At 70.3% G+C, this 56356-nt stretch carries 55 protein-coding genes and 1 pseudogene (2 of these 56 cut by a window edge); 51 read left to right on the plus strand and 5 right to left on the minus strand.

Annotated features, from left to right (window positions below):
* Nucleotides 1–317: the 5' end (the start) of a pyridoxine 5'-phosphate synthase gene (locus O9255_RS04240; protein WP_297865590.1), read on the minus strand. Its footprint begins 472 nt before the window's first position; 317 of the gene's 789 nt are visible here — the first part of the coding sequence; the start codon lies at nt 315–317; its stop codon lies beyond the left edge, outside the window.
* Nucleotides 318–411: 94 nt separating this feature from the next.
* Between O9255_RS04240 and O9255_RS04245 the strand changes: the two genes are divergently transcribed.
* Nucleotides 412–3276 carry a GGDEF domain-containing protein gene (locus tag O9255_RS04245; RefSeq protein ID WP_297865591.1) on the plus strand — a complete coding sequence of 955 codons (2865 nt, stop codon included), beginning with the start codon at nt 412–414 and terminating at the stop codon, nt 3274–3276.
* A complete protein-coding gene (locus tag O9255_RS04250) occupies nt 3263–3424 on the plus strand; it encodes a DUF2256 domain-containing protein (protein WP_343228698.1) in 162 nt (53 codons plus the stop codon). The genes O9255_RS04245 and O9255_RS04250 overlap by 14 nt, the downstream gene beginning before the upstream one ends.
* Here O9255_RS04250 and O9255_RS04255 read toward each other — a convergent pair.
* Nucleotides 3373–3618 carry a hypothetical protein gene (locus O9255_RS04255; RefSeq protein ID WP_297865593.1) on the minus strand — a complete coding sequence of 82 codons (246 nt, stop codon included), beginning with the start codon at nt 3616–3618 and terminating at the stop codon, nt 3373–3375. The genes O9255_RS04250 and O9255_RS04255 overlap by 52 nt on opposite strands.
* Before the next feature lie 61 nt (nt 3619–3679).
* A complete protein-coding gene (gene cls, locus O9255_RS04260) occupies nt 3680–5149 on the minus strand; it encodes a cardiolipin synthase (RefSeq protein WP_297865594.1) in 1470 nt (489 codons plus the stop codon).
* Between the two features lie 111 nt (nt 5150–5260).
* Here cls and fliE point away from each other — a divergent pair, with 111 nt between their 5' ends.
* From fliE to O9255_RS04300, 8 genes are all read left to right on the plus strand, one after another.
* Nucleotides 5261–5644, plus strand: coding sequence for a flagellar hook-basal body complex protein FliE (gene fliE, locus O9255_RS04265; protein ID WP_297865595.1), 384 nt, complete (start codon nt 5261–5263; stop codon nt 5642–5644).
* A gap of 16 nt (nt 5645–5660) precedes the next feature.
* Nucleotides 5661–7430, plus strand: a complete 1770-nt coding sequence (fliF, locus tag O9255_RS04270) for a flagellar basal-body MS-ring/collar protein FliF (protein ID WP_297865596.1) — start codon at nt 5661–5663, stop codon at nt 7428–7430.
* A complete protein-coding gene (gene fliG, locus O9255_RS04275; protein WP_297865597.1) occupies nt 7423–8430 on the plus strand; it encodes a flagellar motor switch protein FliG in 1008 nt (335 codons plus the stop codon). The genes fliF and fliG overlap by 8 nt, the downstream gene beginning before the upstream one ends.
* Nucleotides 8427–9002 (plus strand): FliH/SctL family protein, encoded by a 576-nt coding sequence (locus tag O9255_RS04280; RefSeq protein WP_297865598.1) that lies wholly within the window; start codon nt 8427–8429, stop codon nt 9000–9002. Before fliG ends, O9255_RS04280 begins: the two co-directional genes overlap by 4 nt.
* Entirely contained in the window at nt 8999–10363 is a 1365-nt protein-coding gene (locus O9255_RS04285) for a FliI/YscN family ATPase (protein ID WP_297865599.1), read from the plus strand. The genes O9255_RS04280 and O9255_RS04285 overlap by 4 nt, the downstream gene beginning before the upstream one ends.
* Nucleotides 10360–10806: a flagellar export protein FliJ gene (gene fliJ / locus O9255_RS04290; protein ID WP_297865600.1), complete on the plus strand. Its 447-nt coding sequence runs from the start codon at nt 10360–10362 to the stop codon at nt 10804–10806. The genes O9255_RS04285 and fliJ overlap by 4 nt, the downstream gene beginning before the upstream one ends.
* The gene (locus O9255_RS04295) at nt 10803–12047 is read left to right on the plus strand and encodes a flagellar hook-length control protein FliK (protein WP_297865601.1); all 1245 of its coding nucleotides are present in this window, start codon (nt 10803–10805) and stop codon (nt 12045–12047) included. Before fliJ ends, O9255_RS04295 begins: the two co-directional genes overlap by 4 nt.
* Before the next feature lie 68 nt (nt 12048–12115).
* Nucleotides 12116–12934: a polysaccharide deacetylase family protein gene (locus tag O9255_RS04300; RefSeq protein ID WP_297865602.1), complete on the plus strand. Its 819-nt coding sequence runs from the start codon at nt 12116–12118 to the stop codon at nt 12932–12934.
* Nucleotides 12935–12950: 16 nt separating this feature from the next.
* On the opposite strand, the gene O9255_RS04305 is transcribed toward O9255_RS04300, so the two are convergent.
* Complete coding sequence (locus O9255_RS04305; protein WP_297865603.1) at nt 12951–13469, minus strand: hypothetical protein; 519 nt, start codon at nt 13467–13469, stop codon at nt 12951–12953.
* A 170-nt stretch (nt 13470–13639) separates the two neighbouring features.
* On the opposite strand from O9255_RS04305, the gene O9255_RS04310 reads away from it, so the two are divergent.
* The 12 genes from O9255_RS04310 to O9255_RS04365 all read left to right on the plus strand — a co-directional run bounded on the left by O9255_RS04310 (nt 13640) and on the right by O9255_RS04365 (nt 28102).
* Nucleotides 13640–14347, plus strand: a complete 708-nt coding sequence (locus O9255_RS04310; RefSeq protein WP_297865604.1) for an RDD family protein — start codon at nt 13640–13642, stop codon at nt 14345–14347.
* Nucleotides 14340–15341 (plus strand): stage II sporulation protein M, encoded by a 1002-nt coding sequence (locus tag O9255_RS04315; protein WP_297865605.1) that lies wholly within the window; start codon nt 14340–14342, stop codon nt 15339–15341. The genes O9255_RS04310 and O9255_RS04315 overlap by 8 nt, the downstream gene beginning before the upstream one ends.
* Nucleotides 15331–16890: a DUF4129 domain-containing protein gene (locus O9255_RS04320; protein WP_297865606.1), complete on the plus strand. Its 1560-nt coding sequence runs from the start codon at nt 15331–15333 to the stop codon at nt 16888–16890. The genes O9255_RS04315 and O9255_RS04320 overlap by 11 nt, the downstream gene beginning before the upstream one ends.
* Entirely contained in the window at nt 16887–18059 is a 1173-nt protein-coding gene (locus O9255_RS04325; protein ID WP_297865607.1) for a DUF4350 domain-containing protein, read from the plus strand. Before O9255_RS04320 ends, O9255_RS04325 begins: the two co-directional genes overlap by 4 nt.
* Nucleotides 18060–18097: 38 nt before the next feature.
* Nucleotides 18098–19087, plus strand: a complete 990-nt coding sequence (locus O9255_RS04330; protein WP_297865608.1) for a MoxR family ATPase — start codon at nt 18098–18100, stop codon at nt 19085–19087.
* Complete coding sequence (locus O9255_RS04335; protein ID WP_297865609.1) at nt 19084–20388, plus strand: DUF58 domain-containing protein; 1305 nt, start codon at nt 19084–19086, stop codon at nt 20386–20388. Before O9255_RS04330 ends, O9255_RS04335 begins: the two co-directional genes overlap by 4 nt.
* 114 nt (nt 20389–20502) lie before the next feature.
* The gene (locus O9255_RS04340) at nt 20503–21180 is read left to right on the plus strand and encodes a YIP1 family protein (RefSeq protein ID WP_297865610.1); all 678 of its coding nucleotides are present in this window, start codon (nt 20503–20505) and stop codon (nt 21178–21180) included.
* Nucleotides 21181–21198: 18 nt separating this feature from the next.
* Complete coding sequence (locus O9255_RS04345) at nt 21199–22452, plus strand: efflux RND transporter periplasmic adaptor subunit (RefSeq protein ID WP_297865611.1); 1254 nt, start codon at nt 21199–21201, stop codon at nt 22450–22452.
* Nucleotides 22449–23126, plus strand: a complete 678-nt coding sequence (locus O9255_RS04350; protein WP_297865612.1) for an ABC transporter ATP-binding protein — start codon at nt 22449–22451, stop codon at nt 23124–23126. Before O9255_RS04345 ends, O9255_RS04350 begins: the two co-directional genes overlap by 4 nt.
* Nucleotides 23126–24346: an ABC transporter permease gene (locus O9255_RS04355; protein ID WP_297865613.1), complete on the plus strand. Its 1221-nt coding sequence runs from the start codon at nt 23126–23128 to the stop codon at nt 24344–24346. The genes O9255_RS04350 and O9255_RS04355 overlap by 1 nt, the downstream gene beginning before the upstream one ends.
* A gap of 125 nt (nt 24347–24471) precedes the next feature.
* Nucleotides 24472–25830: an amidohydrolase gene (locus O9255_RS04360; protein ID WP_297865614.1), complete on the plus strand. Its 1359-nt coding sequence runs from the start codon at nt 24472–24474 to the stop codon at nt 25828–25830.
* A gap of 4 nt (nt 25831–25834) precedes the next feature.
* Nucleotides 25835–28102, plus strand: a complete 2268-nt coding sequence (locus O9255_RS04365; RefSeq protein WP_297865615.1) for a CHASE2 and HATPase_c domain-containing protein — start codon at nt 25835–25837, stop codon at nt 28100–28102.
* On the opposite strand, the gene O9255_RS04370 is transcribed toward O9255_RS04365, so the two are convergent.
* Nucleotides 28091–28831, minus strand: coding sequence for a response regulator transcription factor (locus O9255_RS04370; RefSeq protein ID WP_297865616.1), 741 nt, complete (start codon nt 28829–28831; stop codon nt 28091–28093). The two genes, O9255_RS04365 and O9255_RS04370, sit on opposite strands and share 12 nt — an antisense overlap.
* A gap of 466 nt (nt 28832–29297) precedes the next feature.
* Between O9255_RS04370 and O9255_RS04375 the strand changes: the two genes are divergently transcribed.
* From O9255_RS04375 to O9255_RS04515, 29 genes and pseudogenes are all read left to right on the plus strand, one after another.
* Entirely contained in the window at nt 29298–29837 is a 540-nt protein-coding gene (locus O9255_RS04375) for a flagellar basal body-associated FliL family protein (protein ID WP_297865617.1), read from the plus strand.
* A 9-nt stretch (nt 29838–29846) separates the two neighbouring features.
* Nucleotides 29847–30833, plus strand: coding sequence for a flagellar motor switch protein FliM (fliM, locus tag O9255_RS04380; RefSeq protein WP_297865618.1), 987 nt, complete (start codon nt 29847–29849; stop codon nt 30831–30833).
* A 106-nt stretch (nt 30834–30939) separates the two neighbouring features.
* Nucleotides 30940–31194, plus strand: a pseudogene (gene fliN, locus O9255_RS04385) (flagellar motor switch protein FliN); the annotation flags it as partial.
* A 9-nt stretch (nt 31195–31203) separates the two neighbouring features.
* Complete coding sequence (gene fliO / locus O9255_RS04390; RefSeq protein WP_297865619.1) at nt 31204–31608, plus strand: flagellar biosynthetic protein FliO; 405 nt, start codon at nt 31204–31206, stop codon at nt 31606–31608.
* Nucleotides 31609–31648: 40 nt separating this feature from the next.
* Nucleotides 31649–32464, plus strand: coding sequence for a flagellar type III secretion system pore protein FliP (fliP, locus tag O9255_RS04395; protein ID WP_297865620.1), 816 nt, complete (start codon nt 31649–31651; stop codon nt 32462–32464).
* Between the two features lies 1 nt (nt 32465).
* The gene (locus O9255_RS04400) at nt 32466–32735 is read left to right on the plus strand and encodes a flagellar biosynthetic protein FliQ (RefSeq protein WP_297865621.1); all 270 of its coding nucleotides are present in this window, start codon (nt 32466–32468) and stop codon (nt 32733–32735) included.
* Complete coding sequence (fliR, locus tag O9255_RS04405; RefSeq protein ID WP_297865622.1) at nt 32735–33535, plus strand: flagellar biosynthetic protein FliR; 801 nt, start codon at nt 32735–32737, stop codon at nt 33533–33535. Before O9255_RS04400 ends, fliR begins: the two co-directional genes overlap by 1 nt.
* 4 nt (nt 33536–33539) lie before the next feature.
* Nucleotides 33540–34661, plus strand: a complete 1122-nt coding sequence (gene flhB, locus O9255_RS04410; RefSeq protein ID WP_297865623.1) for a flagellar biosynthesis protein FlhB — start codon at nt 33540–33542, stop codon at nt 34659–34661.
* Between the two features lie 89 nt (nt 34662–34750).
* Nucleotides 34751–35800 (plus strand): potassium channel family protein, encoded by a 1050-nt coding sequence (locus O9255_RS04415; RefSeq protein ID WP_297865624.1) that lies wholly within the window; start codon nt 34751–34753, stop codon nt 35798–35800.
* 50 nt (nt 35801–35850) lie between these two features.
* The gene (locus O9255_RS04420; protein WP_297865625.1) at nt 35851–36264 is read left to right on the plus strand and encodes a DUF350 domain-containing protein; all 414 of its coding nucleotides are present in this window, start codon (nt 35851–35853) and stop codon (nt 36262–36264) included.
* Nucleotides 36265–36274: 10 nt separating this feature from the next.
* Entirely contained in the window at nt 36275–36778 is a 504-nt protein-coding gene (locus O9255_RS04425) for a DUF1190 domain-containing protein (protein ID WP_297865626.1), read from the plus strand.
* Nucleotides 36778–37950: a glutathionylspermidine synthase family protein gene (locus O9255_RS04430; RefSeq protein ID WP_297865627.1), complete on the plus strand. Its 1173-nt coding sequence runs from the start codon at nt 36778–36780 to the stop codon at nt 37948–37950. Before O9255_RS04425 ends, O9255_RS04430 begins: the two co-directional genes overlap by 1 nt.
* 176 nt (nt 37951–38126) lie before the next feature.
* A complete protein-coding gene (gene flhA, locus O9255_RS04435) occupies nt 38127–40214 on the plus strand; it encodes a flagellar biosynthesis protein FlhA (RefSeq protein WP_297865628.1) in 2088 nt (695 codons plus the stop codon).
* Nucleotides 40215–40261: 47 nt separating this feature from the next.
* Nucleotides 40262–41800: a flagellar biosynthesis protein FlhF gene (flhF, locus tag O9255_RS04440; protein WP_297865629.1), complete on the plus strand. Its 1539-nt coding sequence runs from the start codon at nt 40262–40264 to the stop codon at nt 41798–41800.
* Nucleotides 41790–42629, plus strand: a complete 840-nt coding sequence (locus tag O9255_RS04445; RefSeq protein ID WP_345781358.1) for a MinD/ParA family protein — start codon at nt 41790–41792, stop codon at nt 42627–42629. Before flhF ends, O9255_RS04445 begins: the two co-directional genes overlap by 11 nt.
* On the plus strand, nt 42626–43378 hold the full coding sequence (locus tag O9255_RS04450) for an RNA polymerase sigma factor FliA (protein WP_297865630.1): 753 nt from the start codon (nt 42626–42628) through the stop codon (nt 43376–43378). Before O9255_RS04445 ends, O9255_RS04450 begins: the two co-directional genes overlap by 4 nt.
* 94 nt (nt 43379–43472) lie before the next feature.
* Nucleotides 43473–43865, plus strand: coding sequence for a chemotaxis response regulator CheY (gene cheY, locus O9255_RS04455; RefSeq protein WP_297865631.1), 393 nt, complete (start codon nt 43473–43475; stop codon nt 43863–43865).
* Nucleotides 43862–44479: a protein phosphatase CheZ gene (locus tag O9255_RS04460; protein WP_297865632.1), complete on the plus strand. Its 618-nt coding sequence runs from the start codon at nt 43862–43864 to the stop codon at nt 44477–44479. The genes cheY and O9255_RS04460 overlap by 4 nt, the downstream gene beginning before the upstream one ends.
* Before the next feature lie 12 nt (nt 44480–44491).
* Nucleotides 44492–46144, plus strand: coding sequence for a chemotaxis protein CheA (locus tag O9255_RS04465; RefSeq protein ID WP_297865633.1), 1653 nt, complete (start codon nt 44492–44494; stop codon nt 46142–46144).
* Nucleotides 46145–46147: 3 nt separating this feature from the next.
* On the plus strand, nt 46148–46888 hold the full coding sequence (locus O9255_RS04470) for a flagellar motor protein (RefSeq protein WP_297865634.1): 741 nt from the start codon (nt 46148–46150) through the stop codon (nt 46886–46888).
* A gap of 10 nt (nt 46889–46898) precedes the next feature.
* The gene (gene motD, locus O9255_RS04475; protein ID WP_297865635.1) at nt 46899–47858 is read left to right on the plus strand and encodes a flagellar motor protein MotD; all 960 of its coding nucleotides are present in this window, start codon (nt 46899–46901) and stop codon (nt 47856–47858) included.
* Nucleotides 47858–48643, plus strand: coding sequence for a ParA family protein (locus O9255_RS04480; RefSeq protein WP_297865636.1), 786 nt, complete (start codon nt 47858–47860; stop codon nt 48641–48643). The genes motD and O9255_RS04480 overlap by 1 nt, the downstream gene beginning before the upstream one ends.
* Complete coding sequence (locus O9255_RS04485; RefSeq protein ID WP_297865637.1) at nt 48640–49749, plus strand: chemotaxis protein CheW; 1110 nt, start codon at nt 48640–48642, stop codon at nt 49747–49749. Before O9255_RS04480 ends, O9255_RS04485 begins: the two co-directional genes overlap by 4 nt.
* A gap of 71 nt (nt 49750–49820) precedes the next feature.
* Complete coding sequence (locus O9255_RS04490) at nt 49821–50090, plus strand: STAS domain-containing protein (protein WP_297865638.1); 270 nt, start codon at nt 49821–49823, stop codon at nt 50088–50090.
* Nucleotides 50091–50118: 28 nt separating this feature from the next.
* Nucleotides 50119–50484 (plus strand): response regulator, encoded by a 366-nt coding sequence (locus tag O9255_RS04495; protein ID WP_297865639.1) that lies wholly within the window; start codon nt 50119–50121, stop codon nt 50482–50484.
* A 65-nt stretch (nt 50485–50549) separates the two neighbouring features.
* Nucleotides 50550–52601, plus strand: coding sequence for a chemotaxis protein CheA (locus tag O9255_RS04500; protein WP_297865640.1), 2052 nt, complete (start codon nt 50550–50552; stop codon nt 52599–52601).
* 34 nt (nt 52602–52635) lie between these two features.
* Nucleotides 52636–55296, plus strand: coding sequence for a methyl-accepting chemotaxis protein (locus O9255_RS04505; RefSeq protein WP_297865641.1), 2661 nt, complete (start codon nt 52636–52638; stop codon nt 55294–55296).
* Nucleotides 55297–55324: 28 nt separating this feature from the next.
* Nucleotides 55325–55798 carry a chemotaxis protein CheW gene (locus O9255_RS04510; protein WP_297865642.1) on the plus strand — a complete coding sequence of 158 codons (474 nt, stop codon included), beginning with the start codon at nt 55325–55327 and terminating at the stop codon, nt 55796–55798.
* 22 nt (nt 55799–55820) lie between these two features.
* On the plus strand, nt 55821–56356 hold the beginning of the coding sequence (locus O9255_RS04515) for a methyl-accepting chemotaxis protein (protein WP_297865643.1). 2332 nt of this gene lie beyond the right edge of the window; 536 of the gene's 2868 nt are visible here — the first part of the coding sequence; it begins with the start codon at nt 55821–55823; its stop codon lies beyond the right edge, outside the window.

Raw genomic sequence — 56356 nt, forward strand, 5'->3', positions numbered from 1 at the left:
CCGTCACCATCGGGGACGAAGGTGACCTGTGCCGGCCGAGTGGCGCGAGCCAGCGCGAGCAGGCCGGGGTAGCCCTCCCGCGGCGGCGCAAACGGGTTGCCCTCGATGTTGAACTCCACGCCGTCCGGCAATGCGGCCGCGATGGCGGCGACGTCCTCCGCGGTGATGTGGCGGCGGTCGGGGCGCGGGTGCACGGTAATGCCTCGGGCGCCGGCGGCGACGCATCGCAGGGCTTCGTCCACCGGTGCGGGCAGTCGGCCACCACGCGAGTTGCGCAGCACGGCGATCTTGTTGACGTTGACGCTGAGCAGGGTCATGGAGGGCCTTCTTGAGCCTCGAAGCGTGCCCGTCGCCTCAGTCCGAGGGCAAGCCCACCGGCGCGGCGCGGCGCATGGAGGCCATAATGCGGGGATGACCGTCCGGCCTCCGCTGCGTTGGTACACCCTCCTCGTGTCGGCGTTCGCGCTGGCGGCGTCGGCGCTCGTGCAGGCCTCGGGGCTGGCCGGCGTGCCGATCAGCCAGCGCATTGGCCCCGATCAGTACCGGGCCGCGCCCTCGCTGTGGTCGGTGGCAGCCGCGCCCGGAAAGATTTACGTCGCTTCGCAGGACGGCGTGCTGGTGCACGACGGTGCGGAATGGACGACGGTGCCGCTGCCGATCGGCGTTAATGCCACCCTCGTGCGACGTCTTCCGGACGGGACCATCATGGTGGGTGGCAACGACACCTACGGCCGCCTCGAACTCGACCCGGTCCGCGGCTATCGCTACGTCGACCTGCTCGCCAGCAGCGGTTTGCCGGAAGCCGACCGCCGCCTCGGCCCGGTCTGGGAGATGCTGCAGACGCCCGAGGGCATCTACGTGCAGTCGCAGAACTTCCTGCACCTGATGCCGGCGAACGGCGCGCCGACGCGCAGCTGGCCGATGGGCCCGGACATGCGCAGCGTCATCGCCTTCGGCGGCGACCTCTACGCGCGCATCCAGGATCGCGGCCTCGGCTGGCTGCGCGACGGCAAGCTGCAACTGGTGACGGGTGGCGAAGCCTTCCGGCGCATGCCGGTGTCCAACATCGTGGGCTGGGGCGGCAGCCGCTTCGTCGTCGCCGGCAACGGCGTGTGGCGCCTCGACGACAGCGGCGTGGAGCGCGCCCTCGCCTGGCCTGATGGCGAATTGTCCGTCTACGTCACGGTGCCGCTCGATGGCGGCGGCTTCGCGTTCTCGACGCTCGATGGCGAGGTGATGGTGGTGGACGCCGGCCTGCGCCTGCGTCAGCGCGTGAAGATCGCCGACCAGTCGGTCGCGGATCTGGCGCGCGACAGCGAGGGGACGTTGTGGGCCGTCACCGACACCGAGATCGTCCGCCTCGGCATGCCATCGGCCTGGTCGATTCTCGACGCCAGCCATGGTGTGCGCGGCCTGGTGAGTGACACGACGGAGTTCGACGGCGCGCTGTGGATCACCACGGCCCGCGGCCTGTTCCGCATGACCGACGATGGCGCCGGCAGCGTGCGTTCCGAGCGCATGCCCTTCGTGCAGCTCGAGGGCTATGGCCTCATGGCGGACGAGCGCGCAATGCTGGTGGGCCATCGCGAGGGCCTGATCGAACTGAAGCCGGGGTCGCGCGAGCCGCGCACCCTGCATGCGGGAGAAACGGTCTATACCCCGCAGCTCGTCCGCAACCACACCGACCTGGCGATCACCTACACGGACAAGGAATTCTTCCTGCTGGCCTTCGATGACGGCGCTTGGACGATCGCCGCCCGCTGGCCGCTGCAGGGCATGGCGATCATCGACGTGATCCAGACCGCCGAGGGCGAGTTCTGGCTGAGCGACGACCGCGGCCCACCGCAGCGTTGGCGACTCGATCTCGTCGCCCGCGAACGCGTGGCCGCCGATGCCTTCGGTGAGGAACAGGGCCTTCCGATCGACGGCGAGGATCGCCCCAAGCTGTTCTTCATCGACGGCGAACTGAGTGCCTGGGCCAAGGGCGCGACCTATCGTTTCGATCCCGCTGGCGCGCGCTTCGAATTCTCCGAGACGCCGGAGTGGATCGCCGAACTCGTGCAGCCCGGCAAGCTCAGCGTGATCGAGACGACCATGGGCCTTTTCGCCTACACGCCGCGCGACCTGATGCGCCGCCCGGCGTCGACGATGGCATGGGAACGCGTGCAGATCGGCGGCTGGTCGAGCACCGGATTCGGCCCGCCACGCGTGAGCCGCGGTGGCGTACTGCGTGTGCCCGTGTGGAACGGCGTGCTGCAGTACGCGCCCGAGGGGCCGGTGCTGCCGATGCCCGACCTGGCGGTGGGCTTCGACCAGTTGCTGGTGCAAGGCGACGATGGCGAGCTGCGCGCCGGAGAGATCGAACGCGACAGCCTGACGATCCTCTCCGGCCAACCGCTGCGCCTGCGCTTCACGCTCGGCACGCTCGAGTCCGGCGCGCGGTTCCGCTACCGCCTCTCGCAGATCGCTCCGACCGTTTCGGACTGGTCCGACTGCGATCTGACGATCCGCGGTCTCGATCCGGGCGAGTACCTGTTCGAAGTGGAAGGTCAGCTCCCGAGCGGTCGACGGATCGAACCCTTGCGCGTTCGGCTACTGGTGATGCCACGCTGGTTCGAGGAGCCGGTGTTGCGCGGCGTGCTGTTGCTGGCGCTCGTCGGGCTGGCGGTGTGGGTGTCGCGCGTGATCGGACGGCGCCGCGTGCGCCGCGTCGAGGGGCAGAACCGCCAGCTCGAGCAACGCATCGCCGACCGCACGCTCGAGCTGGAGCGCGCCAATTCGCGGCTTGCCGAGATGGCCGTGGAAGACCCGTTGACCGGCACGCATAACCGGCGCGCGCTCGAGCAGGCCTTGGGCCGCGAGTGGGCGCGCTGCGCCGAGCAGGGTCTGCCGCTGGCGGCGCTGATGATCGATGTCGACCACTTCAAGCGCTACAACGACCATCACGGCCACCTCGAGGGCGACCGCGTGCTCATCGAAGTGGCGGCGCTGCTGCGCACCGACCTGAGCGTGCCGGTCGAGATCCTTGCGCGCTACGGTGGCGAGGAGTTCACCCTGCTGCTTCCTGGCGCGACGCTGGAAGCCGCGGCGCGTCGTGCGGAGCTGCTGCGCGATGCGGTGGAGCGTGCCCGCACGGGCGTCACGGTGAGCGTCGGCGTGGCGGTGGCCTGGCCCAGCGCGGCGGAGGTGCCGTCGTCGCTGATGCGAAGCGCTGACCAAGCGCTTTACGAGGCCAAGCGCCAGGGCCGCAACCGGGTGGTCTGTGCCGACACGTGAGTCGCGCCGCCCGGCCCGGCCGAGCAAGGTCTGTCCGGTGTGCCAGCGCCCCTTCGACTGGCGGAAGAAATGGGAGCGCGACTGGGATCGCGTCGTTTACTGCTCGGACGCCTGCCGTCGCGCGTCGAGCGCCTCGCGCACGCGCTGAATTTCGGCGTCGTCCAGCATCCGCGACTGCGCGCGGCCGGTGGCCTCGGCGCGATCGCGCAGCAGGCGCGTGGTGCCGAGCAGCAGCAAGGCCAGTGCGGCCAGCAGGAGCAGCACCACCACGCCGGTGCCGACCGGCAGCAGCACCGCCATCGCGAAACAGGCCAGGGCGGCCAGCAGGATCAACCACGCCATCGTCGGCGCTCCGAGGGGATTCGGCGCCGAGTCTAGCGTGCGCCGCCGCGACCTTCCGCCCTTAGAGGAGCGGGGCGAGCAGTCGCGCGGCGCTGTCGGTGTAGGCCTGCAGGCCGGACGGTTGCCAGCCGCGCGGCACTTCCTTCGATTGCTCGAGGTCTTCCGAGATCCGCGCGGCCAACCGCGCCGCGACGCGGGCGTCGCGGGCCAGCACCGACAGCTCGAAATTCAGCCAGAAGCTGCGCGGGTCGACGTTGGCACTGCCGATCAGGGCGATCTCGTCGTCCACCAGCAAGGCCTTGCCGTGCAGCATTCGCGGCTGGAATTCGAACACGCGCACGCCGGCGTCGAGCAGCTCGGGGTAGAAGCTGCGCGCCGCGGCCCGCACCAGGCGGTTGTCGTTGCGGCGCGGCACCAGCAGGCGAACGTCGAGGCCGCTGAGTGCGGCGGACGTCAGCGCCAGCAGCACGGCGGCATCCGGAACGAAGTAGGGCGTCATCAGCCAGACGCGGCGTTTGGCGTTGTGCAGGGCTTCGACATGAACGCGGTGGATCGGGGCCAGCGGGTTGTCGGGCCCGGAGGGCACGAGCTGGCAGCGCACGTCGCCGATCGGCAAAGGCGGCCAGTGCATGGCTTCGCTGAACGTGCGGCCGGTGGCGTAGTGCCAGTCCTCCGCGAAGGCCAGCTGCAGAGCGCGCACCACTTCGCCCTCCATCCGCAGGTGCAGGTCGTGGAAGGCGGCCGCCGAAGCCCGCTCGCTCTGGGTGTCGCTGATGTTCACGCCACCGGTGAAGCCGGTACGGCCGTCGATGACGGCGATCTTGCGGTGCGTGCGCAGGTTCAGCGTGGGGCGCCACAGCACGTGGCCAAGCTTCAGCGGGTGGAACCACGCCACCTCGGCACCGGCCTCGCGCAGCGGCTGCAGGAAGCGCGGTGAACACTTCCGTGAGCCGAGGCCGTCGATGAGCAGGCGCACCTGCACGCCGGCGCGGGCCCGTTCCGCCAACAGATCGCGAAGGCGGGTGCCGACGCTGTCCGGCTCGTAGATGTAGTACTCGAGGTGGACCGACTCTCGGGCCGCCAGGATCGCCTCGAACAGCGCATCGAAGGTGCGTTCGCCCCCGGTCAGCAGGTCGATGGACGTGGCGCGGGTGGGCGCGTGGCCGGTGGCCGCCTCGATCAGCCGTTCCTGGCCTTCCTCGGAGGGGTCGCCGCAGGGCGGCAGGCGCGCTGCCGCGAGTGCCAGCCGAGCGCGAAGGCGCTTCAGCTTGCGCCGGTGGATGCGCTGCGGGCCCAGCCACCAGTAAACGGCCCAGCCGAGGACCGGCAGCCAAGCCAGGGCCAGCAGCCAAGCGAGCGTGGCCACCGGCTCGCGACGCTGGCGGATGATCCAGGCGGCGAGCACCAGCACGTAGCCCAGCCAAGCCAGGCCCAGCCACGGCGACGTCAACCAGCCTTCGAGGGTGCCCACGGTTCGGATGAGGCCCGCCAGTGCGGCATCGATGGCGGGGGGCAAGGCGAGCGCGTCCATGGGCGCATGGTCGCATGCGGCGGAAACCCGCCGGCGCGGCGGCGGCGAAGCATGGCACGCGGCTTGCACCCTTCCCGGCACCTGACCGTCCGTGGCCCGACGCCCGCTCCCATGTCCGACGCCATCTCCTCCGTCCTGAGCCAGATCCGCAGCTACCAGAGCCAGGTGGGCCAAGCCCTGCCGGGCGGCGGCCCCGGCGCGGCCGGTGGCGTGGGTGGCCTGGGTGGAACCAACGCGCCTGCTGGCGTCGGCGGAGCCGCCGGGGTTGGCGCGCCGAGCTTCGGCGACGCCCTCGGCAACGCCCTGAAGAAAGTGAACAGCCTGCAGGCCGAAACCCGTGACCTGCAGGCCGCCTTCGAGCGCGGCGATCCGAAAGCCGACCTCGCCCGCGTGATGGTGGCCGCCCAGGCCTCGAGCGTCGCCTTCCGGGCCACGGTCGAGGTGCGAAACCGCTTGGTGCAGGCCTACCAGGACGTCATGAACATGCCGCTGTAAGGCACGGACCGAACCCATGAATGCCGTTGTCGTCCCGCAATCCCCACCGTCCTCGCCCGGCCTGATCGCACAGATCGGCCAGGCCGGCCTGATGCGCCAGCTGTGGACGATGGGCCTGCTCACGCTGGCGATCGCCGGTGGGCTGTGGGCGTTCTTCTGGTTGCAGAAGCCGGCGCTCGTCACCGTGCAAAGCGGCATCGACGCCGCGACCGCCGCCGAGTTCGCCGATGCGCTGCGCGGCGCGCAGATCCCCGTCGAGATCAATGCCGCCACCGGCGACGTGCAGGTGCCGGGTGAGCGCCTGCAGGAGGCGCGCATGGCGCTGGCCACCGCCGGCCTGAGCGGCAGTGACGGCCCCGGCATGGCCCTGATCGAGCGCGACCCCGGCTTCGGCGTGAGCCAGTTCGTCGAGACCGCCCGCTACCAGCGCGCGCTCGAAAGCGAGCTCGCCAAGACCATCAAGCAGCTGCGGCCGATCCGCGAGGCGCGCGTGCACCTCGCCCTGCCGCGTCCTTCGGCGTTCACGCGCCAGCAGCAGCCGGCGGCCGCCTCAGTGGTGATCGGCCTGCTGCCGGGCCGCTTCATGAAGCCCGACGAAGTGCAGGCCATCCAGCACCTCGTCGCCAACGGCATCCCGAACCTCACGCCGGATCGCGTCACTGTCGTCGATGAATCCGGCCGCCTGCTCACGCGCGACGCGCCGGACTCCGCGAACGCGATCAGCGCCGAACAGTTCGCCCTGACGCGCGAGAAAGAATCCTCGCTGGCGGCGAAAGTCGCCGGCCTGATCGAACCCCTGGTCGGCGTGGGCCGCGTCCGCAGCGAAGTCGCGATCGACATGGACTTCGCCACCGTCGAGGAAGCGCGCGAGATCTACACGCCGGAATCCGGCCAGCTGCGCAGCGAGCAGGTGAGCGAAGAGCGCCGTGCCGAGGCCGCCGACCGCGGCGTGCCGGGCGCCACCAGCAACACGCCGCCCGGCCCGGACGCAGCGGCACCCGCCGACCCCGCCGCCGATCCCGCGGCCGGTGCGGCCGATGCCACCGCCGCGGCGGACAATGCCGCGCCGGTCGATGGCGGCGCGAGCGAGGCGGCGAGCAGCCGCACGCGCAACTTCGAACTCGACCGAACCCTCACCCACACCCGCCAGCCGGTGGGCCGCGTGAAGCGCATCACCGTCGCCGTCGTGCTCGACAACGTGCCGAACGTGCCCGCGCCCTTGGCCGAAGGCGAAGAAGCGCCCGAGGGCGAGCCCGCGCCGTTCCGTGCGCTCAGCGCCGATGAGATCGGCCGCATCGAGGCGCTGGTGAAACAGGCCGTTGGCTTCAACGAGCAGCGCGGCGACGTCGTCACCGTGGTGAACGCGCCCTTCATCGCGCCGGAACCGCTGGAAGAGATCGCTGCGCCGATCTGGGAGAACCCGCTCGTCTGGCAGATCGGCCGAATCGCCATCGGCGCGCTGCTGGTGCTGCTGCTGATCTTCCTCGTGATCCGCCCGGCCATGAAGCAGCTGCTGGCCGTTCCCGTCCGTAACGCCGACGAGAACAGCCCGGCGTATGCTGCCGATGGCACCCCGCTGCTGCCCGGCAGCGCCGGTGCCGCGGGGCAGGCCGCGCTGCCGCCGGGGGCTCCCGGCACGGCGCTCGCGCTGCCCGGGCAGGCCGGCGCCGGATTCGCGCCGCCGACCAGCATCGAAGGCAAGATCGAGTACGCGCGCAATGCCGTCAAAGAGGATCCGCGCCGCGTCGCCCAGGTCGTGAAGGAATGGATGGCGAACGATGCCTGACAAGAAGAGCGAATTCAGCGGCGTCGAGAAGGCCGCGATCCTGATGCTTTCGCTCGGCGAGGTCGAAGCCGCCGAGGTGCTCAAGCACATGTCGGCGAAGGAAGTGCAGAAGGTCGGCCAGGCCATGGCCGGCGTCGGTGCCGTCTCGCGCGAGCAGATCGAGGCCGTGGTCGGCGAGTTCGCCACTGCGCTCGACAAGCAGACGTCGGTCGGCGTCGGTGCCGATGACTACGTGCGCAAGGTGTTGGTGCAGGCCCTCGGCGAGGACAAGGCCGGCAGCGTCATCGACCGCATCCTGCTCGGGCGCAACAGCTCGGGCATGGAGATGTTGAAGTGGATGGACCCGCGCGCGATCGCCGACCTGATCCGCAACGAGCATCCGCAGATCATGGCCATCGTGATGTCGCATCTCGAGCCCGACCAGGCCGCCGAGACGCTGCGGAACTTCCCCGAGCGCGTGCGCGCCGACGTGGTGCTGCGCGTGGCCACGCTCGACAATGTGCCGCCGGTGGCGTTGAACGAACTGAACGAGGTGATGGAGAAGCAGTTCGCAGGTTCGCAGAACAGCAAGGCCACCACCATCGGCGGCATCAAGACGGCCGCGAACATCCTCAACTTCGTCGAGACCGGGCAGGACCAGATCATCCTCGGTGCCATCGGCAAGATCGACCAGGCGCTGTCGGACCAGATCCAGGACCTGATGTTCGTGTTCGACGACCTCGCCGGCGTCGACGACAAGTCGATGCAGGCCATCCTGCGCGAAGTGCCCGGCGACCGCCTGCCGCTGGCCTTGCGCGGCGGATCGCCCGAGGTCAAGGAGAAGGTGCTCAAGAACATGTCGCAGCGCGCCGCCGCCATCCTCAAGGAAGACATGGACGATCGCGGCCCGGTCAAGCTCAGCGATGTCGAGGGCGCGCAGAAGGAAATCCTCGCCATCGTCCGGCGTCTTGCTGACGAAGGCACCATCAGCCTCGGCGGCGCCAAAGAGGAGTTCGTGTGAGCGACGCCGCCGCCCTCTGGCGCGTGCCGGCGCTCGACGCGCCGCCGCCGCCCAAGCCGCCTTCGATCGACGAGCTGCAGCGCATCGAAGAGTCCGCGCGCAAGGAAGGTTTCGAGGCCGGTCGCCGCGAAGGCATGAAGGCCGGCGAGGCCGAGGTGCGCAAGCTGGTCGCGCAGATCGAAGGCGTCGTCGAAGCCATGGCACGGCCGCTCGGTCGCCTCGATGACGAGGTGCATGCCGCGCTCGGGCAGATGGCCGTGCGCATCGCCGGTGCGCTGATCGGCCGCGCCTACGAGGCCGATCCGGAGCTGCTGTCCCAGCTGGTGCGCACCGCCATCGATGCGGTCGGCCCTGGCCAGCGCGACATCGAACTGCGCGTGCATCCCGAGGACGCGAAGATGCTGCAGCCCTGGTTGCCGCAGTGGCCGGATGCCCGCGTCATCACCGACCCGCAGCTGGCGCGCGGCGACGTGCGCATCCACGGCGACGGCGTGCGCATCGACGCGCGCACCGATTCGCGCCTGCAGGCGGCGCTCGCGGCCGTGCTCAATCCGATCGGCAGCGGCGCATGAGCACCGCCACCGGCCAACTGCTGGCCTCGCGCGACGCTCGGCTCGCGGCGCGTCTGTCCACGCTCGAGCCACAGCTTGATCGCCTCGGCACCGTGCGCGAAGGCGTGCTGCGTCGCGCCGTCGGGCTCACGTTGGAAGCCGAAGGCTGCGAAGTGCCGCTCGGCTCCGCCGTCCGCATCGAAGCGCAGGGCGGCCAGTTCGTCGAGGCGGAAGTCGTCGGCTTCGCCGGCGACAAGACCTTCCTGATGCCCACCACCGACCTGCACGGCCTGCTGCCGCGCGCGCGCGTGGTGCCGGGCTGGGCGCGCGGGCGCGTGGCGGTGGGCGAGGGCCTGCTCGGCCGCGTCATCGACAGCGATGGCCATGCGCTCGACGGCCGGCCGCCGCCGCGCCCCGACGGCTACACCGGGCTCACCGGCGTGCCGCTGAACCCGCTCGCCCGCGAACCGATCACCCAGGGCCTCGATGTCGGCGTGCGCGCCATCAACGCGATGCTGCCGATCGGCCGTGGCCAGCGCGTCGGCCTGTTCGCCGGTTCCGGCGTGGGTAAATCGACGCTGCTGGGCATGATGACCAAGTACACCCAGGCCGACGTCGTCGTGGTCGGGCTGATCGGCGAACGTGGTCGCGAAGTGCGCGATTTCGTCGAAAGCACGCTCGGCCCCGCCGGGTTGAAGCGCGCCGTCGTCGTCGCCTCGCCCGCCGATCGTCCGCCGCTGGCGCGCATCCATGGCGCGCTGCGCGCCACGGCCATCGCCGAGCACTTCCGCGACCAGGGCTTGAACGTGCTGCTGCTGATGGATTCGCTGACGCGCTTCGCGCAGGCGCAGCGTGAGATCGGCCTTTCCATCGGCGAGCCGCCCACAACGCGCGGCTACCCGCCGTCGGTGTTCGCGCGACTGCCTGCGCTCGTGGAGCGCGCCGGCATGGGCCCGGCCGGCCGCGGTTCGATCACCGCGTTCTACACCGTGCTCACCGAAGGCGACGACCAGCAGGAGCCCATCGCCGACGCGGCGCGCGCGATCCTCGACGGCCACATCGTGCTCGACCGCCGCATCGCCGATTCGGGCCTCTATCCGGCGATCGACATCGAGCGTTCGGTCTCGCGCGTCGTCACCGAGATCGCCGACCTCGCCACCCGCGAGCGCATTCGCCGCTTGAAGCGGCTGATGGCGGCGTATTCCGCGCAGCGCGACCTGATCGCCATCGGCGCCTACCAGCGCGGTGCCGACCCGCTGGTGGACGAAGCCATCGCCCGCTGGCCCGCCATCCAAGCCTTCCTCGGCCAGGACGTTCACGAGGGCGCCAGTCTAGAATCGAGCAAGGCCGCGCTTGTCCAGTTGCTGGAGGCCAGCCCGTGAATTCCAAGCGCCTCGATCCGCTGATCCGCCGCGCCGAGAGCCGCGAGGATGCCCTCGCCAAGGAGCTCGCCAAGCGCGTGCAGGCGCATCAGCAGCAGGCGCAGCGCCTCGGCGACCTCGAGCGCTTCCGCGGCGAGTACGAAGCCCCGCCGGTGCCCGGCACCGCCGTCTCGGCGAGCCAGCTGCTCAACCGGGCGGCCTTCCTCGCCAAGATCGACGACGCCGTGGTGACGCAGCAGAAACACATCGCCACCAGCGAGGAGTCGCTGGCCATCGAGCGCACGCGCCTGCTGCTCGCCAGCCGCGACAAGCTGGTGCTGGAGAAGCTCGCGGCGAGCTACCGCAGCGTCGAGCTCAAGGCCGAGGAGCGCCGCGACCAGAGCGTTCTCGACGACCTCGGTGCCCGTGCGCACCGCGAACGCCAGACCAAGGACACGCCATGACGCTGCCCAGCTTCTCCGCCGCGCTCGGTGCGCCTTCGACGACGCCGATGCCCGCCCTTGCCGATGGGCCGCTGCCCGACGGCGCCGGTGCAACGGCGGATGCCGCGCCGGGCGGCTTCGCCGCCGCGCTGGATGAAGCCGCGGCGAGCCTCGATGCGCTGACCGCCAGCGCGCTCGAGGGCGCGATGCCCGTCCTGCAGGCGCTGCCTGACGTGCCTGCCCCGACGCTTCCTGCGGCCGCTGCGATCGCGACGGCGCTCCCCACGACATTGGCGACGACACTGTCCACCCTGGATGCGAGCGCGAGTCCGGCGACGCCGAGCGATGCCGGCTTCGACGCCGCGGCGCCGGCACCTGGTTGGCCGCCGCCGGGCCTGTCGTCACTGTTTCCCGGCAGCCCCGTGCTCGCTGCCCAAGCGGGCGCGCAGGCCGCGGCATCGACGCTGGCCTCGGCGCGTGGTTTTGCGCTCGGCGCCCTGCTCCCCGAGGCCGTCGATGCGCGCCTGCCGGACAGCGCCAGCCCTTCGACGGTGACTGCTCTCGCGCTCGACAAAGGCGTGGCGTCGACGATGGCTGCGGCCGCGATCCCCATGCCGCTGGCGAACGCCGCGGGCCCCGATGCCTTGGCCGCCGCGCTGGCGCGCCAACCGGCGTCGCTGCGCCTGCCCGTGGCCGACGACAGCGATACCGCGGCGCTCACCGCACTCACCGAAACGCTGGGCCTCGAGCGGGCGCCGGACGCCGCGCCACTGGCGCCGACCTCGCCCACGCCGGCCCTGCACAAGCTCGATCTCGCCGCGGCCTTCCCCGCGCCGGTGCCGCTGCCGTCGCCGCGCTTCGCCGAAGAGGTGGGTGCGCGTCTGCAGTGGATCGCCGAACAGCAGGGCGGCGAAGCCACGCTGCGCATCAGCCCCGACGGCCTCGGGCCGGTCGAGATCCGCCTGAAGCTCGACGGCGATCGCGTCGAGCTCGGCTTCACCGCCACCCAGCAGGACACCCGCCAGGCCCTGCAGGACGCGCTGCCGAAACTGCGCGAGATGCTCGCGCAGCAGGGCCTGCAGCTGGGGCACGCCGATGTCGGGCAGAAGCATGCACAGTCCTCGAACGAGGACGCGGCGAAGACCGCGAAGGGCTTCGCGGGTGACGACGAGGGTGACGCGATCGTGCTCGCTGGAACCCAGCGCGAGTCGAACGTGATCGTGGGTCGAGTCGGCCGGGGCGTTCTGGATCTCTACGCCTGACCTTGGGGCGGGGGTCATCGAGCCCTCTGCCCTTACAATCCGGGCAGAAGCCGTCTTGCGCGAAGCCCATGCACATCCTCACCTACCACGCCGGTCTGATCGACGGCCCGGACTACGCACAGAACGACCACGTCGCGCTGCGTGAGGACCTGAAGGTGATCGCGCGTTTGGGCTTGTGCGTCGTGCCGCTGCAAGCGGTCGTTGATGCGCTGCTCGGCCGACGTGCCTGGTCGACGCTGGACGGTGCCGTGGCGCTCACCTGCGATGACGGCACCGCGTTCGACGCATTGCCCGGTCGCGAGTACGGCGCGCACGGCCCGCAACCGTCGCTGCTGGGCGTGCTGCAGGATTGGGTCCGCGAGGACCCCGCCGCGCGTGCCGAAGCCAGCCTCACCAGCTTCCTGATCGCCTCGCCCGCGGCGCGCGCCGCGATGGACCGCCAGTGCCTGTTCGACCGCAACGACCTCGACAGCGACTGGTGGGCGGCGGCGCAGGGCACCGGCCACATGGTGTTCGGCAACCACAGTTGGGACCACAACCATCCCATCCTGCCGCTTGAGGAATCACTCCAGCTCGCGCGCGGCGACTTCTTCGCCGTGGACGACGAGCCCAAGGCGGACTACGAGATCGCACAGGCACAGGCGTTCCTCGCTGAAGTGCTGGGGCAGCGGCCCACCTGCTTCGCCTACCCCTTCGGCCATGTGCCCGAGTTCGTGCGTTCGACCTATCTGCCGCGCCGCGGCCCGGAACTGGGCCTTGAAGCGGCGTTCACGACGGAGACCGGCCGAGTGCGCCCCGACAGCGACCGCTGGGCGTTGCCGCGTTCCGTGTGTCGTTGGCACTGGAAGAGCCCTGCGGAACTCGAGGCCCTGCTGACGGCCGATTGATCGGCCAAGGGCCGAGCTAGAACGGGCCGATGGTGTGCAGCTCGCGGACGATGGCCGCGCGGCGTTCTTCGCTCAGCGGCTTGTGCCACTTCACGATCAGGTGCGGATGCGGCGTCGGCGTGTAGCCGATGCTCATGTCCACCTCCCAGGCCCGCGGGTCGCCGCAATAGCCGCCGAAGGCGTCGCAGGTATCGCCGAACTTGCGAAAGCCGTAGAGCTGCACCTGCGCCATCAGTCCGCCGGCCTCGTTCACCATGGCGCGGTGCTCATCGCTCATCAGCGCGAATCCACGACCATCGGTGCAGGCGCCGCCCACAAGCACCAAGCGATCGCGCCAAGGCCGGAAGTGCACATAGGACATCGGCACAAGGTGGTGGTCGTCGCGCTTGTAGAACGCGACGATGTGGTGCGGGAAGTCGGGTGCGGACGCCCGGTACTTCCGCTGGAAGATCGGTTCGGCGAACGCCGGACCGTTATCGACTTCGGTGATCAGGATGAAGGGCGCGAGCCGTTCGGTGTAGGCGGCGGGAGTCATGGGTTGGGGTTGGCGTCCGTCGAAAGCGGCGTGAGGGGCCTGCGGAGGGTACGACGCGACCCTGCGCTGCGGGACGTCGCGCCCTGCTGGTAGAGTTCCCACGACCCCCCCACTCTGCTTTCGATGGATCGCCCGCTCCCTCCCGCTCCCTCATCGCCCCGGACGCCGCGATGAGTGAAGCCCCCCCGCTCGACACCCTGCGACAGGTCGAAACGCCGGAAGGCGTGGCTTTGGTGCTGCGCGCCGCCGGTGCCGTGCCACGCGCGCTGGCCTGGCTGATCGACCTCGCCGTGCGCGGCACGGTGTACTTCAGCGCTGCCACGGTGCTCGGCATCGCTGGCGAGACCGGCGCCGGCGTGATGCTGTTGCTGCTGTTCGTGCTGACCTGGGGCTACCCGATCCTGTTCGAGGTGCTGTGGCACGGGCAGACGCCCGGCAAGCGCGCGCTCGGCCTGCGCGTGTTGCGCGGTGACGGCGCGCCGGTGGGCTGGCTGGCTTCGATCACGCGCAACTTCCTGCGCACCGTCGACATGCTGCCGGTGCTCTACGGCGCAGGGTTGGTGAGCATGCTGGCCGACGCGCACTCGCGCCGCCTCGGCGATCTCGTGGCCGACACCGTGGTGGTTTACGTCGACCCGCCGCGCCGTCCCAGCGTGCTGCCGCCCGGCGAGGTGCAGCGCTGGCCGGTGCCGCTCGGCGTCGAGGAGCAGCAGGCGCTGGTGGCCTTCGGCGAGCGCAGCCGGGCCCTGAGCGTGGCGCGGCAGAACGAGCTTTGCGAACACCTGGAGCCCGTCACCGGCTTGCGCGGCGATGCGGCGCGCGAGCGCGTGCTCGCGGCGGCGCGCTGGCTGGCCGGACGGAGCGCGGGCGATGCGTAGGCAGGAGCCCTTCGTCGCCCACCACGCCGGGGAATGGGCGCAGCTCGCCGATTGGCTCGACCGTCGCGAATCCGATGCGCCGCTGAAGCGCCCGCCGCCCGAGGGCGGCGTGCTGGCGGATGCGGAGTTCCCGGCGCGCTATCGCCGCGTGTGCCAGCAGTTGGCGCTGGCCAAGCAGCGCGGCTACAGCCCGGCCGTGGTCGAGCCGCTGCAGGGGCTGGTCGAACGCGGCCACCGCCAGCTCTACCGCCCGCCGCGCCCGCGTTGGCGCGCGGCCTGGGATTTCGTGCTGGCGGGTTTCCCGCGCCTGGTGCGCAAGCACGCCGGCTGCATGGCGCTCTCGGCGGCGCTCTTCCTCGTGCCGCTGGTGGGGGTGTTCACGCTGCTGCAGTTCCGACCGGACGCCGCGTGGCTGCTGTTCGACGCCTCGATGCTGGCGCAGATGGAGGCCATGTACGACCCGGCCGCCGAGCACTTCGGCCGCGATCGCGGTGCCGATGGCGACTTCCAGATGCTCGGCTACTACGTGATGAACAACATCAGCATCGGCTTCCGCAGCTTCGCGTCGGGCCTGCCGGCGGGCCTCGGCGCGCTGTACGTGATGGTGTTCAACGGCGTGATGATCGGCGGTGTCGCGGGGCACCTGCACGTGTCCGGTTATGGCGACACCTTCTGGCGTTTCGTCGTCACCCACGGTGCGCCGGAGCTCACCGCCATCGTCATCGCTGGCGGCGCCGGCCTGCGCATCGGTCTCTCGCTGATCGCGCCGGGCCGCCTGCGCCGCCGCGACGCGCTCATCGAGGCCGGCCGCGACGGCGCCAAGCTCTGCCTCGGCGTTTTCGTGATGCTGCTGTTGGCGGCCTTCATCGAGGCCTTCTGGTCGTCGAAGTCAGACCTGCCGGACCTGGTGCGTTTCCCGCTGGCGGCGGCGCTGTGGGCCGCCATCTTCTGGTGGCTGGCGATGGGTGGGCGAGGGCGCAGCAATGCGGATTGACCGCCTCGGCATCTCGCTGCGCGCACGCTCCTCATGGGAAGCCATTGATCTCGGCATCGCCCTGGCGCGCCACCACGCGCGCGCCTGGGTCGGGCCGTGGCTGCTCTGTGCCGGCCTGCTGTGCGCGCTGCTGCTCGGCTTGGGCCACCTGCTGGGCTGGCTCTGGCTGACGCCGCTGATGCTGTGGTGGCTGAAGCCCGCGCTCGACCGCATCCCGTTGTTCGTGCTGTCGCGCGCGGTGTTCGGCCACGAGCCGACGCGCGCCGAGGTGTATCGCGCCGCATGGCGCTGGGGCTGGGGCCCGACATTGCCGCGTTTGCTGTGGTTGCGCTTCGACCCGTTCCGCGCCCTCTCGCTGCCGAGCGACCTGCTCGAAGGCCTGCCGCGCGCCGAGCGCGGCCAGCGCCGCGAGCTGCTGCGTCGTGACGGTGCCCCGCAGTCGGCCGGGCTTTGGCTGCTGCTGCCGTGGTTCGAACTGGTGCTCGTGCTCAGCGTCTGGGCGCTGGTGGGCTTGATGATCCCGCTGGAGTGGTGGGAAGCCCGCGGCGGGGATTGGATGGGCGCGCTGGGCAAGGACGCCACGCCGTGGCTCGACCTCGTCCTGAACGCCGTGGGTTGCGTGGGCATTCTGGTGATCGAACCATTCTTCGTCGCCGCCGGTTTCGGCCTGTACTTGAGCCGCCGCGTGCACCTCGAGGCCTGGGACCTCGAGCTCGGCTTCAAGCGCATGGCCGCGCGCGCCGTGGCGGCCGGTCGCGGCGCAGGGGGCGTGCTCGTGCTGCTGCTCGCGGTGCTGGCGATGCCGACGGCGCTCGATGCGAAAGAGAAGGTGGCGAAGTCGCTCGACCTGCCCGAGCGCGCGACGCGCCTACCCGAGGGCTTCGCCGATGACGCGCAGACCGCGCGCTTGGATGCGGCGTTGCGCGAGGCGCGCGACGATGCCTCGCTCGGCGGCACCAAGACGGTGCAGCGCTGGCGCATGAAGGACCTGCTCTCCGACCTCGACGAGGAGCAGGCGCAGCCCCTGATCCACTGGCGCGAGAAGCTGGGCGAGCTCGTTGGTCGCTTGGTGGGCATGGCGGCGGAACTGCTGCTGTGGGCCGTGGCCCTGCTGGCGCTGGCCTACGTGCTGTGGCGCTACCGCGACTGGCTGCCGTGGCGTCGCGAGCGCGCGGCCGAAGCGCATGCCCCGCCGCCGCTGCGCCACCGGGGCCTCGCGCCGGAAGACGTCGCCGCCGCGCCGGAACTGCTGCAGCGCGCGCGCGCCGCTTGGGCGCGTGGCGAGGCTCGCGAGGCCTTCGCCTGCCTGTACCGCGCCGGCCTGCGCGAGGTGTCGGCACGGCGTCCGCGCCCGCTGCCGCCCGGCACCACCGAAGGCGAGCTGTTGCGTGCGGCGCGCACGCTGGCCCATGCGCCAGCCGCCGAGCACGTGCGCCGTCTCGTGCAGGCCTGGCGAGCCGTGGCCTATGCCGGGGCGCGCCCCGATGCCGCAGCCTTCGAGGCCCTGATCGCCGCGTGGCCCGACGCCTTCGGGGAGGGCCGCGCATGACGCCGCGTCGTCGCAACCTCGCTATCGGCGCGGCCGCCTTCGTCTTCGTCGGCCTGATGGTCGGTGCCTTCCTCGCCACCCATGAGCGCGTCACCGTCGAGCAGCCCACGCCGCCCACCGCGGAAGCACGCGCGAACCCGCTGCATGGGCTGACGCTGGCGCTGCGCAAGGCCGGGCAGGCCGTAGTGCTGAAAGGCCATGTCGACTTCCGCCGCACCCCGCCACCGTCGCGCGGCACGCTGGTGCTGCTTTACCCGGAAGCGCAGGTGGAAACCGACGACGACAGCTGGGCCTTGCTGGACTGGGTGGAGCAGGGCGGACGCCTCGTGCTGCCCATGCCTTCCGGCGATGCCGCGCCGTCGCTGTCGACCATGCTCGGCGAAGAGTTGGGGGTCGAAGCGCTGCGCGGTGCCGCGGCCGACGTCGACTGCCCGCGCCTTCGGTTGGCCGACGGGGTGACGGAGGTCGTCTGCGGCACGCCCTTCGCGGTGACCGGCCTCATCGACGATGCCCTCGTCTGGCCGAAGGCTGGCCACGCCCGTATCGCCCGCCTGCCCTATGGCGAAGGCGAGGTGCTGGTGCTGAGCGAGCTCGATGCCTTCACCAACCGCCGGCTTTCGCCGCTCGGCACCACCGCCGACGTCGAGGCCGATGCCGAGCGGCAGCAGCGACGCGACGCGCAGACGCGCCTGATGGCGCAGCTCGCCGGCGCCTGGGTCGATGGCGAAGCGGTGTGGATTCTCAGCCATCGCGGCGGCTCGCTGGCCGCGCTGCTGTGGCGCGAAGGTTGGCCGGTGATGCTCGGCCTCGCGCTCGCCCTGTTGGCGTGGTTGCGCTGGGCCAGCCAGCGCCTCGGCCCGACGGTGCCGGCGCCGGCCGCGCATCGCCGCGCGCTGATGGAGCACATCGATGCCGCTGGGCAGTTCGCCTTCCGCAGCGACCACGGCGCCTCCCTCCATGCCGCGCTGCGCGAGGCCGTGCTCGAACGCCTCGCCCAGCGCCATGCCTTGGCGCGTCTCGACGAGGCCGCGCTCGCGCAGGCCTTGGCCGACCGCAGCCGCGTTCCCGTCGATGCGATCGCAGCGGCGCTCGCGCTGCCGCATCGCGCCACGCCCGACCAGTTCCGCGAGGCCGTCGCCACGCTCGCCACCCTGCTGCACCGACTCTGATCCCCACTTCCGCCTCGCTACACGAACCGGACCCGCGCATGAGCCCCGACCAACCCGCCCCGCCGCCGCTGCCCTTCGCCGAACTCGCCGACCGCGTCGCCGCGGTGCGCCGCGAGATCGGACAGGCCTTCATCGGCCAGGACGCCGTCCTCGACCAGCTGCTGCTGGCCCTGCTCGGCGGCGGCCACGTGCTGATCGAAGGCGTGCCCGGCCTCGGCAAGACCCTGCTGGTGCGCGCGCTGGCCGCCGTGATGCGCTGCCAGTTCTCGCGCGTGCAGTTCACGCCCGATCTGATGCCCAGCGACGTGAGCGGCCACGCCGTCTACGACCCGAAGACCGAAACCTTCAGCGTGCGCCGCGGCCCGGTGTTCACGAACCTCCTGCTCGCCGACGAGATCAACCGCGCCCCGGCGAAGACGCAGTCGGCCCTGCTCGAAGCCATGCAGGAGCAGCAGGTGACCATCGAAGGCCAGAGCTTCCCACTGGCCGCTCCGTTCATGACCATCGCCACCCAGAACCCGGTCGAGCAGGAGGGCACCTACCCGCTGCCGGAAGCCCAGCTCGACCGCTTCCTGCTGAAGATCCTGATCGGCTATCCCTCGCTGGCCGACGAAGTGCGCATGGTCGAGGCCATCAGCACCGGCCGTGCGCGCGCCGACTTCGACCTGTCCACGCTGAACGCCCTGCTCGCGCCCGAGGACGTGGTGGCCATGCAGCAGGCGGTCGCCTCGGTGCGCGTCGATGCCGCCGTGCTCGACTACGCGGTGCGCCTCGTGCATGCCACGCGCGAATGGCCGGGGATTGCGATGGGCGCCGGCCCGCGCGGCAGTCTCGCGCTGGTGCGCCTCGCGCGCGCGCAGGCGGCGATGGAGGGCCGCGATTTCGTCGTGCCGGACGACGTGCGCGACGTGCTGCTGCCGGCGCTGCGCCACCGCATCGCGCTGAGCCCTGAGCTGCAGCTCGAAGGCCAGTCGCCGGATGCGGTGCTGGCCGCGCTGCGCGAGCGGGTGAAGGCCCCGCAGAAGTGAGGCCGACCCGCGCCACCATCGCGCTGCTGGCCGTTTGGGGCCTCGTGGGCTTGGCGATTCCCCTCGCCGGGCTGGCGACGCTGCATTGGCTGTGGGCCGGCGGCGTGCTCGGCCTCACACTGCTGCTCGATGCGGTGGCGCTGTCGCGGCAACCGTCGCCGGCCTTCGAGCGGCAGATGCCGGCCGTGCTGCCCCTCGGCCCGTGGGCGACGGTGACCTTGCGGCTGACCAACACCGCCCGCGGTGCGTTGCGCGGCACGCTGCATGACGGGCATCCCGGCGACTGGACCGTCGAGGACCAGCCCCGAGATCTGCGCATCGCGCCCCGCGAGGTGCTGGAGCTCACCTACCGCACGCTGCCGCCGCGCCGCGGCGAAGCGGTGTTCGAGCCCGGCTGGTGGCGGCAGGTCTCGACCCTGCGCCTGTGGACGCAAACCCGCCGTCTTGGCGCGACCACGCCGGTGCGCGTGTTCCCGAACTTCGCGCCGCTCGCCGGCCTCGCCCTGCACACCGCCGAGCAGGCCACGCGGATGACCGGCGCCCACCTCGCCCGGCGTCGCGGCGACGGCACCGAGTTCCACCAGATGCGCGAGTACCGCACCGGCGACAGCCTGCGGCAAATCGACTGGAAGGCCACGGCTCGTGCGCGCCGCCTCATATCGCGCGAGTACCAGGAAGAGAAGAACCAGCGCGTCACCCTGCTGCTCGACTGCGGCCGCCGCCTGCTCGCCGAGGATGGCGGGCTCACGCACTTCGACCACGCCCTCAACGCCGCCTTGCTGGTCGCCTACACGGCACTGCGGCAGGGCGATGCCGTCGCTTTGCAGACCTTCGGCGCGGTCGATCGCAGCGTGCCCTCGGTGCGCGGTGTTGGTGGCCTGGACGCGCTGGTGGAAGCCACCTTCGACGTGCAGCCGGCGCCGGTGGCCGCCGACTACCTCGAGGCCGCGCGCCGCGTGCTGGCGCAGAATGCGCGACGCAGCCTCGTGCTGGTGGTGACCAACGTGCGCGACGAGGACGCCGACGATCTGCTTGCCGGGCTCGAACTGCTGCAGCGCCGGCACCTCGTCTGCGTGGCCAGCCTGCGTGAAAGCGCGCTCGACGCCGCGATGGCGGCCGAGCCCCACCGCTTCGAGGACGCGCTGCGCCTCGGCGCCACCCAGCAGTACCTCGCCTCGCGCAAGCGTGCCCACGCGCAGCTGCGGGCGCGTCGCATCGATGTGCTGGACGTGCGCTGCGAGCAGCTGCCCGCCGCCCTCGTGCAGCACTACCTCGCCATCAAGCGGGCCGGGCGGCTGTAAGGGCCGGCCTTCCACTGGCGTACCACGAACATGACCTCCGTCACTTCCACCCCTCGGCGTCAGGCCACAGTCTGAGCTCGAGGACTCTCCCTCCACGCATTGGGGAATGCGCGCATGAAACTCGTCGACATCTTCCTTGACCCGGCCAAGGTCTTCACGGCCGAAAAGGACAAGCCCACCTTCCTGCTGCCGATGGCGATCATGGTCGCTCTGTCGGTGGCCATGATCCTCGCCTACTACCTGCGCGTGGATCCCGATTGGTTCCAGGACTTCTCGCTGACGATGATGGGCCAGGAGATGACGCCGGCCGAGATCGCCCAGGTTAAGCAGGTTATGCCCGGTGCGAAGGTGCAGGGCTACATCGGTGCCGCCGGCACCCTGATCTTCGTGCCGATCGTCTACGCGGTGTTCGCGCTGTACTACTTCCTCGCCGGCAAGATCGCCGGTGCCGGGCTGTCGTACAAGCACAGCCTGTCGCTGACCACGTGGGCCGCGATGCCGACCGCCCTCGGCGCCCTGATCGGCACCATCGGCGCGTTGACGATGGAACCGCAGACGCCGCTGCACGCGATCTCGCTGACGAAGATCGACCCGTTGCTGGTGCAGCTGCCCTTCGACCACGACCTGAGCACGTTCGCCAAGGGCTTCGACCTGCTGGGCTTGTGGGCCATCGCGCTCGGCGCCATCGGCTGGAAGACCTTCACCCGCAGCGGCTGGGGCTCGGCCGTCTTCGTCGCGGCGCTGCCTTCGGTGCTGATCTACGGCATCTGGCTGCTGATCGCCCTGCTCTGACCTCCTGGCCCCTTCTCCATGCGCATCCCGAAGAAAGCCCTGATCGCGGGCGGCATCGTCCTCCTGCTCGCCCTGCCCTTCATCGCCAAGCGCGGCGGCAGCGATGCGGTGGAGGTGCAGGTCGCCACCGCCGCGCCGCAGGCCATCCGCCCGACCATCCTCGCCTCCGGCACGCTGGCGTTCCGGACTGAGGTGAAGCTCACCGCGGAAGTGCTGGCGCAGGTCAGCGAGGTGCTGGTGAAGGACGGCGACCGCGTGCAGCGCGGCCAGGTTCTGCTGCGCCTCGATCCGGAGACCTACCGCAATGCCATCGAACGCGAGGAGGCCAGCCGGCGGCAGGCCCTGATCAGCATCGAGCGCCAGCGCGTCACGCTGGCGCTGCGCGAGAAGCAGTTCGAGCGCTACCAGCGCCTCGCCGACGCGCAGACGATCGACCGCGCGCGCTTCGACGAGGAGAAGAACCAGCTCGAACTCGCGCGCATCGAACTGAAGAGCAGCGAGGAATCGCTGAAGCGCTCCGAGGCCATCCTCGCCGACGCCCGCGAGACCCTGCAGAAGACGGAAGTGGTGGCACCGATCGACGGCACCGTCGTGGGCGTGACCATCAAGGCCGGCGAGACCGCCGTGCCCTCCACGCAGGCCTTCGCGGGCGCGCAGCTGATGACCATCGCCGACACCAGCGCCATCGAGGCGCGGCTGAAGGTGGACGAGGGCGACATCGCCAAGGTTGCCGTCGGCCAGAAGGTCGACGTCTACCCGGCGGCTTTCCCGGACACCGCCGTGCCCGGCGTGGTGCGTCAGGTGGCCTTGGCGCCGATCCTCGAGAATCAGGGTCGCGCCTACGAAGTCATCGCCGAGCTCACGCCGCCGGAAGGCCTGGCCATGCGCTCCGGCATGAGCGCACGCGCCGACCTGTTCCTCGGCGATGGCGCCTCGACGCTCGCCGTGCCCGTGGAAGCGGTGATCGAGAGCGAGCCCGAGCCGCGCAAGACCGCCCACCACGTGTGGCGCATCGTCGACGGCAAGGTGAACAAGATCGAAGTGCAGGTCGGCGAGGCCGACGATCGCTGGCAGGCCATCACCTCGGGCCTGTCCGAAGGCGACCGCGTGGTCTCGGGCCCCGGCCGTGCGCTGCGCCAGCTGATGGAAGGCGGCAGCGTCAAGGAAATCGAGGCCAAGGACGACGAGGACGCCGACGACGCCGATGCCGACGCCGACGACAGTGAGGCGGCCGACGCCGAAAACACCGACGCCGAGGACGACGCCGGGTGATCGAGCTCGTCGGCATCCACAAGCACTACCTGATGGGCGACCAGGAGGTCCGCGCCCTCGATGGCGTGGATCTCTTCATCGACCGCAACGAGTACGTGGCCCTGATCGGCCCCTCGGGCTCGGGCAAGTCGACGCTGATGAACCTGCTCGGCTGCCTCGATACGCCGAGCGCCGGCCGCTATCTGCTCAACGGCCGCGACACCGCGACGCTCGATGACAACGAATTGGCGCATGTTCGCAACCGCGAGGTGGGCTTCGTGTTCCAGAGCTTCCACCTGCTGCCGCGGATGAGCGTGCTCGACAACGTGATGCAGCCGCTGGTCTACCGCGGCCTGCCGCGCGCCGAGCGTCGCCGCCGGGCCGTCGAATCCTTGGAGCGCGTCGGCCTGGGCAACCGCCTCGACCATCGCCCCAACCAGCTCTCCGGCGGCCAGCGCCAGCGCGTGGCGGTCGCCCGCGCGTTGGTGGGCGAGCCCTCGCTGCTGCTCGCCGACGAACCCACCGGCAACCTCGATTCGCGCACGTCCGCCGAGATCATGGCGCTGTTCGACGCCCTTCACGCGCAGGGCCAGACGGTGGTCGTGGTGACGCACGAACCCGATATCGCCGCGCACTGCCACCGCACCGTGCGCATCGGCGACGGCCGCATCGTCGAAGACCGGAGGACGCGCTGATGCAGGCCCTGCTCGAAGCCTTCCGCGCCGCGCTGGCCAGCCTGCTGGCCAACCGCATGCGCAGCGTGCTGACCACGCTCGGCATCGTCATCGGCACCGGCTCGGTGATCGCCGTCGTCTCGCTGGTGCAGGGCTTCTCGGCCTCGATCAAGAACCAGCTCGCCGACTTGGGCGGCAGCACGCTGACGCTGCAGGCCGTCAACACCAATGAGAACTTCCAGAGCGGCCGGCTCAACTACATCACCTTCGACGACATCAACGTGCTGCGCTACCGCGTGCCCGGCGTCGGCCAGGTGGCGCCGATCATGGTCGTCAACGTTCCCGGCATCAGCTACCAGGGCCGAACGGTCATGGGCGATGTCCGTGCCAGTAACGCCGACTACGCCGCCGTGTACGCACGCTGGCCAGTGAAGGGCCGCTTCCTCGCGCCGGCGGACGATCGTGGCCGCCGCAAGGTGGCGGTGATCGGCGAGAAGCTGCGCGTCGACCTCGACCTGCCCGAAGACCCGGTCGGCGAGTACATCCGCATCGGCAACGAGTGGTTCAAGGTGATCGGCCTGATGGAGAAGCAGGGCGACCTGCTCGGCTTCAGCCTCGACAACTACCTGATCATCCCGTTCGACGTCGGCCGCTCGATGATGGGCGCGAGCAACCGCCCCTTCATGCAGGCCAGCTTCACCGTGCCCGACCTCGAGCAGGTGAACACCGTGCGCGAGCGCGTGACCCGCGCGATCCGAACCGCGCGGCGCACGCCGGCCAGCGAGGGCAACACCTTCAAGGTGGAAGCCGCCGACGCCTTCGTGAAGCAGTTCGACCAGATCGCCGGCACCGCAACGCTGGTGGTCGGCGGCGTGGTCGGCATCAGCCTGCTGGTGGGCGGCATCGGCATCATGAACATCATGCTGGTGTCGGTGACGGAGCGGACCCGCGAGATCGGCATCCTCAAGGCGCTGGGCGCCACGCGCCGCGACATCCTCGTGCAGTTCCTGCTCGAAGCCGCGATGCTCGCCCTGCTCGGCGGCATCATCGGAATCATCTTGGGCATTGCTGCGGGCGTGGGCATCGCCGCGATGATCCCGGGCTTCCCACCGGCCTCGGTGCCGATCTGGGTGATCGCCGCGGCGGCCGGCTTCTCGGCCTTGGTGGGCGTCATCTTCGGCATCATGCCGGCCTCGAAAGCCGCGGGGCTCGACCCGATCGAGGCGCTGCGCTACGAGTAGCGCCGCCGCACCGCTCCGGGTCCGCGCGACCGGAGCGTCGGCCCGTCGGCTTGGGGGCGCAGCCCCCTCGCCGCGGGATGGTTCCTGCGTATGCTTCGGTGTCCCCGAAGCCACCCGCCTCGACCATGCCGCTGCCCCGCGCCGTCGCCCTCCGACTTGCCCCGCTCGCCGTGCTCGCGTCCGCGCTGGCCCTTGCGCCGTGCGCCGCCCACGCGGCACCGTCCAACCTCGCGCCGCTCGATACGGCCATCGCCGAGGTCCTGCCCGAGCTCATCGCTTGGCGCCGCGACCTGCACCAGCACCCCGAGCTCGGCACGCTGGAAGTGCGCACCGCCGCCAAGGTCGCGGCGCACCTGCGCGGCCTCGGCCTCGAGGTGCGCGAAGGCCTCGGCGTCACCGGCTTGGCCGCCATCCTCAAGGGCGCGAAGCCGGGCCCGAGCATCGCGCTGCGTGCCGACATGGATGCGCTGCCCGTCACCGAGGCGACGGGCCTGCCGTTCGCATCGACGGTGCGAACGACCTATCGCGGGCAGGACGTCGGCGTGATGCATGCCTGCGGCCACGATGCGCACGTCGCCCTGCTGATGGCCGCGGCCGAGGTGCTGGTCGGCATGAAAGATCAACTCGCTGGCGAAGTGATGTTCGTGTTCCAGCCGGCCGAGGAAGGCCCGCCGCAGCCCGGCCAGATCGTCGGCGCGAAGGCGATGATCGACGACGGCCTGTTCGCCGATTGGAAGCCCGACGCCATCTACGGCCTGCATGTCTGGGCGGCGCTGCCGGCCGGCACCGTCGGCTACCGCAGCGGTCCGACCATGGCCTCGGTCGATGAGTGGAACCTCGTCATCCGTGGGCGGCAGACGCACGGCGCGCGGCCCTGGGACGGCATCGACCCCGTCACCATCGCGGCGCAGGTGCAGATGGCGATGCAGACCATCGTCTCGCGCCAGACCGACATCGTGCGTTCGCCCGTGGTGCTCTCCACCGGCCAAGTGCAGGCCGGCGTGCGCTTCAACATCATCCCCGACGAGGCGCGCATGGCCGGCACGCTGCGCGCTTTCGACGACGGCGTGCGCGCCGACGTCATCGCGCGCTTCGAGCGCACCGCGAAGGCCATCGCCGAGTCGGCCGGCGCGACCGCCGAGCTCAGCGTCAACCTCAATGCCCCGCTCACCGCGAATGCCGCCGAACGCGCGGAGCGCGGCGGTGCGGCATTGCGCGCGGCGCTGGGCGAGGACAAGGTCGTGGAGATGCCGCTGCTGACGATCGGCGAGGACTTCTCGCAGTTCAGCACCGTCGCGCCGACCTTCTACTGGTTCGTTGGCAGCACCGGCCCGGGCATCGACCCGCGTCGCGCGCCGATGAACCACTCGCCGGAGTTCCTGTTCGACGAATCGGCGCTCGAGCCCGGCCTGCGCAGCCTGCTGGCCGTGGCGCTCGACGCCCTGCATTCACCGCCGCCGGCCGCGCCTTCCGCCGCCCGCTGAGCCGATGCGCCGCCTGCCGATCCACGCGCTGGTCATCCCGTTGCTGGCCGCCCTGTTGGTCGGCTTCAACCTGCTGGCGCCGTTCGACACGCGGGTGTACGACCAGCTGATGCGCCTGCACCAGCGCGAGGCGCCGCCGGAGATCGTGCTCGTGCATATCGACGGCGAAGCCGAGCGCCGCTACCCCGACTTCATCGATCGCCGACCGCTGGCGGTGGCCCGCCTCGTCGATCGCCTGAACCAGGTGAAGCCGCGCGTGATCGGCGCCTACCTCGCCTTCGACCCGCGCGATCCGCGCGACCGCGAAGGCCTCGGCGTGCTGCGCGAGGCGCTGGCCCGCCATGGCAACACGGTCGGCAAGGCCTTCGTGGGCGACACCGCGCACCAGAGCGCCGAGGAAGCCTTCCGCGCCGCCGAGAAAGTGGGCTTCCGCACCCTGGGCCTGCAGCTCGTCGCCACCGGCGACGACAACGTCATCCGTGGCAGTTTCCATGCCGCGCCGCTGGCCGGCGCGCTGCGGCCGAGCTTCGCCGTCGCCCTGCTGCAGCAGGCCGGCGACCTCGTCCCCGAGGAGCGCCGCGCGGCCCTACAGGCCGCGTTCGACTCGCCCACCGTTGCCGAGGACGCCTACGTCTTCGCCTTCCTGGGCGGTGGCGGCACCGTGCGTCGGGTCAGCGCCGCCGACGTGCTCGATGGCGAGGTGCACCCGGACGTCTGGCGCGACCGGATCGTCATCATCGGCCAGTCCGAGCAGGACACCGAGATCAACCTCACCACCGCCGTCTCGGGCTGGGCCGAACATGGCCTCACGGTCGATGAGTACGAGGCGCAGGCGACCGCGGCCCTGCTCACCGGCCACGTGTTCCGCGTGCTCTCGTCGTCGACCGACGCGGCCATCGTGGGCGGCGTGCTGCTGCTCTTCGCCCTGGCCCTGAACCACCTGCGCCAGCGCCGCGCCGCGGTGTTCGCGGTCGGCTTCCTCGTCCTCGTGGGGGTGGCCTACCTCGTGGCCTACCGCATGCTGATGTGGCTGCCGCCGGTGGCGCTGGCGATCGCCTTGCCGCTGCAGGTGTTCGTCGAAGTGATCCATCGCTACGTGCGCTCGGCCTCGATGCTGGCCGCCGAGATCGCCGTGCTGCGCCGCGAAGCCACCGCGCCGCCGGCCACGCGCCGCGGCTTCGATTTCGACGAGGCGCTGGCCGCGGTCCGCCAGGCCGTCGCGAGCATCCGCCGCCAGCGCGAGTACGTGCATCGGCTGATCGACGTGCAGCCGGCCGCCATCATCGTCATCGACGGCCAGCAGCGCCTGCGCCTCGGCAACGCCCAGGCCGTCGCCTGGCGCACCGACCCCGAGGCGCCGATGGGCACGCTGCGCGACTGGTTGGCCGCGGTCGACCTGCGCCTGCCGGCCGACGCCGGGCAGTACGTGGGCGCCGGCAGCGCGCGCCTGCTGGCGCAGTGCGGTGAACGCGAGGTGGTGGTCGCCTTCGAACCCTTGCCCGGCGGCCGCGAGCCCGACCAGCACGACACCCTCGTCTGCGTCACCGAGCTCACCGGCCTGATGGCCGACCAGCGCGAGCGCCAGGCCGCCATCGATTTCCTCTCCCACGACCTGCGCGCGCCGGCGCATGCGCTGGTGGAGCTCTGCGAAGGCGTGCTGGCCGATCCCACCCTCACGCCGTCCACCCAGCAGGTGCTGCGCAGTGCCGAGCGGCTCTCCCGCCGCATGGTGCAGATGGCGACGACCTACCTCGATTTCGTGCGTTCGGCCTCGCCCGAGGCCTTCACCCGCGCCGAGCCGGTGCTGTTGGCCGACGTGGTGCTGGAGGCGGTCGAGACCAGCACGCCGGAAGCCAGCGCCAAGCAGGTGCGGATGGAGCTGGCCCTCGACGACCAGGAGGCCGGTTGGGTGATCGGCGACGCCGCCCTGCTGCGGCGCGCGGTCGAGAACCTGCTGAGCAATGCGGTGAAGGTGACCCCGCCCGGTGGGCATGTGGATGTGCGCGTGGAGCGCCGACGCGAGGCGCTGGCCATCGTCGTCCGCGACGGTGGCCCGGGCATCGCCCCGTCCCGGCGCAGCCAGCTGTTCCAGCGCTTCGGGCCGCTGGCGCGCACGCCGAAGTCGTCGACCCGTTCGGTCGGCCTCGGCCTCGCCATGGTGATGAGCGTGGTGGCGCGCCACCGCGGCACCGTCTTCGTCGACAACCCGCCGGAGGGCGGCGCCGAGTTCCGCATCGAGCTGCCGCTCGAGCGCGAGGCCTCAGTCGCCTGAGGCGCCGGCCGCCGCGGGGGCGAGTTCCAGCCGGTAGCCCTCGCGATAGACGTTCGAGAGGCGGAGGCCGTTCTCCGCGAACATCAGCTTGCGGCGCAGCGTGTACAGGTGGGTGTCGAGCGTCCGGGCCGAGCCGCCGAGGTCGCGGCCCCAGATGGCGGCCACCAGCTCCTCGCGTCGCACCAGCCGGTCGCGATGCAGGAACAGGTACCAGGCCAGGTCGAATTCCTTCGGCTGCAGCTCGATGCGCTCGCCGTCGCGGCTGAGCTCGCGGGAGGCGCCGTCGATCCGGTAGGGGCCGAATTCCACCCGCAGCGGGGCCGTGGCGGCACCCTGGAAGCGTCGCGTCACGGCGGCGATCCGGGCCAGCAGCACCGTCGCCGAGGTCGGCTTGATGATGTAGTCGTCGGCGCCGACGGCCAGCGCCTCGACGATGCGCTCGTCGTCGTCGAAACGGCTGAAGATGATGATCGGCGCCCGGCGGCCGACGGAACGGTGCACCCAACCCACCAGGGCGGTGCCCTCGGTGTCGGGCAGGTGCCAGTCGAACAGGAACAGTTCGTGCCGCGCCTCGCGCACCTCGGACATGAACTGCACGCCCTCGGTGAACCACTCCACCTCGTGGCCGGCGGCCCGCAGGGCGGCGATGGCGCGTTCCGCCTCGATGCGGTCGTCCTCCACCAGTGCCACGCGAAGCGGCGGATGCGCCGTCACCATCGGCGTGCTCATGCGCGGCCGCTCCCGGGGTGGGGCTGGGCAGGCGGCGCGAAGCGGGTCGGGCAGGCGGGCATGGCGTCGAGTGTGGCGATCGATCCCGGCGAAGTGAAGCCGCGCAGAAAAAGAAAACCCGACCACGGCGGGGGCCGGGTCGGGCTCGGAGGGGGTGCGACCACCAAGCAGCACGGTCGCAGAACAGGGCGGAAGCGAAGGCAGGGGGGGTGCCTCGCGTCGCGCCGCTCGAAGCGTATCGAACCGCTCCTCCACCCCCCGGGGGTGAGGGGCGGGCGAAGCATGACGGAATCCCCCCGACGAAGAGTCAGGAATACTCAAAACGCGCCGATTGAACGACGAACGGTTTCAGCGCCTACTAGCCGCGAACCGGCCCGGAGGCCGCCGGTGGCGGGTTTCCGGCAGGTCCGGTCCCCCGCCGCGGCACGGGTCTTGCACTCCCCACCACGACCGCAAGGACCCACCCATGGCCGACAAAAAGCCCGCTCCCGCCGCCGCACCCGCCGACGCCGCCGCCAAACCCAAGGTGCCGCTCGTGCCGATCATCGGCGCCGCGCTCGGTTCGGCCGTCCTGGTGGCCGGCATCATGTTCTTCATGATGCCCAAGCCGGCGCACGCCCCGGCCGAGGGCGACGAGGCCGCGGAGGGTGCCGAGGCGGAGGAAGGCGAGGATGGCGCGCCGAAGGCCGAGACCCGCTACATCGAGGTCAAGGACCCGCTGGTGGTCAACCTCACGGGCGGCAGCGCCAAGTACCTGCAGGTGCAGATCCAGCTCGCCACCAAGAGCGAGGAGGGCCAGAAGGCCATCGAGACGCACCTGCCGGCGATCCGCAGTGGCTTGCTGGTGATGTTCCGCCAGCTCACCAACGAGGAGCTGTCCCAGCCCGACATCATGGTGACCCTGCAGGAGAAGGCCCTGGGCGAGACCAACAAGGTGCTGGAAGCCGAGACCGGCAAGAAGGACACCGTCACCGCCCTGCTGTTCACCAGCTTCGTCACCCAGTAAACGACGGCCATGAGCGACCTGCTTTCCCAGGATGAGATCGACGCCCTGCTCCACGGCGTCGACTCGGGCGCGGTCGAGACCGAGACCGATGTCGATCCCGGCGTGGCGCGGTCCTTCGACTTCGCCACCCAGGACCGCATCGTCCGTGGGCGCATGCCCACCCTGGAGATGGTCAACGAGCGCTTCGCGCGCATGTGGCGCGTTGGCCTGTTCAACCTGCTGCGCCGCTCCGCCGACCTCTCGGTGCGCGGCGTCGAGCTGATGAAGTTCGCCGACTACCTGCACACGCTGTACGTGCCGACGAACCTCAACCTGATCAAGATGAAGCCGCTGCGCGGCACCGGCCTCATCGTCTTCGAGCCGACGCTGGTGTTCGCGGTGCTCGACAACTTCTTCGGTGGCGCCGGCCGCTTCCCCGCGAAGATCGAAGGCCGCGAGTTCACGCCGACCGAGATGCGCGTCATCCAGCTGATGCTGAAGCAGGCCTTCACCGACCTCACGGAAGCCTGGGCGCCGGTGATGAACTTCGAGTTCGAATACACGAGCTCGGAAGTGAACCCGCATTTCGCCAGCATCGTCAGCCCCCGCGAATACGTGGTGGTGAGCAAGTTCCACGTCGAGCTGGAGGGTGGCGGCGGCGAGATGCACGTGACGCTGCCCTACGGGATGCTCGAGCCGATCCGCGAACTGCTGGACGCGGGAATCGCCTCCGACCGTTCCGAGAAGGACGAGAACTTCCCGATCCAGCTGCGCGAGGGCGTGAACCTCGCCGAGCTCGACGTGGCCGGCGTGCTGGCCACCAAGCGCCTCAGCGTGCGCCAGCTCGTCGCGCTGAAGGTCGGCGACGTCCTGCCGATCGACGTGCCCGCGAAGACGCCGCTGCATGTCGAAGGCCTGCCGCTGTTCGAAGGCGATTTCGGCCTGCACAAAGGCAAGAACGCCGTGAAGATCACCCGCATCACGCCCATGGCCGGCACCAAGCCGCGGGCGAACTGAGGACCACCCCATGAGCACCGAAAAAGACGCCGCCGACCTCGCCATGTGGGGCGACCTCGCGCCAAGCCCGGCCCCGGCCGCCAGCAGTGGCGCCACGGGTGACGCGAACCTCGACCTGATCCTCGACGTGCAGGTGACGCTGTCGCTCGAAGTGGGTCGCGCACGCATCCCGATCCGCAACCTGCTGCAGCTCAACCAGGGCTCGGTGGTGGAACTGGAACGGGTCGCCGGCGAACCGCTCGACGTCTACGTCAACGGCACGCTGGTCGCGCAGGGCGAAGTCGTGGTGGTGAACGAGCGCTTCGGCGTGCGGCTGACGGAAGTCGTCAGCCCCAGCGAACGCATCAAGCGCCTGCGCTGAAGCCACGCCATGAGCGAGCCCACCTCCCTGTTGCTGGCGGCCACGGCCGCCGCACCCGCCGCCGCCAAGACCGTGCAGGTCGGGCAGGCCGTGCCGCAGACCGCCGGCCTCGGCGGTGCGTTGATGGCGCTGGTCCTCGTGGTCGGCCTGATCCTGTTCCTCGCCTGGGTGCTGAAAAAGCTGCCGGGCGCCGGGCTCAAGTCGATGTCCGGCCTGCGTACCGTGGCCAGCCTCGCCGTGGGGCCGCGCGAGCGCGTCGTCATCGTCGACTGCGGCGGCCAACAGCTGCTGCTCGGTGTCACCCAGCACAGCGTCAACCTGCTGCACACCCTGCCCGAGCCCCTGCTCGACGCGCCGACTCAGGCCGGCTTCGCCGAATTGCTGGCGCGGCTGAAGGCGCGCGACTCCGCGTAATCCGGCACGCGGCTTGCACGTCACCGGGCATCCCCGCCGGATGCCCGTCGTGCCCACGCTATCCACCGTCCTCCGCTACGCCTTCCTCGCCCTGACGCTGCTGCCGGCGCTGGGCTTCGCCACGCCGACCGGCCCGCAGCCCACCGGCCTGCCCGAGGTGACCGTCGCCAACGTCGGCGGCGAGAACGTCTCGGTCTCGCTGGCCGTGCTGCTGTCGATGACGGCCATCACCCTGCTGCCGAGCCTGCTGCTGGCCTGCACCGCGTTCACGCGGATCATCGTGGTGATGGCCCTGCTGCGCATGGCGCTCGGCACCGGGCAGACGCCCTCCAACCAGATCATGGTGGGGCTGGCGCTCTTCATCACGATGATGGTGATGATGCCGGTGGCCGACCAGGCCTGGACCGCGGGCTTGAAGCCCTACCTCGACGGCACCTTGCCCTTCGACGCCGCGTGGACCGCGACCTCCGAACCCTTCCGCGCCTTCATGCTGGCGCAGATCCGCGAAACCGACCTGCTCACCTTCGCCAACCTCTCCGGGCACACGCAGGGCTTCGCCTCGCCGGAAGAGATCCCGTTCGGCGTGCTGGTGGCGTCCTTCATCACCTCGGAGTTGAAGACGGCCTTCGAGATTGGCTTCCTGATCTTCATTCCCTTCGTGGTGATCGACCTCGTCGTCGCCAGCGTGCTGATGTCGATGGGCATGATGATGATGTCGCCGATGCTGGTCTCCGCGCCGTTCAAGATCCTGCTCTTCGTGCTGGTCGACGGCTGGGTGCTGGTGGTCGGCACGCTGGCGGGCAGCTTCAACCCGGCCGTGGTGAGCACGGCAGCGACCGCGGTGGGAGCGGGCTGACATGACGCCGGAAACCGCCATCACCGAACTCCGCGCCGGCCTCGAGCTCGCCCTGCTGGTCGGCGGCCCGCTGCTGGTCGTCGTGCTGGGCGTCGGCGTCACCGTCGGCCTCGTGCAGGCGGCCACGCAGATCAACGAGCCGACCGTCGCCTTCATCGCCAAGGCGGTGGCGCTGGCCGTCGCGCTGGCGGCGATGGGCAGCCTCCTGCTCGGCAAGCTCGTCGACTACACGATCGCGCTGTTCCAGCGCATCCCCGCGCTGGTGGGCTGATGGCCGCCGCGGGCAGCATCCCCGGCATCGTGCTCGACGGCGGCGACATGTTCGCCGTCATCAACGCGACGTTGTGGACCAGCCTGCGCGTCGGCGGCCTGCTGATGGTGGCGCCGCTGTTCGGTACGCGCACGGTGCCGCGCCGCGTGAAGGCCATGCTGGCGATGGCGCTCGCCTTCGCGATGGCGCCGCTGGCCGGGCCGCCGCCGCCGCTGCCGGGCGTCGATCCCCTTACCGTGCTTACCGCCGCCCGCGAAGTGCTGATCGGCGTGGGCATGGGCTTCGTGCTGCGGCTGGCCTTCGAAGCTGGCGCGCTGGCCGGCGAGTTCGTCGCGCAGGGCACCGGCCTGTCGTTCGCCGTGATGGCGGACCCGCTGCGCGGCACCAACGCGGGTGTGGTCGGGCAGTGGTTCTACCTGTGCTTCGCGCTGATCTTCCTCAGCATGAACGGGCATCTGATGATCGTGGAGCTGCTCGCCGATTCGTGGAGGGCGGTGCCGCTGCAGTCGAACTGGGCGCCGACACCGGAGGCGCTGCGCGCCATCGCCGACTTCGGCGGGCAGATGTTCCTCGTCGGCATCCAGATCGCGTTGCCCGTCGTGCTGGCGATGCTGGTCATCAACCTCGCCTTCGGCGTGATGAGCCGTGCCGCGCCCTCGCTCAACCCGATCCAGCTCGGCCTGCCGGCCTCGGTGCTGGTCGGCCTGCTGCTGATGGGCACGCTCACCGGGCAATTGCTGGGACCGCTGCGCGCGAATCTCGAAGCGGCCTTCGAACTCTCCACCGGCTGGTTGGGCTAGGGCCATGGCGGAAAACGAGAACGGCCAGGAGAAAACCGAAGAGCCGACCCCAAAACGGCTCAAGGACTCGCGCGAGAAAGGCGACAGCCCGCGATCACCGGAACTCGCCACCGCGGCGGTATTCGTTGGCGCCTTGCTCGCCTTGTTGGCCTTCGGTGGCTGGATGGCCGGGCATGCGATGGCGTGGATGGGCAACCAGCTCCGCCACGCCGGCGAGGGCCGGGGGCTGGGTGCGGATCTGGTCAACCGAGCTGGCCTGTCGATCGGCGAGCTGATGCTGGCGGTCGGGCCGCTGATCGTCACTTGCCTGCTGTGCGCCTTCGTCGCGCCGGCGGTGATGGGCTTCAACTTCAGCACCGAAGCGCTGACGCCGAACGCCGAGCGCCTGTCGCCGATCGCGGGCCTGAAGCGCATCTTCGGCACGCAGGGCCTCGGCGAGCTGGTGAAGTCGCTGCTGCGCATCGCCATCCTTGGTGCCATCGGCACGGTCTACTACCTGTCCTACGAGGACCGCCTGCTGCAGCTTTCGCAATTGCCCGTGGCGACGGCTGCGGCCCAGGGTTTCGACCTGATCCTTGGCCTGCTGATCGCGATGGGCCTGGGCCTCGTCCTCCTCGCCGTCGCCGACGTGCCTTGGCAGCTTTGGAGCTGGAAGCGCCGGCTGAAGATGACGCGGCAGGAGCTGCTCGAGGAGATGAAAGAGATGGAGGGCCGCCCCGAGGTGAAGGGGCATATCCGCCGCATGCAGCAGCAGCTCGCCAGCGGCCGGATGATGGAGGCCGTGCCCACCGCCGACGTGGTGGTGGTGAACCCCACGCACTACGCCGTCGCGCTGAAGTACGACCCGAAGAAGGCGCAGGCACCCATCGTCGTGGCCAAGGGCCTGGACGAAGTCGCGCTGAACATCCGCAAGGTCGCGAGTGCGCACAAGGTTGCCATCGTCGAGGCGCCGCCGCTGGCCCGCGTGCTGCATGCGCAGGCCGAGCTCGACAGGGAGATCCCGGTGAAGCTCTACCAGGCGGTGGCGCAGGTGTTGAGCTACGTCTACCAGCTCAAGGTGTGGACGCCGAAGCGCGGGGCGTACCCGACGCTGCCGGATTTCGGGGCGCTGGAGCGCGAGCCCTGATCGTCCTGCGCCGCCCGTGCAAAGGAGTGGCCGAGCCGCACGCCTTCCGCTAAGGTGCGCCGTCCCCCGCACCGCCCCCCGTCGATCCCGTGCTGTTGCTGCGCGCCCTACGTATTGCAAGGAAGCATCTGGCCACCGTCAGCTGGACGGCGCTGGCGGTCCTGATCGCCCTGCATTTCGCCAGCGCATGGGCCCTGATGGTCCTGTCCGGCGAGGAGCGCCTGGTCGAGCCGGTGGTGTGGGCCTACTTCTACGCGACGGTGGCGCTGACGGTCGGTTTCGGCGACTTCAGCCCGCAGACCGATGCCGGCCGGATGGTCGCGGCGTTCTACCTGATGCCCGGCGCCGTGGCGCTGCTGGCGTCCATGATCGGAAAGACCACGGCCGTGCTCGCCGGCCTGTGGCAGCGCGGCCTGCACGGCAAAAGGAACTATCGCGACATGGAGCACCACACCATCCTCGTCGGCTGGAACGGCCGGGAATCGCACCGCATCGTCGACCTCCTCCGCCACGAGGAGCAGGGCCGCGGGGAGATCGTCATCATCGACGTCGACCTTGAAGCGAACCCCCGGCCCGACGAGGCGCGCTTCGTGAAGCTGGCCACGCTGGCGGATCCGACCGGCTACGTCCGCGCTGGCGTTCGCGCGGCGCGTCGAGTGATCATCGACGCCGCGACGGACGAGCAGACCCTGGCGGCGGCGATGGCGGTCCGCGCGCTCGGTGGCGACGCCCACGTCGTGGCGCAGTTCGACCGCGCCGAGTCGGCGACCCTGCTCAAGCGCCACCATCCGGAAGTCGAGTGCACGACGCCGGTGCAGGCCGAGCTCATCGTCCGCGCTTCGCACGACCTCGGCGCCTCCAGCGTCGCAATGGAGATGCTCTCGTTGGCTGATGGCCCGACGCAGTATTCGCTGGTGCTGCCCCTCGACACCGGCAGTCGCCGGTACGGTGACTACCTGGTCCTGCTGCGTCGCCAGCATCGCGCCACGCTGTTGGGCTACGCCCTTCGGGAAGCCCCTCTGAAGGCCATCCTCAACGCCGACGACGACACCCGCGTGCCGGCCGGCGCCACCCTGTTCTACCTCGCCAGCCGCCGCATCAAGGCGGCGGACATGCCGCTTGCGTCGGCGATGGCCTGAGTCGCCCCGCGTTTCCCCGTACCGCCCGTTCCGCATCGACAGGAGTCCCCGTGATCGCTTCGCTTACCGCCTACCTGCAGGGCCTGCCGGCCTTCCTCGCCTACTTCGGCACCTCGGTCGGGATGACCGTGTTGTTCGTGGTGGTCTATGTGCGCTTGACCCCCCACCGCGAGTTCGCGCTGATCAAGGCCAACAACGTCGCGGCTTCGCTGGCCCTCGGTGGCGCGGTCCTCGGGTTCATCCTTCCGCTGGCTTCGGCGATGGCGAATTCGGTGAGCCTCGTCGACTTCATGCTCTGGGGGCTCGTCGCCTTCGTCGTGCAGGCGGTCGCCCACCTAGCGAAGCGCCTCGTCATCGCCGACCTGCCGGCGCGCATTGCCGCGGGCGAAACCGCGGCGGGCGTGTTCGCCGGCGTCGTGTCGCTCGGCGTGGGCGTGCTCAACGCCGCTTCGATGACCTGGTGAGGGCGCCGCCATGAAGCGCAGCAAGACCCTGCGGCTGGCCCTGCTGGCCGCATCGCCCGTGGCCCTGACCGCCTGCGGACCCGACTACATCGATCCGCCGCCGCAGCCCGGCAGCCTCGAATACGCCTCGGTGCAGGCGTGCTACGAGGCCAACGACATGAGCGATGCGCAGTGCGACCAGGCCTACACCCAGGCCCGCGGCATGGCGCCTGGCTACGCCTCCGAGGAGGACTGCGAGCGCCTCTACGGGGACGAGGCCTGTGAGGACTTCGACGGCTGGAAGTACCGCTACATCCCGAAGACGACGGCCTTCGCGACGCCCTACGGCTACGGCACCTCCCGGGTTTCGCCCTACGGCAGCATCCGCCCGATCTATGGCCAGGGCCTGCAGGGTTTCGATACGAAGGGCCGCCGCGTGGTGCAGGTCGACCCGCCGCGCCAGGCCGTGCCACGCGCGTCGCGCGGTGGCTTCGGCACAAGCGGATCGAGCCGCGGCGGCGGCTGGGGCGGCTGATGCGTCGGCGCCCGCTGGTCCCGCGGGCCCATTGGGAGGCGCAGGCGGCGCAGCACGGCTTCGCCTTCCATACCCTCGACGGCGCACCCTACTGGGACGAGCGCGCCTGCTACCTGTTCACCCTCGCGCAGGTGGAGCGCGACATCGAGGACGTCACGCAGGAGCTGCACGCGATGGCGCTTGATCTCGTCGACGCGGTCTGCGCGAGCGAGGCGCTGATGGTGAGGCTCGCCGTGCCGTCCGACTACCGCGACTGGATCGAGCGGTCGTGGCACCGCCGCGATCCGCACCTGTACGGCCGCATGGACCTCGCCTATGACGGCCGCGGCCCGGCGAAGCTCTACGAGTTCAACTACGACACGCCGACGGCGCTGTACGAGGCGGCCTACTTCCAGTGGTTGTGGTTGGAAGACCGGATCGCCGACGGCACCCTGCCGGCCGGCGCGGACCAGTACAACGGCTTGCAGGAAGCGATCGTCGAGGCTTTCGGCGCGATGGCCCGCGAGCGACGGCTGCGCCTGCCGCTGCATTTTGCCGCGCACGACGGCCACGCCGAGGACGGCGGCACGGTCGACTACCTGCGCGACTGTGCGCACCAGGCGGGGCTGGAGACGCACCGCCTCGCTGTCGAAGCCATCGGCCTTGGCGACGACGGCCGCACCTTCGCCGACGAGAGCGGCCACGCCATCCGCAGCCTGTTCAAGCTCTACCCCTACGAATTCATGTTCGAGGATGCCTTCGGGCCCGCGCTGCGCTTCGATGCGATGCAGCTCATCGAACCGCCGTGGAAGGCCCTGCTCTCGAACAAGGCCGCCTTGGCCTTGCTGTGGGAGCGCCATCCGGGCCACCCGAACCTGCTCGAGTGCCACATCGACGAGGCCCCTTCGGCCCCGCTGCCCGCCGGCTGGGTCCGCAAGCCCTTCTTCTCGCGCGAGGGGGCGAACATCGCCGCGACCCTCCCCGACGGCGAAGCGATCGTGACGCCGGGTCCCTACGCCGACGGCCCCCAAGTGCGGCAGGCCTGGCACCCGCTGCCGCGTTTCGATGCCGGCTGGCCTCTGATCGGCAGCTGGGTCATTGGCGATCGCGCCTGTGGCATGGGCCTCCGTGAAGACGACGGACCGATCACGATGAACACCTCGCGTTTCGTGCCGCACGCGATCGTGGGGTGAGCGTCGCCTTTCGGCGGCGTATTCGAGCGCGAGTAGTCGCCGGCGCGCCGATGGCGACGGCATGCCGCGTCCTCAAGGCGGCCCATCGGCACGCGTGGCAGGCGCCGGCTTAGGCGGGTGATCCCCCGGCACACGTCTTGCACGTCTCGCCCGACCCCACGCCCACGCGAGACCCGATGGCCGCCGTGATGACTCCCTTCGACCGCACCCGCCAGCTGATCCAGCAGGGAGCGGCCGTGCCGCTGGTGCTGATCGGGGTGCTGGCGATGATCGTCGTGCCGCTGCCGCCGCTGGCGCTGGACGTGCTGTTCACGCTGAACATCGCCGCTTCGCTGGTGGTGCTGCTGGCGGTGATCTACGTGAAGCGGCCGCTGGAGTTCTCGATCTTTCCCACCGTGCTGCTGCTGGTCACCCTGATGCGCCTCGCGCTGAACGTGGCCTCCACCCGCGTGGTGCTGTTGCACGGCCACGAGGGCCATGATGCCGCCGGCCAGGTGATCGCCAGCTTCGGCCAGTTCGTCATCGGCGGCAGCTTCGCCGTCGGCATCATCGTCTTCGCCATCCTGACGATCATCAACTTCATCGTCATCACCAAGGGCTCGACGCGCGTTTCCGAAGTGGCGGCGCGATTCACCCTCGATGCCTTGCCCGGCAAGCAGATGGCGATCGACGCCGACTTGAACGCCGGCATCCTCACTCGCGAAGAGGCCAAGCTCCGCCGCGAGGAAGTGCGTGAGGAAGCGGACTTCTACGGCTCGATGGACGGCGCCGGCAAGTTCATCCGTGGCGACGCCATCGCCGGCATCCTGATCCTCTTCATCAACATCATCGGCGGCTTCGCCATCGGCGTGATGCAGCATGGGCTCTCGGCGGGCGATGCCGCCGAGATCTACATCCTGCTCGCCATCGGCGACGGCCTCGTCGCCCAGCTGCCGGCCCTGCTGGTCTCCACGGCCGTGGCCGTGATCGTGACGCGCGTCTCGCGCTCGCAGGACATGGGCAACGCGATGTTCGGCCAGGTGTTCGGCCAGTACCGCGCGCTGGCGGTGACCGCCTCGATCATCGGCCTGGTCGGCCTCGTGCCGGGCATGCCCAACGTCGCCTTTTTGACGTTCGCGGCGGGCCTCGGTTACCTCGCCTGGATGCTCTACCAGCGCGAACAGGCGGAACAGGCGCGGGTGGCGGATGTGGAAGCCCGCAAGCTGATGGCCACGCAGACGCCGGGCGGCGCGCCGGCCGAGCTCAGCTGGGACGAAGTGCGTCCGATCGATGCGCTGGGGCTCGAGGTCGGCTTCCGGCTCATCCCGCTGGTCGACAAGGCGCAGGGCGGCGACCTGATGGCGCGCATCAAGGCCATCCGCCGCAAGCAGACGCAGGACCTCGGCTTCCTCGTGCCGGCGGTGCACATCCGCGACAACCTCGACCTGCCGCCCAACCAGTACCGCGTGGTGATCCACGGCGTGCCGGTGGCCAGCGGCGAGGTCTACCCGGACCGCGACATGGCCTTGAACCCCGGGCAGGTCTTCGGCGAGCTGCAGGGCATCGCCGGCCGCGATCCGGCCTTCGGGCTGGATTCGGTATGGATCCAGCCGGCGCAGCGCGCGCAGGCCGAGTCGTTGGGCTACACGGTGGTCGACCCGGCCACCGTCATCGCCACGCATCTCTCCCACCTTGTGCGCGAGCACGCCAGCGAGCTGCTCGGCCACGAGGAAGCGCAGGCGCTCCTCGACACCCTTAAGAAGGCGGCCCCGAAGCTGGTGGAGGACCTCACGCCCAAGACCCTGCCGCTGGCCGTCGTGGTGCGTGTGCTGCAGAACCTGCTGGCCGAGAAGGTGCCGGTGCGGCAGATCCGGCAGATCGCCGAGGCCCTGATCGAGCACGGCGCCATCACGTCCGATCCCGCGGCGCTGACCGCCGCGGTGCGGAACGCGCTGGGCCGCTTCATCGTGCAGGAGATCAACGGCATGAACCCCGAGCTGCCGGTCTACACGCTGGCGCCACCTCTGGAACGCATCTTGCAGGACTCGGTGAACGGGAACACCGCAGCACTCGAACCGAACCTGGCCGAGCGCCTGCACCAGAGCCTCGCCGACTGCGTGCAGCGGCAGGACGCCCGCGGCGAACCCTCGGTGCTGCTGGTGCCGGGCGGGGTGCGCGGGGTGCTCTCGCGGATGTTCCGGCACGGGGTGCCGTCGTTGCAGGTGCTGGCCTACAGCGAGATCCCCGAAGACAAACGGCTGAAGCTGGTCGGTTCGATCGGTTGAGGCCTCGAAACAACGGTTGCGGTTAGCAGGATTCGGAGAGAGCCACCATGAAGATCAAGCGCTTCGTTGCCCCGGACATGAGGACGGTGCTGCGCATGGTCCGCGAGGAGCAGGGGGCCGACGCGGTCATCCTCTCGAACCGCCCGGTGCCGGGCGGCATCGAGGTGGTGGCCGCCACCGATTACGACGAACAGCTGGCGCAGGACGCGCTGAAGTCGCTGCTGCCGCAGAAGCCCGCCACCGCGCTCGACCAGGCGCGCGACGCCGACATCGGCCTGCCGGCGCAGTTGGCTGGGGCCCTTCGCTCCGCCGTGCGGCCGCCGGTGGTGGACGAGCGCCCGGCCTTGATCCCCGAAGCGCTGGTCAAGGCCATCGCCGCCAAGTCGGCCGCACCCGCCGCCGCCCCGGCGCCGAGCGCCGGCAAGCGCGCCGATTTCTCCGCCTTCCTCGCCGAGGCCAAGGAACGCATCGCCCGTTCGACGTCGTCCGAGATGCCGGCGCCCGAGGTCGCCCGTCCCGCTCCAGCTCCGGCGCCGCGTGCACCCGCCGCCGCCTTCATGGACCCCGAGCCCACCGTCGCCCCGACGGCGGCCGCGCTCGATGCCCAGGCCCGCGCCACCCACCGCGAAGCCGAGGCCGTCGCCCGTCGTTCGGCGCCGCGCGCCGTGCGCATCTCGCCCTGGGACGAGGATCCGAGCCTGCTTCAGGTCCGCGCCGAGCTCGTCGAGATGCGCGAGATGATGGAGCGCGAGATGCAGCGCATGACCGGCGAGCGCCTGCGCGGCAGCCCGGCGCGCGCCTTCGCCCTCGATGCCCTGGCCAGCTACGGCTGCGAGGACGCGCTGGCCCGCGAGGTCGCCGCCAAGATCCCCGCCGAGGCCGACCCGGCCCGCGCCCGCGGCCTGATGCTGGGCCAACTGGCCCACCTGCTGCCGGTCGCGACCTTCGATCCGCTGCGCACGCCCGGCGTGGTGGCGCTGGTCGGCCCGACCGGCGCCGGCAAGACCACGACGCTGGCCAAGCTGGCCGCCCGCTATGCGGCCGAGCACGGCCCGCGCGACGTCGCCCTGATCACCACCGACACCCAGCGCCCCGGCGGCCGCGAGCAGCTGCACGCCTACGGCCGGCAGTTCGGCCTCACCGTGGTCGAAGCCGGCAGCGAGGAGGCCCTGCACGAGGCCCTGCACCGCCTGCGCGACTACCCGCTGGTGCTGGTCGACACGGCCGGCCACGGCCAGCGCGACCGCGCCATGGTTGGGCAGCTGAACTGGTTGCGTCACGCCGGCAAGGTGCGGACGATGCTGGTCATGCCCGCGAACGCCCATAGCGCCGACCTGGATGAAGTCATCCGTCGCTTCGGATTCGTCGCGCCCGAGGCCGCCATCCTCACCAAGCTCGACGAAACCGGCCGCCTCGGCGCCGCGCTCTCGGTGCTGGTGCGCCACCAACTGCCGCTGGCCTACACCACCGACGGCCAGAACGTGCCCGACGACCTCAGCACCGCCGAGGCCAGCCGCCTCGTGCTGAAGCTGGAAGAGCTGCGCCGCGCTGGCGACCGTCCGGCGGAGGACGCCGATGCCGCCTGAGGCCGCGCCGGCTCCGGTCCGTGTCCTCACCGTCGCCTCCGGCAAGGGCGGCGTGGGCAAGACCAATGTCTCGGTGAACCTCGCCACGGCGTTGGCTGCGCTCGGCGAGCGGGTGATGCTGCTCGACGCCGATTTCGGCCTCGCCAATGTCGACGTGCTGCTCGGCCTGACGCCGAAACAGACCCTCGCCGATGTCGTCGCCGGCCGCGCCACGCTGGCCGAGGTGATCCTGCCGGGGCCGCGCGGGCTGCAGATCGTGCCGTCGTCTTCCGGCAAGCGGCACATGGCGGAAATGACGCCACAGCAGCACGCCGGCATCGTGCAGGCCGTCAGCACCTACGAGGGCCCGCTCGACACCCTCATCGTCGATACCGCCGCCGGCATCAACGACGCCGTTCTGACCTTCTGCCAGGCCGCCCAGGAAGTGCTGGTGGTGGTCTGCGACGAGCCCGCGTCGATCACCGACGCCTACGCGCTGGTGAAGGTGCTGTGTCGCGAGCGCGGCATCCAGCGCGTGCACGTGATCGCCAACATGGTTCGCAGCCCGGTCGAGGGCCGGGCCCTGTACGACAAGCTGGCCCGGGTGGTCGAGAAGTTCCTGCCCGAGGCCTCGCTGGCCTACCTTGGCGCCATCCCGCAGGACGACGCCCTGCGCCGCGCCGTGCAGAAGCAGAAGCCGGTCGTCGAGGCCTTCCCCTCGGCCCAGGCCTCGGCCGCTTTCCGCGAGCTCGCCACCCGCATCCACCGCTGGGCCCGTGCCACCACGCCGCGAGGACATATCGAGTTCTTCGTCGAGCGTATGCTGGAGGCCGGAGGTGCCCGCGCATGATTGCTCCCGCCGCCCAGTACCGAGCCGTGCAGCGCAGCGCCTCCGTCGAGGTGGTCGAGCGGCATGCCGACCTCGTGCGGCGCATCGCCCACCATCTCGCCGCCCGCCTGCCGGCCAGCGTCGAGGTCGATGACCTCGTCCAGGCCGGGATGCTCGGCCTGATCGAGGCCGCCCGGAACTTCGACAGCGACCAGGGCGCCAGCTTCGAGACCTACGCCTCGATCCGCATCCGCGGCGCGATGATCGACGAGATCCGCAAGGGCGACTGGACCCCGCGCTCGGTGCACCGCCGCAGCCGCGAGGCCGCCGAGGCCACCCGGCAGATCGAACAGACCACCGGCCGCGCCGCCACCGGCGCCGAAATCGCCCAGGCCCTGGGCCTCGCCCCGGAGGAGTACGCCCGCCTGCTCGAGGACGCCGTCTCCGGCCAGGTCCTCAGCCTCGATTCCCACATCGACGACCACGGCGAGCCGAACGTCGCCGCCGGGGCGACCTATTCCCCGGAGCGGCGCCTCCAGGCCGCCGAGTTCCGCCACGCCCTGGCCGCGGCCATCGGCCAGCTGCCCGAACGCGAACAGCTCGTGCTCTCCCTGTATTACGAGCAGGAGATGAACCTCCGCGAGGTCGGCGCCGTGCTCGGCGTCTCGGAATCGCGGGTCTGCCAGATCCACGGCCAGGCCATGCTGCGCCTGCGCAGCCGTTTAGGAGAGTTCGGTTCTGCCGATAACGACACGGAGGACGTCGGCTAGCCCGGACTACACTCGCCCGGCCGACGGCTGGGCGACCCCTGCGAAGGGGCGCTCCACCGCACCGATTCCGCACCCTTCCATCCGAGGCACTGCTGTGAACAAGAACATGCGCATCCTGGTCGTGGACGACTTCTCGACGATGCGACGCATCGTCAAGAACCTGCTCGCCGACCTGGGCTTCACCAACACCGCCGAGGCCGAAGACGGCGGCGCGGCCTACACCATCCTCAAGCAGGGCGGTTTCGACTTCGTCGTGACCGACTGGAACATGCCCGGCACCACCGGCATCGAGCTGCTGAAGCTGATCCGCGCCGACGAGAAGCTGAAGACCCTGCCGGTGCTGATGGTCACGGCCGAATCGAAGCGCGAGCAGATCATCGAGGCCGCGCAGGCCGGGGTGAACGGCTACATCATCAAGCCCTTCACCGCGGCGACGCTGAAGGAGAAGCTCGACAAGATCTTCGAACGCCTGGGCAGCGCCGCATGACCAACCCGGCGCGCAACGCGGAAATCACCGCCCACCTGCGCGCCGCGTTGGCCGCGATCAGCGACGCCGACGACGCCAGCCTGAAAGCCGAACTGGGCGCCATCGTCCAGTGGCAGGAGCAGCCCCTGATGCAGGGGCTCGCCAAGCTGAGCCAGAGCCTGGGCGAAGCGCTCGGCGAAATTCCCGCCGTCGACGCCGCGGTGGGCGAACTGCCCGATGCCTGCGCCCGCCTCGACCACGTCGTAGCGATGACCGAGCAGGCCACCAACCGCACCCTCGACCTCGTCGAGGACTCGCAGAAACTGATGGAGAAGCTGCTGGTCCCCAGCGCCGACCACGAGGCCCTGCTGCGCGAGCTGCGCAGCAACCTCTCGGAAATGGCGCTGGCCCAGAGCTACCAGGACCTCACCGGCCAGATCATCAAGAAGGTGGCCGGGATCGTCCGTGGCGTGCACGACCAGCTCACCGCGATGGGCCTGCCGCCCACCGGCCCCGGCGCGCGCCGCAAGGACGACGACCCGCTGGCCGGTTCTGGCCCGGCGATTGCAGGGGTGGACAAGCCGCCGACATCGCAGAGCGATGCCGACGACCTGTTGTCCGACCTCGGCCTCTAAGGGAGTGCTTCCATGTCCGCCGTTTCGCCCGACATTGCCGCCGATTTCCTCGTCGAAGCCGGCGAGATCCTCGAGCGCCTCGGCGAACAGCTCGTGCAGCTCGAGCAGGCCGCCGACGACAAAGGCCTGCTGAACGCGGTCTTCCGCGGCTTCCACACCATCAAGGGCGGTGCCGGCTTCCTCGGCCTGGTGCCGATGGTCGAGCTCTGCCACGCGCTCGAAGACGCCTTCGACAAGGCCCGCGAGGGCAAGATCCTGCTCGACGACGACGCCTTCGACTACGCCCAGCGCTGCCACGACACGCTGTCCGTGCAGATGGCCGCGCTCGGCGCCGGCCAGCCACTCGAGCCCGCCGACCCCGACCTGATCGCCGCGATCAAGGCCTGGGCCTCCGGCCAGACCACCACGAAGCCGGCCAAGGGCGCGGCAGCCAAGGCCGCGCCCAAGCCCGGCGCCAAGCCGGCCGGCCCGGCCAAGACCGGCGGCGACACCGAACAGACCGTCCGCGTCGACACCAAGCGCCTCGACGCCATCGTCAACCTCACCGGCGAACTCGTTCTCGCGCGAAACCGCCTCAAGGTGCTGCGCGACAAGCTCAAGGACGAGGACCTGCATCGCGCGGTCACCGCCCTCGACCACGCCACCGCGCGCCTGCAGGGCTCGGTGATGCGCACCCGCATGCAGCCGGTCAGCCGCGTGTTCCAGCGCTTCCCGAAGATGGCCCGCGACGTCGCCCGCCAGCTCGACAAGCAGGTGGAGCTGACGCTCGAAGGCGCCGAGACCGAACTCGACCGCAACCTCGTCGAAGCGCTGGCCGATCCGCTGGTGCACCTCGTCCGCAACGCCATCGACCACGGCGTCGAGCGGCCGGCCGTCCGCGAAGCCGCGGGCAAGAACCCGATGGGCCAGGTGTTCCTCTCCGCGCGCCAGGAAGGCGACGCGGTCGCCATCGAGATCCGCGACGACGGTGGCGGCATGGACCCGGAGAAGCTCCGCGCCAAGGCCGTCGAGAAAGGCCTGCTGACGCCCGAGGCCGCGGCCCGCCTCGGCGCCGAGGAGTGCTTCCAGCTCATCTTCATGCCGGGCTTCTCCACCAAGGTGGAAGTCACCGACATCTCCGGCCGCGGCGTCGGCATGGACGTGGTGCAGAGCAAGATCCGCGAGCTCTCCGGCCAGATCCAGATCCAATCCGAGCTCGGCCAGGGCTCGCGCTTCACCATCAAGGTGCCGCTGACACTGGCCATCCTGCCGACGCTGCTGGTGCGCGTGGCCGACACCTCCTACGCGCTGCCGCTGGGCCGCGTGGTCGAGGTGCTGCCGATGCCGCAGCGCAAGCCCGACTATGTCGATGGCCAGCCGGTGCTCGACCTGCGTTCCAACACCCTGCCGCTGGTCTGGCTGCGCGCCTGGCTGCGCGTGCCGCCCTGCGAGAACGGCGAGGTCATCGTCGTGCTGCAGACCGGCGACTTCCGCTACGGCCTCGTCGTCGACCAGGTGCGCGGTCGCGAGGAGGTCGTCATCAAGGCCCTGCCGAAGCGCGTGCGTGGCCTGCTGGGCTATGCCGGCGCCACCCTGATCGGCGACGGCTCGCTCGCCCTGATCCTTGACGTCGACGGCATCCAGCGCAGCGTCAGCAGCGGGAACAACCGGCTCAAGCGGGCCTGATCGATGGACATCCTCAGCATCGCCGGCCTCGTCCTGGCGCTCATCGCCATCATCGGCGGGAGCATCGCCAAGGGCGCGGGGCTGTCGGCGCTGTGGAACTTCGCCGCCTTCCTCATCGTCATCGTCGGCACGCTCGGCGCGGTGCTGCTGCAAAGCGGCCTGCCCACTTTCAAGCGCGCCATGAAGATCGCGCGCTGGATCGTCCAGCCGCCGCCGGACAACCGCAAGAAGCTGATCGCCCAGATCGTCGACTGGGCCGGCACCGCCCGCAAGCAGGGCCTGCTGGGCCTCGAAGCGCAGGTCGCGCGGCAGCCCGACAAATACATCGCCAAGGGCCTGCAGATGCTCGTCGACGGCGTCGAGCCCGAGGGCATCCGCCATATGCTCGAGATCGAGATCGCCGCCGAGGAGCACGCCGACATGCAGGCCGCCAAGGTGTTCGAGGCCGCGGGCATCTATGCGCCGACGCTGGGCATCGTCGGCGCCGTGCTTGGCCTGATGGCGGTGATGAAGAACCTCGCCGACCCCTCCAAGCTTGGCGGCGGCATCGCCGCGGCGTTCACCGCGACGATTTACGGCATCGCCTCGGCGAACTGCCTGTTCCTGCCGGCGGCGAACAAGCTGAAGTCGATCATCCGCCACCGCGCCGGCGACCGCGAACTCGTGCTGGAAGGCATCGTCTCGATCGCCCACGGCGAGAACCCGCGCAACATCGAGGCCCGTCTCGGCGGATTCCTGCACTGACCCCCGTGCCATGGCCCGCCACGCCCGCCACGAGGAGCACGTCAACCACGAAGCCTGGGCCATCCCCTACGGCGACCTGGTCACCCTGCTGCTCGCGTTCTTCGTCGTGATGTACGCCATCTCGACCCTCAACGAAGGCAAGTACCGGGTGATGTCCGATTCGCTCAACGCGGCTTTCGACGGGGTGCCGCGCAGCATCGCGCCGATCCAGATCGGCCAGCCCACCGAAGCCTCCAGCATCGCGCCGCCCCAGCCCTTCGAGAACGATTCCGGCTCGCCCAGCGTCGTGAACCTCAGCGAGCGCGTGCGCGCCGACGCGGTGATCACCCCGATCGAGCTGATGCAGCTCGAGCAGCAGCAGGCACAGGCCGACATCCAGCTCGATGCCATCCAGCGCCAGGTCGAGCGCGCGCTCGGGCCGCTGATCATGTCCGACCAGGTCACCGTCACCCGCGAGGGCCTGTGGTTGGAAGTGAACATCCGCAGTGACGTGCTGTTCGCCAGCGGCTCGGCGGCGCTCTCCACCCCGGCCCGCGACGCCATCGACCAGCTCGCCACCGTGCTGCGCGAGCTGCCGAACGAGCTCCGCGTCGAAGGCCACACCGACAACCAGCCGATCGCCAGCGCACTGTTCCCCTCCAACTGGGAGCTGTCGGGCGCCCGCGCGGCCAGCGTCATCCGCCTGCTCGAGGGGCGCGGCGTCGATCCGCGGCGGATGGCGGCGATCGGCTTCGGCGACAAGCGGCCGGTCGCCGACAACGCCACGCCGGCCGGGCGCTCGACCAACCGCCGCGTGATGCTGGTGATCCTCGCCACGTCGCCGGGCACCACCAGCGACGCGGCGGCCAGGCCGCCGAATCAAGTTTCGCCGCCACCGGCCGTTGAAGGCGGTGCGGCCACGCCGACCGAGGCCGCGCGTCCGCCGGCCCCGGTGTCGGTGCCGCAGGCGCTTTCCGAGGATGTTCCCTGATGCAGGTGTGGGCGATCGCCAACCAGAAAGGCGGCGTGGGTAAGACCACGACGACGTTGCTGCTCGGACGGCTGCTGGCCGCCCGCGGGCAGCGCGTGCTGTTGGCTGATCTCGACCCGCACGCCTCGCTGACGCGCGCTTTCGGGATCCCCACTGAGCCGTCGCCGCCCGGCACGCTCGACCTGTTCGAATCGCCGCCGAAGGCCGTTGCTGAGGTGTCGCGCGCCACGCCCATCGCCAACCTGCGCTTGCTCCCGGCGCAAGCCGGCATGGCCACGCTGGAGCGCCGCTCGGCCACCGCGCCCGGCTTGGGCCTTGCCCTCGGCCAGGGCCTCGCCGCCGCGGCCGCCGACTACGACTACGCGCTTCTGGATTGCCCGCCGACCCTCGGCCTGCTGATGGTCAACGCGCTGGCCGCGGCCGACCAGCTGGTCGTGCCCACCCAGACCGAGCCGCTCGGTGTGCACGGCATGGAGGGCATGCTGAAGACGGCCACCATGATCGAACGCTCGCGCAAGCGCCCCTTGCCGGCGCGCATCCTGCCCACGCTGTTCGACCGCCGCACCCGCGCCTGCACCGAGACCCTCGACCTCCTGCGCGAGCAGCACCCCGACCGCACCTGGGTGCAGGCCGTGCCGCTCGACACCCGCCTTCGCGACGCCGCCGAGCTCACCCACGCCGAGCTGTCGCACGAGGTCACGCAGAGCCGCGGCTTCGATGCCTACCAGCGCGCCCTGGCGTGGCTCCTGCGCGAGGCGCCCCAGCCGCAGGAGCAGCCAGCATGAGCGGTGGCCTCGTCGATGACTATCTCTCCCAGCTTCTGGGTGCCGCCGCCGCCGGCACCATGGCCGGTGATCCCGCGCCCGTCGCACCCGCGCCTGCCGCGGCACCGGTGCCTGCGCCGCCCGAGCCCGTCGCGGCACCGCCGCCCGTTGCCGAAGTCCCCGCCTCCACGCCTGCCGTCGCCCCGGAGCCCGTCGTGACCGTGTCCACCCCGCCGCCGGCCAATCCCGACGAAATCAGCGAAGACGAGTTCGAAGCGCTGCTCGATGCCCTGCACGGCGACGCACCGCCCGGCGCCGCGGCGCCAGCGCCCGTCGCGTCGGCGCCCGCGCCCAAGGCACCGGCCAACCCCGACGAGATCAGCGAAGACGAGTTCGAAGCCCTGTTGGACGCGCTGCATGGGGGTGCCCCGCCCGGCGCGGTGACGCCGGCTCCAGCCCCGGCCGCGGCGACGCCCGCCAAGCCCGCCGCCGGCGGTGACGAGATCACCGAGGACGAATTCGAAGCCCTGCTCGACACGCTGCATGGCGGCAAGCCGCCGGGTGCCGTCGCCTCGGCCGCCAGCGTCGCCGTGGCGGCCGCCCGTGCCACGGCCGCGCCGGCCCCGCGCGCCGCGGAGGAGCCTGGCGAAGCCCAGGCCGGCAGCGACGAGGGCGACGATTGGCGGGGCCAGGAGCGTCGCGCCAGCCGGCGCAGCTCGCGCTGGCTGCGCATGCGCGTGCACGGCCAGGACTACGGCGTCGAGCTGCTGAAGGTCCAGGAGGTGCTGCTCCCGGTCGGCGTCCTGCCGATGCGCGACACCGATGCCGCCATCCTCGGGGTCATGAACCTTCGCGGCGTCGTCGTCCCGGTCCTCGACCTCGGGGTCTGGCTCGGGCTTGAAGAAGTGGAGGAATCCGCACAAACCCGCTATGTCGTGCTGGAGCAGAATGGCGACTGCCTCGCGCTCAAGGTCAGCGCCGTCCTGGACGTCCACGCCATCGCGGACGGCCAGGTCGAGCCGGCCGAGAACACCCTGGCCGCCCCGGGCAGCGCGATGCTGCGCGGTGTGACACGATTGAATTCACAACCTGTGATACTCCTCGACGCGGTGGGGCTGCTAGGCTGAACGCAACCTCGTCGCCCACCGCAACGAGGCGGGGGGTGTTCCATGGATCGTCCTGGACGTCGAGGGGAAGCATGCCGACCGTAGCGTTGAGTCCCGAATGGGGTATCGAAGCCAGCGAAGGCCTCAAGGCGGCTCTGGCCGCGCATCTCGACACCGCCGATGAGGTGGTGCTCGCCGCAGGCGAGGCCGGACGCGTTCACAGCGCCTCCATCCAGGTCCTTGCCGCTTTCGTCCGAACCCGTCGCCAATCCGGCCGCACGACGCGCATCGCGCCGTGTGCTGCCGCCGTGCGCGACGCCGCGGTTTCCCTTGGTCTGGCCGCCGAACTCGGCCTTTCCTGAACTCCATTGAATCAATGAGGACTGCCCCATGACTGCGCACATCCTGGTCGTCGACGACTCGGCTTCGATGCGACAAATGGTCGCCTTCACCCTGACGGGTGCCGGGTTCACCGTGACCGAGGCGGAGGACGGCGTCGTCGCGCTGGGCAAGGCCAAGGGGGCGAAGTTCAACGCGGTGGTGACCGACGTGAACATGCCGAACATGGACGGCATCACGCTCATCAAGCACCTGCGCGAACTGCCGGACTACAAGTTCACCCCGATGCTGATGCTCACCACCGAAGCCGGCGCCGACAAGAAGGCCGAGGGCAAGGCCGCCGGCGCCACGGGCTGGTTGGTGAAGCCGTTCAACCCCGACCAGCTGGTCGCGACGGTCAAGAAAGTGCTCGGCTGACAGCGCCGCCGGCGGTCCGTCGGCGCATTCCCCATGATTCGCGGTTGGCACTCCGGGATTCTTCGATGAGCAACGATCTCAAGCGATTCCACGCTACCTTCTTCGAGGAAAGCCGCGAAGGCCTCGAAGTCATGGAGGCTGGCCTGCTCGATCTCGAAGGTGGCCGCGGCAGTGCGGACACCATCAACGCCGTGTTCCGCGCGGCGCATTCGATCAAGGGCGGCTCGGCCACCTTCGGCTTCACCAAGGTCGCCGAACTCACGCACGTGCTGGAAACGCTGCTCGACGAGTTGCGCGCCGGCAAGCGCCCGCTGACCACCGACGCGATGGACGCGCTGCTCGCGTCCGTCGACGTGCTGCGCGGCCTGCTGAAGGCCGCCGAGCAGGGCGTGCCGCCGGCCGATGACGGCGCCGGCATCGTCGCCCAGCTCAATGGGGTGCTCACCGGCCGGGCGACGATCGCCGTCGGTGGTGGCGCCAAGCCCGCCGCTGCGGCGCCCAAGCCCAAGGCGCCCGACCAGTTCGTCATCGCCTTCGCACCGAAGCCCTCGATGTTCATGAGCGGCAACGACCCGCTACGGATCATCCGCGAGCTGGCCGAACTCGGCGGGATGAAGGTCGACTGCGATCTCTCCGCGCTGCCGGCTTTCGGCGATCTCGATCCGACCCAGAGCTACCTGAAGTGGACGCTCACTCTCCCGGGCTCGGCGCCGGAAGCGGTCATCCGCGACGCGTTCTCCTGGGTGGAAGACGAGTGCGATCTCTCGATCAACGGCGATCGTGGTGCCGCGCCCGCGCCGCCCGCCGCAGCAGAGCCGGCTCCCGCCGCCGCGCCCGCGCCTGTGGCTGTGGCTTTGGCTGCCGAGGCCCCGGCCGCTCCCGCTGCGGGCGCGATCCCGATCGCCGCGGCCGGTGGCGGCGCGCCGGCCGGCGGCGGTGCGAACGAGGACGCCTCGATCCGCGTGCAGGCCAGCAAGGTCGACATGCTGATCAACCTCGTCGGCGAGCTGGTGATCACGCAGGCCATGCTGAAGCAGGTGGGCACCGGCATCGAAGGGCCGCTGGCCGAGCGCCTGCTCGCCGGGCTGGAGACGCTGGAGCGCAACACCCGCGACCTTCAGGAGGCCGTCATCAGCGTGCGCATGCTGCCGGTCGATGCCGTGTTCAAGCGCTTCCCGCGCCTGGTCCGCGACCTCGCCGGGCGCCTTGGCAAGCAGGTGAACCTCAAGACCTTCGGTGAGAGCACCGAGCTCGACAAGGGCCTGATCGAGAAGATCAGCGACCCGATGGTGCACCTCGTCCGCAACGCCATCGACCATGGCCTCGAGACCACCGAGGACCGCATCAAGGCGGGCAAGGACCCGGTGGGCACCATCACGCTGGCGGCCTCCCACCAGGGCGGCAACATCATCATCGAGGTCAGCGACGACGGTAAGGGCCTCAACCGCGAGCGCATCCTGGCGAAGGCTCGCGAGAAGGGCATCCCGATCGCCGACAATCCCACCGATGCCGACGTCTGGAACCTGATCTTCGCGCCGGGCTTCTCCACGGCTGATGCCGTCACCGACCTCTCGGGTCGCGGCGTCGGCATGGACGTGGTGCGCCGGAACATCCAGAGCCTCGGCGGCGAGACCGTGCTCGAGAGCTTCACCGGCAAGGGCACCAAGGTCACGATCAAGCTGCCGCTCACTCTCGCCATCCTCGACGGCATGACCGTGGGCGTCGGCAACGAGGTGTTCGTGCTGCCACTGGGCTACGTCATCGAGTCGATGAAGCCGGCCGGCGAGAACGTCCGCACCGTCAACGCCGAAGGGCGGGTGCTGAAGGTGCGCGGCGAATACCTGCCGATGGTCCACCTCGGCAACCACTTCGGCATGGGTGGCGCCGACAAGCCCGAGATCACCGTCATCGTCGAAGGCGACGGCCAGAAGCTCGCGATCGAAGTCGATGCCCTCATCGGCCAGCAGCAGGTCGTGGTGAAGAGCCTCGAGACCAACTACCGCCGCATCGAAGGCATTTCCGGCGCGACGATCCTCGGCGACGGTCGCGTCGCCCTGATCCTCGACGTACCCGGCCTCGTGCGCGGCCGGGTGAATACCAGCAGCAAGGCGGCCTGAGTCGGAACCCTACGTAACTTCGGAATGTGTACGAATGAAATCCATTGCGGCGAAGACCACGTTGGCCATCGGTTTGCTGGCCGTACTGGCGTTCGGCGTGGCCGCGTGGCTGATCAACCTCAAGGCGTCGGCCTCGCAAGAAGCCAGCGCCGAGCGGGAACTCCTCGCGCTGGCGGAATCCGAAGCCGGAACCGTTCGCAATGACCTCGAGCGCGTGCTGGTCAAGGCCGTGGGCCTCGCGCTCTCCGTCGAAGCGATGATGGGGACCGGAACGCCCGATCGTGGCGAGGCGGTGGATCTCGTGCGGCGGTATGCCGAAGTCGATCCCGCGTCGCTTGGTTACTGGCTGGAGTTCGAGGTCGACGCCTTCGACGCCCGCGATTCGGAGTATGCCAACCGGTCCCTCGAAGACCGCAACCGGTTCGGCAGCACCGACTCCGGAAGGTTTTCGCTGTATTGGGTGCAAGACGCCGCCGAGGGGCTCTACCTCGAGGACTCCGCCGGCGAGGAGAACGACACGCAGACGGACGGCGAGGACTACTACGTCGCCGCGCGCGACTTCGGGGCCGAGATGCTTTACGAGCCCTACCTCTACGAGGTGAATGGCGTCGACATCCTGATGACCAGCGTGATGATGCCGATCCGTCGCGACGGCGCGATCGCGGGCATCGCCGGCGCGGACATCACGCTTGAAGCCTTGCAGAAGAAGCTTGCCGAGGTGCGCCCCTACGAGCGCGGCGTGGTGCGCCTGCTGTCGCCGCAAGGCCAGGTCATGGCCGGTCCGGAGAGCGATCTGTTCGGCAAGACCTACCCTTCGGCCGACCTGCCTAACGTGCTCGAGGCGGCCAAGAAAGGCGAGATATCAATCCTCGATGCCGAAGACGCGGCCGTCGGTGGCGAAGCGATGCAGGTCTTCGTGCCGTTCCGCGTCGGGCAAGCGGAATCCGACTACTTCGTCCTCGGCGTCTCGGCGCCCCGCGAGGTGGTGATGGCGAGCGTTGCCGAAGTCCGGAACCGCATCCTGATCATCGGTCTCGTCAGCGTTTTGATGCTCGGCCTTGCGGCACAACTGATCCTCGTGCGACTGGTCCGCGATCCGCTCGCGCAGACGGTCGTCGACGTCTCGGCACTCGCACAGGGCAAGCTCGATCACCCGATCGCCGGCAAGGGTGAGGACGAAGTGGGCCAAGTGGCCTCGGCGCTGCGGAAGATGCAGCGCGATCTCGGCGCGCGCATCGCCGAGGAGCGTCGCGTCGCCGCGGTGAACCAGCGCGTCCGCAGCGCCCTCGATGGCGCCGCGGCCGGCGTGATGATCACCGACGCTTCCGGCACGATCGTCTACGCAAACGATGCCGCCCAGTCCTCCCTGCGCGAGATGGCGCCGGCCATCGAAGCCAGCGTGAGCGGCTTCAACCCCGCTGTCCCGGTCGGCCAGTCCCTTTTCGCGGTCCACCCGGAGGCCCGCCAGGCCACCGATGCCAACGGCGGCGTGAGCGTCGCGGCGCTGCGGTTCGGCGAATTCCACGTGCAGCTGGCGCTGGCGCCGCTGCGTGACGACGAAGGCCGCTTCGCCGGCCTCGTCGCCAATTGGACCGATCGCACCGAGGAAGTGCGCACCGAGCTCGAAGTCAACGCTCTGGTGGGTGCCGCTTCGGAGGGCCGCCTTGATGGCCGCATCCGGCTCACCGGCAAGCACGGCTTCTTCCTCCAGCTGGGCACGGCCTTGAATCGCCTGCTCGATGCGACCGCCACCGGCGTCAGCGAGGTGCAGGCGGTGCTGGCGGCTCTTGCGGTCGGAGACCTGACGGTGCGTTCGGAAGCGACGCTGCACGGCGTGTTCGCGCAGATGCGCGACGACGCCAACGCCACCGCCGATGCGCTCGAGGATGTGCTCTCCCAGATCAAAGGCGCTGTCGAGCAGATCCACACCGCGTCGAGCGAGATCGCGGCGGGCAATCAGGACCTCTCCGTTCGCACCGAGCAGCAGGCGGCCAACCTCGAGGAAACCGCGGCCTCGGTCGAGGAGCTTACCGCCAGCGTTCGCGAGAACGCCGATTCGGCCCGCAGCGGCCGCGAGGTCGCGGCGCAGGCGGCCGACATCTCGGGCCGCGGCGCGAAGGAGATCGAGCAGGTCGTCCAGTCGATGCAGGGCATCGCCGACGGTGCGCGCCAGATCGAAAGCATCATCACCACCATCGACGGCATCGCCTTCCAGACCAACATCCTCGCGCTCAACGCGGCGGTGGAAGCCGCGCGCGCCGGCGAGCAGGGCCGCGGCTTCGCCGTGGTGGCGTCGGAAGTGCGCGCGCTGGCACAGCGTTCCGCCGCCTCGGCCCGTGAGATCAAGATGCTGATCCAGAAGTCGAACCAGCGCGTCGGCGAGGGCTCGACGGTGGTCAACGCCGCCGGCCGCACCATGCAGGACACCGAGGCGGCGATCCGCCGCGTCAACGGCCTGATGCAGCTCATTGCCGAGGCCTCGGTCGAGCAGGCCACCGGCATCGGCCAGGTCAGCCAGACCATCACGCAGATGGATTCCGCGACGCAACAAAACGCCGCACTGGTGGAGGAAGCCACCGCTGCCGCCAAGTCGATGGCCGACCAGGCTGCCGCCCTGGCCGAACTCACCGCCCGCTTCACGCTGCGCGAGGAATCGGCCGCAGCGCACGGATCGTCGTTCCGCGACGACGCATGATCTCCACGTCTTCCCGAGGGTTCCGCCCATGAGCACGAACAGCAACGACGTCTCGCACGAGTTCCTCGCCTTCAAGCTCGGGCCCGAGGAGTACGGCGTCGACATCCTCTCGGTGCAGGAGATCCGGGGCTACGACACCGTCACCCGCGTCCCCGAGGCGCCGGAATACATCAAGGGCGTGATCAACCTCCGCGGCGTCATCGTCCCGGTGGTCGACCTGCGGCTGAAGTTCAAGCTCGGCAGCGCGACCTACGACGAATTCACCGTGATGATCGTGCTCAACCTCAAGGGCAAGGTGATCGCCGCCGTCGTCGACGGCGTCTCTGACGTCGTCCGCGTCGAACCGGTCGACATCCGCCCCACGCCGGAGTTCGGCGGGATCATCGACACGCGCTACATCTCCGGCATCGCGACCGTCGGCGAGCGCATGCTCATCCTGCTCGACATCGAGGCCCTGATCCTGAGTGCCGACATCACCGGCTCCACGCCGGTGGCCGCCTGATCCAGCACCCGAGGGGAACCGCATGGCGCAGCAGGGGCTGAAGCACGTGGCGCAGCGGGCCCTTGGCCTCCTGCGGCGCATCGGATCGGGCCTCGGTGGCGTGCTCCGCCATCCGGCGCTCGCGAAGGCGACCGGGGCGATTGCCACGGGCTGGGGGCGCTTCCGAGCGCTGCCGCCAGTGCGCATCGTGGGCGTGGCGGCGAGCCGAAGCCTCGCCATGTTCCGCACCAGCGATGGCCGCGAATGGAGCGTCGGCGGGCGCCTGAGTATCGTCGCCGCCATGGTCGTCGTGCTGATCCTCGGCCTGATCGCGCAGATCGTGTCGCGCAGCAGTGCCTCGGCCTTGAACGAGAAGGCGGAGCAGGGCCTGGCCGCCTCCACCGACGCGGTGATGGCCACCCTCGAGGTCTACCGCCAAGGCCTGGACGAGGACGTGCTGCGCATGTACGGCGCCTTCCTCGGAACGCTGCCGCAGACGATCATCGTCCGCAGCCCCGACGAACGCATCCCAGCCGGCGAAGGCGACGCCCCGGCCCTGCGCATGGACGATCGCCTGAT

The organism is Silanimonas sp. (assembly GCF_027530345.1).
Classification (GTDB): Bacteria; Pseudomonadota; Gammaproteobacteria; order Xanthomonadales; family Xanthomonadaceae; genus Silanimonas.

What these genes read in the sequence shown, in the direction of transcription:
- O9255_RS04320 (WP_297865606.1), top strand. Translation starts at nt 15,331, where the DNA reads ATGCGGATTGACCGCCTCGGCATCTCGCTGCGCGCACGCTCCTCATGG.
- O9255_RS04310 (WP_297865604.1), top strand. Translation starts at nt 13,640, where the DNA reads ATGAGTGAAGCCCCCCCGCTCGACACCCTGCGACAGGTCGAAACGCCG.
- O9255_RS04500 (WP_297865640.1), top strand. Translation starts at nt 50,550, where the DNA reads ATGAGCAACGATCTCAAGCGATTCCACGCTACCTTCTTCGAGGAAAGC.
- O9255_RS04425 (WP_297865626.1), top strand. Translation starts at nt 36,275, where the DNA reads ATGAAGCGCAGCAAGACCCTGCGGCTGGCCCTGCTGGCCGCATCGCCC.
- O9255_RS04295 (WP_297865601.1), top strand. Translation starts at nt 10,803, where the DNA reads ATGACGCTGCCCAGCTTCTCCGCCGCGCTCGGTGCGCCTTCGACGACG.
- fliP (WP_297865620.1), top strand. Translation starts at nt 31,649, where the DNA reads ATGCCCGTCGTGCCCACGCTATCCACCGTCCTCCGCTACGCCTTCCTC.
- O9255_RS04255 (WP_297865593.1), bottom strand. Translation starts at nt 3,618, where the DNA reads ATGGCGTGGTTGATCCTGCTGGCCGCCCTGGCCTGTTTCGCGATGGCG.
- O9255_RS04445 (WP_345781358.1), top strand. Translation starts at nt 41,790, where the DNA reads ATGCCGCCTGAGGCCGCGCCGGCTCCGGTCCGTGTCCTCACCGTCGCC.
- motD (WP_297865635.1), top strand. Translation starts at nt 46,899, where the DNA reads ATGGCCCGCCACGCCCGCCACGAGGAGCACGTCAACCACGAAGCCTGG.
- fliM (WP_297865618.1), top strand. Translation starts at nt 29,847, where the DNA reads ATGAGCGACCTGCTTTCCCAGGATGAGATCGACGCCCTGCTCCACGGC.
- O9255_RS04490 (WP_297865638.1), top strand. Translation starts at nt 49,821, where the DNA reads ATGCCGACCGTAGCGTTGAGTCCCGAATGGGGTATCGAAGCCAGCGAA.
- O9255_RS04370 (WP_297865616.1), bottom strand. Translation starts at nt 28,831, where the DNA reads ATGAGCACGCCGATGGTGACGGCGCATCCGCCGCTTCGCGTGGCACTG.
- O9255_RS04430 (WP_297865627.1), top strand. Translation starts at nt 36,778, where the DNA reads ATGCGTCGGCGCCCGCTGGTCCCGCGGGCCCATTGGGAGGCGCAGGCG.
- O9255_RS04315 (WP_297865605.1), top strand. Translation starts at nt 14,340, where the DNA reads ATGCGTAGGCAGGAGCCCTTCGTCGCCCACCACGCCGGGGAATGGGCG.
- O9255_RS04470 (WP_297865634.1), top strand. Translation starts at nt 46,148, where the DNA reads ATGGACATCCTCAGCATCGCCGGCCTCGTCCTGGCGCTCATCGCCATC.
- O9255_RS04300 (WP_297865602.1), top strand. Translation starts at nt 12,116, where the DNA reads ATGCACATCCTCACCTACCACGCCGGTCTGATCGACGGCCCGGACTAC.
- O9255_RS04485 (WP_297865637.1), top strand. Translation starts at nt 48,640, where the DNA reads ATGAGCGGTGGCCTCGTCGATGACTATCTCTCCCAGCTTCTGGGTGCC.
- O9255_RS04375 (WP_297865617.1), top strand. Translation starts at nt 29,298, where the DNA reads ATGGCCGACAAAAAGCCCGCTCCCGCCGCCGCACCCGCCGACGCCGCC.
- fliF (WP_297865596.1), top strand. Translation starts at nt 5,661, where the DNA reads ATGAATGCCGTTGTCGTCCCGCAATCCCCACCGTCCTCGCCCGGCCTG.
- O9255_RS04480 (WP_297865636.1), top strand. Translation starts at nt 47,858, where the DNA reads ATGCAGGTGTGGGCGATCGCCAACCAGAAAGGCGGCGTGGGTAAGACC.
- fliE (WP_297865595.1), top strand. Translation starts at nt 5,261, where the DNA reads ATGTCCGACGCCATCTCCTCCGTCCTGAGCCAGATCCGCAGCTACCAG.
- O9255_RS04285 (WP_297865599.1), top strand. Translation starts at nt 8,999, where the DNA reads ATGAGCACCGCCACCGGCCAACTGCTGGCCTCGCGCGACGCTCGGCTC.
- O9255_RS04510 (WP_297865642.1), top strand. Translation starts at nt 55,325, where the DNA reads ATGAGCACGAACAGCAACGACGTCTCGCACGAGTTCCTCGCCTTCAAG.
- fliO (WP_297865619.1), top strand. Translation starts at nt 31,204, where the DNA reads ATGAGCGAGCCCACCTCCCTGTTGCTGGCGGCCACGGCCGCCGCACCC.
- O9255_RS04460 (WP_297865632.1), top strand. Translation starts at nt 43,862, where the DNA reads ATGACCAACCCGGCGCGCAACGCGGAAATCACCGCCCACCTGCGCGCC.
- O9255_RS04305 (WP_297865603.1), bottom strand. Translation starts at nt 13,469, where the DNA reads ATGACTCCCGCCGCCTACACCGAACGGCTCGCGCCCTTCATCCTGATC.
- O9255_RS04325 (WP_297865607.1), top strand. Translation starts at nt 16,887, where the DNA reads ATGACGCCGCGTCGTCGCAACCTCGCTATCGGCGCGGCCGCCTTCGTC.
- fliG (WP_297865597.1), top strand. Translation starts at nt 7,423, where the DNA reads ATGCCTGACAAGAAGAGCGAATTCAGCGGCGTCGAGAAGGCCGCGATC.
- O9255_RS04365 (WP_297865615.1), top strand. Translation starts at nt 25,835, where the DNA reads ATGCGCCGCCTGCCGATCCACGCGCTGGTCATCCCGTTGCTGGCCGCC.
- O9255_RS04355 (WP_297865613.1), top strand. Translation starts at nt 23,126, where the DNA reads ATGCAGGCCCTGCTCGAAGCCTTCCGCGCCGCGCTGGCCAGCCTGCTG.
- O9255_RS04340 (WP_297865610.1), top strand. Translation starts at nt 20,503, where the DNA reads ATGAAACTCGTCGACATCTTCCTTGACCCGGCCAAGGTCTTCACGGCC.
- O9255_RS04345 (WP_297865611.1), top strand. Translation starts at nt 21,199, where the DNA reads ATGCGCATCCCGAAGAAAGCCCTGATCGCGGGCGGCATCGTCCTCCTG.
- O9255_RS04400 (WP_297865621.1), top strand. Translation starts at nt 32,466, where the DNA reads ATGACGCCGGAAACCGCCATCACCGAACTCCGCGCCGGCCTCGAGCTC.
- O9255_RS04245 (WP_297865591.1), top strand. Translation starts at nt 412, where the DNA reads ATGACCGTCCGGCCTCCGCTGCGTTGGTACACCCTCCTCGTGTCGGCG.
- cls (WP_297865594.1), bottom strand. Translation starts at nt 5,149, where the DNA reads ATGGACGCGCTCGCCTTGCCCCCCGCCATCGATGCCGCACTGGCGGGC.
- O9255_RS04330 (WP_297865608.1), top strand. Translation starts at nt 18,098, where the DNA reads ATGAGCCCCGACCAACCCGCCCCGCCGCCGCTGCCCTTCGCCGAACTC.
- flhB (WP_297865623.1), top strand. Translation starts at nt 33,540, where the DNA reads ATGGCGGAAAACGAGAACGGCCAGGAGAAAACCGAAGAGCCGACCCCA.
- flhA (WP_297865628.1), top strand. Translation starts at nt 38,127, where the DNA reads ATGGCCGCCGTGATGACTCCCTTCGACCGCACCCGCCAGCTGATCCAG.
- O9255_RS04360 (WP_297865614.1), top strand. Translation starts at nt 24,472, where the DNA reads ATGCCGCTGCCCCGCGCCGTCGCCCTCCGACTTGCCCCGCTCGCCGTG.
- O9255_RS04465 (WP_297865633.1), top strand. Translation starts at nt 44,492, where the DNA reads ATGTCCGCCGTTTCGCCCGACATTGCCGCCGATTTCCTCGTCGAAGCC.
- O9255_RS04495 (WP_297865639.1), top strand. Translation starts at nt 50,119, where the DNA reads ATGACTGCGCACATCCTGGTCGTCGACGACTCGGCTTCGATGCGACAA.
- O9255_RS04505 (WP_297865641.1), top strand. Translation starts at nt 52,636, where the DNA reads ATGAAATCCATTGCGGCGAAGACCACGTTGGCCATCGGTTTGCTGGCC.
- flhF (WP_297865629.1), top strand. Translation starts at nt 40,262, where the DNA reads ATGAAGATCAAGCGCTTCGTTGCCCCGGACATGAGGACGGTGCTGCGC.
- fliR (WP_297865622.1), top strand. Translation starts at nt 32,735, where the DNA reads ATGGCCGCCGCGGGCAGCATCCCCGGCATCGTGCTCGACGGCGGCGAC.
- O9255_RS04450 (WP_297865630.1), top strand. Translation starts at nt 42,626, where the DNA reads ATGATTGCTCCCGCCGCCCAGTACCGAGCCGTGCAGCGCAGCGCCTCC.